Raw genomic sequence first — 56,255 nt, forward strand, 5'->3', positions numbered from 1 at the left:
GTCCCTCAGGCGCGGGTCCGGCCGCGTCTGGTCCGCCACCGACATGATGGCCAGCCCCATCATCACCGGGTCATCGGTGTTGATGTTGGGCCGGCGGTTGATGTCCGGATAGACGGTGAGGCGGTCCCGGAACGCCGACATGAACTGGTCGTTGATGCCGTGGACCCGGTACAGCTCGTCCACGCTGTCGAAGCGCGCGTTCTTGGGCTGATAGCCGGGTTCATAACGGCTGTAGGCCGCGCCTTCATCCGAGAACCCACCCGGCAGCGGATTCACCGGGTCCACCGGGTTGAAGGCCGAGCCCGTCCGGTCGTCGTCCGCCCAGTCCTTGAGGGCCAGGAGGACGTCCTGGGGCGTGCTGCGCACCTTGTTGGCGTCGTCCCGCTCCCAGAGGAACTCGAAGCGCGGGTCCGCCATCATGTCCATGAGCCGCAGCGCCGTGGGCCGCGCGTCACCCGCGCCCGCGATGAGGCGGTGCACGTTGAGCTTCTCTTCCTCGTCGGAGATGGTGGCCAGGAAGCAGCCCTCGAAGCCGCCAAAGGAGCGCATGGTCATCTGCGAGGCGACCTCGCGCGTCGCCGGGTCCGCGTCCTCGTCATCCAGCTTGAAGTTGTCGTCCTGCTTGGGCTCCAGCGCGGAGACCTCTCCACCCGCGCCGTCGTTCTTCACCAGCCCGCGGAGCATGTGGCAGTCCACGCGTGCCATCTTGAAGAGCTGGATGTTGAGCGAGGAGGGCTGCACCTGCCCGGCCTGCGGCGTGCCACCGATGCCCAACTGCCCCAGGATGGCCGCCGGGTTGGGGATGGGCGTCTGGTCCACCTGCTTCTGGAAGCGCAGCAGCAGCCGCGACAGCGCGATGCCCGAGCGCGCCATGTAGTAGGCGCGCACTTCGTCCCGCTGGTTGGCCGCCAGCTGCAGGTCCACCCGGCTGTTGTAGGCGAAGTCGGTGGCAATCACCGTCAGGATGGCGATGGAGACAATGGCGATGATGAGCGCCACGCCGCGCGAGCGCCGCTCCCGCCGCGCCGGGCGGGGCAGGGGCTTGCGTCGCCGCCGGGGCGTCTGCTGGAAGAAGGGCAGGGGCATGGCTCAGTACCTCGGCAGCTCCGTGTTGAGCATGATTCGGGCCTGGGTGACGTAACGGGCTTCCTTGCCCGTTTCGTCCACCGCCGTCACCGTCACGCGCACCCGGGTGGGCAGGATGGCCTTGCGCTCGATGCGCCGCGTGTCCCACTCGTCATCCCACTCCTTCTTCTCCGAATCCCAATAGGCGAACTCCAGCTCCTTCACGCCTTCGAAGAGCACGTCCACGTGGCCGCCCTGCTCCATGCGCTCGTCGATGTTCGGGTTGACGCGCCGCTTGAGGTCCTGCCGGCCGCGGGCCTCCCGGTCCTCCGACGCCTCCACGAAGTACTCGACGATGGCCTGGTCGGACTCCTTCACGTCCGTGTAGAGGCGCTGGTGTGAGAAGGTGGTGAACAGCAGCTTGCCACGCTCCCCCACGAAGTTGCTGGGCCGGTCGTTCTGGTCCCGGAAGCGGGTGGAGTCGTAGCGGTCGCTGACGTAGGCCGAGCCAATCTCACGCGCCATGCGGTTCATGGCCACGCGGACCTGCCGGTAGCGGTCCGCGTCCACCTCCACCGTCTCCTTCGCCGTCAGGCCCGTCTGGAAGGCCATGGCCACCACCGTGCCCATGAGGGCGGTGATGGCAACGGCCACCATGACCTCCATCAGCGTGAAGCCTCGCGTGCGACGCCGCATCATCGACCCCCTCGGAAGCCGCCCGGCAGAATCGGGTTGCCCAGCGGGTTGCCGCCCATGTTCCCCCGGCGGCTGCCCAGGTCCTGCTGCGCGTCGGACAGGCGGCGCAGGGGCTGGCGCGTCGTCGGGTCCAGCATGACGCCGTTGGGGCCGGGGATGGGGTTGGCCACGGGCCGCCCGTCCTGCGTCACCCACTGGTTGTCGGAGCCTCCGCCCTGGGCCGCGGCGGCGCCGCCGTTGCGGTCCGAGCCCGGCCCGAGCGACACGATGTGCGTCACCAGGTCGATGCTCTCCACCTGCGTGCCTTCCTGCCAGTAGACGGTGAGGTGCACCTCGCGGACCGTCTGGGTGATCTGCTCCACCATCTGCGTGAACATGGGCTGGGCCATGCCCATGGCCGCGCCACCCATTCCACCCAGGCCCGCGGCCTGGGGCCCGCCGGAGGACGCGCCGTCCTTGCCGCCAGCACCGCCTCCGAAGAGGCCCGCCAGTCCGGACATCGGGTCATCACCGCTGGCGTTGTCGCCAATGGGCAGGTTGAAGATGGCGCCAATGAGCTGGTCCGGCGTCACGCCGTCCGTCTTGGGCGCGATGATGCGCGCGCGCCACTTGAACTGGTTCCAGCCTTCATCGGAGAAGTCCCCGGACTCCTCCTTGTCGTCGAGGCTGAAGCCGTCGTCGTAGAGGTCCTGCTCCAGGTCCGTCATCTTCGACCGGGCCAGCAGCGACGCCACGGTGAGGCGCTTGGTATAGACGTGGTTGGACACCGCGCCCGCGTTGAGGTCGAAGATGGCCATCAGCGCCATCCCGAGGATGGCGAGCGCCACCACCACTTCCAGCAGCGTGAAACCCTGGGCGCGCCTCATCGCGGCACCTCCAGCGCCTCGGCGACAATCTGCACCTTGCCAGTGAGCGGTGACACGTCCAGCGTCCAGACGTTGTCTCCCTGCTGCACGTAGACGTAGGCCTTCTCCGTGTAGCCCTGCGGGAAGAAGTAGAGGTACGCCACGCCATTCTCCACCGGCTGACGCTGGTGGCGCGTCCACACGGAGACCTTGACGTCCGCTGGCAGCTCGCGCGCGGGGACCTCTTCGGAGGTGTAGGAGGAGAAGCGGGCCGCGTTCTCCACGCGCAGCTTCTCACCCTCCAGCAGCTCCTGCGCGCTGGGGGCATTCGTCCCGCTGCCGCCGCCCAGGTAGCTGCGCCGCTCGTCACGGCCGCCGCCGCTGCCCCGGTTGCGCGCGGCGCGCTCGCGTTCGGTGTTCTCCGCGCGCAGCGTCTCGTCGCGGTCTCTCGCGGTGGTGACGGCGCCCTCCGCGCATTCGGCGTGATAGCGCGTGGCCTGCTCGCTCTTGGGGTCGGGAATCTCGAAGACCAGCCGGCACGTCTGCCCGCGCAGCGCCGCCGAGTCGTAGAGCGAGCGGATGAGGCCCGCCAGCTCGCCCGCGCTGCCCTTGGCCTTGGCGCCGGTGATGGAGCCGATGCCCATCACCGCCGCGGAGAACAGCATCGCGACGATGATGATGGCGATGGAGATTTCGATGAGCGTCAGGCCGCGCTGGGCGCGGTGGCTCCGCTTCGTCATGGCTCCCCCCAACCAGCGGCCAGCACACCGCCGCTGCTCAGGTCCGCGTCAGGCCCCGTGCCGCCCGGCTTGCCGTCGGCGCCATAGGAGACGACGGCGCCCGTGGAGCCGTCCATCCAGTACACGTACGGATGGCCCCAGGGGTCCTCCGGCACGCGGTCCAGGAGCCGGGCCTGGATGAGCGGCGTGAAGCCTTCGGCCTGGGAGGGGAAGCGGCCCATCAGCCGGTGGTGGGACTTGAACATGCCCTCCAGCTGGCGGATGTCCGTGCGAGCCCGGCGCTGGTTGGCGTCCAGCGTCCGGTCCTCCGTCACGTAGACCAGCGTGAAGGCAAGCCCCGTGGCGGCCACGAAGACGAACGCGAGGAGGAACCGCCCCAGTCTCCGGCGGCGGTCCGGCCCCTCGTGCGAGGGCGTCGGGGATGGAATGGCGTCGTGCTCTTTCATGCCCAAGCCCTGTCAACGTGTGTCGCGCGCGACTTGTTCGTCACTTCTTGGCGGAGGCCGCCGAGTCCGCGGAGGAGATGTCCGCGTCGTTGCCCTCGCCGCCGGAGGCGCCGTCCGCGCCGTAGGAGATGATGACCGGCTTGCCGCCCTCGTTGATGTAGACGTAGTCGTTGTTCCAGGGGTCCTTGGGCATCTGCTCGAGCGCCTGCGCCTCCACCAGCGCCTGCAGGCCGGAGGCCGTGTCCGGGTACTTCCCCTTCTTCGTGTAGTAGAGCTTCATCGCGCCCTGGATGTTCTTGATGTCCAGCGCGGCGCGGTCCCGGCGCGCGGCCTCCAGCTGCGGGATGACGGCCACACCCACCGCCGCGGCGATGAGACCGAGGATGGTGATGACCACCATGATTTCGATGAGCGTCATGCCGCGGTTGCGGCGCTGCTTCCTCTGCTGCTTCTGGCTCTGGCGCATGTGTGCTCTCCATCCCGGGTGACTTTCTGGCAGGCCACCCTTGTGTCGTCGTGTCTTCTTGTCAGGGCGTCCGGACGCTGTCCGCCGCCCCGGCGGGCGGGCGAGGCTGCTGGGGACCGTACAACCGGGCCCCCACGGTCAGCAGCGCCGCCGCCATGGCGACCATTGCCGCCAGGGTGACGCGTTGAATCCAACGGTCCGCCATGTCGTTCATCATTCCGCCACACCTCACCGGATGGCCGAGTTCACCTGCAGAATCGGCATCAGGATGGAGAGCGCGACGAATGCAATCACCGCGCCCATCACCACGATGAGGAGGGGCTCCAGCAGCGAGGTGAGGGCGCTGATGCGCACGTTCACCTGCGTCTCGTAGTTGTCCGCCACGCTGGTGAGCATCTCCTCCAACTGGCCGGAGCGCTCACCGATGGCGACCATGTGGTACACCAGCGGGGGGAATTCCCCGGAGCGCTTCAGCGGGTTGGCGATGCTTTCGCCCTCGCGGATGGAGTCGCGGGCCTTCTCGACGACCTCCGCCAGGACGGTGTTGGTCATGATGGCCTTGACGATGTCCATGGCCGCCAGCAGCGGGACGCCGCTCTTGAGCAGCGTGGACAGCGTGCGGGCGAAGCGGGAGATGGACAGCAGGCGCACCATGTTGCCCACCAGCGGCGCCTTGAGCATGAAGCGGTCCCACTTGGGCTTGCCCGAGGGGCTCTTCGTCCAGCGCATGAAGAGGACCACGGCCAGCGCCATGGCCGGCAGCAGGATGAACCACCAGTTCTGGAAGAAGTTGCTGGAGGCGATGAGGAAGCGCGTGCTCAGGGGCAGCGTGGCCTTCATCGTCTCGAAGATCTTCGTCACCTTCGGCACCACGAAGACCATGAGGGCCACGAGGATGCCGCCGCCCACCACCATCATGATGGCGGGGTAGAGCATGGTGCTGAGAATCTTCTGCTGCAGCCGGGCCTGGTTCTCCGTGAAGTCCGCCAGGCGCGTGAGCACCGCGTCCAGCGCGCCGGAGGCCTCACCCGCGCGCACCATGTTCACGTAGATGCTGGGGAAGATTTTCGGGTGCTGCCCCATGGCTTCCGCCAGGGACGAGCCTTCATTGACGCGCTGCTTGATGTCGGAGAGGGCGCGCTTGAAGCGCTCCTTCTCCACCTGGTCCACCAGCGCGCTGAGCGACTCCACCAGCGTGACGCCCGCACCCAGCAGCGTGGACAGCTGCCGGGTGAAGATGGCCACGTCGTCGGTGTTGACGCGGCCCCGGCCCAGCTTGCGCAGGTCGATGTCGCGCGCCACCAGCGCCGCGTTGGTGCCCTTGGCCACGGCGGCCCGGCTGCCTTCGGCCTGGGCCAGCACGTCCGTGAGGAAGATGCCGTCGGCGCGCAGCTTGGACCGCAGCGTCTTGGGTGAGTCCGCCTCGAGCAGGCCCTTGATCTGCTTGCCCGCGGAATTGAGACCTCTGTACTCGAAGACCGGCATGGTTCAGGAACCCCGGCCCCTCCCAGGGAGGAGCTGTCGGCTACATGTCCTCCTGGGTGATGCTGAGCACCTCGGCGATGGTCGTCTCGCCCAGGGCAATCTTCCGCGCGCCGTCATCGAGCAGCGTCGTCATGCCCTTGGACGTGGCGGACCGCTTGATGGTGGAGGCGTCCACGTTCTTCAGCACGAGCTGGCGCACGTCGTCATCCACGGGGAGGAACTCGTAGATGCCGGTTCGCCCGCGGTAGCCGTTGCGGTTGCAGGAGGGGCAACCGGCGGCCTTGTAGATGCGGTCCACGCCGTAGCGCTGCTTGAAGGAGGCCACCGAGTGGCCCAGTTCCTTCAGCTCCGCGTCCGTGGGCTCGTGGGGCACGCGGCAGTCCGGGCACACGCGGCGCACCAGCCGCTGGGCCAGGATGCCGGTGAGCGAGGACGCCACGAGGAAGGGCTCCACGCCCATGTCCACCAGACGCGTCACGGCGCCGGCGGCGTCGTTGGTGTGGACGGTGGACAGCACCAGGTGGCCCGTCAGCGAGGCCTGGATGGCGATCTCCGCCGTCTCCTTGTCGCGAATCTCGCCGACCATGATGACGTCCGGGTCCTGGCGGAGGAAGGAGCGCAGCCCCTGCGCGAACGTCAGGCCAATCTTCGGGCTGATGGCCATCTGGCCAATGCCCTTGAGCTGGTATTCGACGGGGTCCTCGACGGTGAGGATGTTGAGGTCGGGCGTGTTGATCTTCGACAGCGCGCCGTAGAGCGTCGTCGTCTTGCCGGAGCCCGTGGGGCCCGTCACCAGGATGATGCCGTGTGAGCGCTTGATGACGGCTTCCATCGACTCGAGCGTCTTCTGGCTCATGCCGATTTCCGCCAGGTCCAGCAGCGTCGCCGTCTTGTCCAGCAGACGCATGACGATGCGCTCGCCGAAGGACGTGGGGATGGTGGACAGACGGATGTCGATGTCGCGGCCGGCCAGCTTGATGCGGATGCGGCCGTCCTGCGGCAGGCGCTTCTCCGCGATGTTGAGCTGCCCCATGACCTTCACGCGGCTGACGATGGCGTTCTGGTAGCGCTTGGGCGGCTTGATGACCTCCTGTAGCACACCGTCCACGCGGAAGCGCACCAGCAGCTCGCGCTCCATCGGCTCGATGTGGATATCGCTGGCGCGCTCCTTGGCGGCGCGGAACAGCACGGAGTTCACCAGCCGGATGACGGGCGCCTCGTCGTCCTCGTCCAGCAGGTCCTTGGGCTCGTCCAGCTCGTGGGCGATGGCGTCCAGGTCCTGCGTTTCCATCTCGTCCACGAGCTGTTCCGTCTCGTTGACGGAGCGGTCGTAGACGCTGTTGATGGCGTCGGTGATGGTGGAGCCCAGCGCGATGCGCTGGCTGACGCTCTGACCCAGCAGCACGCGCACGTGGTCCAGCGCCGCGGTGTCCAGCGGGTCGGCCACCGCCACCGCCACCGTGTCACCCTCCAGGGACAGCGGGAGGATGCGCGACTGCTTGGCGAAGTTGATGGGGATGCGCTTGACCAGCTCCGCGTCCACCTCTTCGGCGAAGATGCGCGCCAGGTAGGGCAGGTCCAGTTGGTGCCCCAGGGCCTTGGCCACGTCCTCTTCGGAGACCGCCTTCATCCCCACCAGGGCCTCGCCAATGCGCTGCCCCTTCTCGTCCTGGATGGCGAGCGCCTCCTGGAGCTTCTCCTCGGTGAGCGAGGGGACGATGGCGCGCAGGATCTCCCCCAGCGGGCGGCCACAGAGGTAGGCCTGTCCGTGAGCCACCAGCTGCGTGGCGTCGTTGCGCGAGGGAGCCGTGCTGCCGGTGGCGGCATTGGTGAGGACGGGGTCGGCGGTCAGGTTCATGGCGTCTGTTCCCCCGCCTCCGGCTGGATGCGCAGGCGTTCGGCGTCTCCTGCCTCGGGGACCGGGATGGCCTCGGACGGGGGCTGCTCGAAGTTCTGCGGGGCGGGCGCGGGCACTGGTTCTTCCGAACCATCCGGGGGCGGCATGCCTTCCCGCACCGCTGGTCCACCTTCCTCCGCCGGGGCGACGGGCGCCTGCCGCTGCGTGGAGGGCACGGCTCCCGGGCCGCTGGCCGGGGGAGGGGCCGGGGTGATGACGCGCTCGCCGGCCACGCCCGGACCGCCGTTCTCCGCGCGCTGCTCCTCCTGCGTCACCTTCTGGCCCATGCGCGACAGCGGACCGGGCTTGCGGGTGAAGTCCACCGCCACGTCGTAGCCGGGCACCTGGCCGTAGAACTGCTCCACGAACTGCTGCCGCTCCTTCATCTTGCGCTCGAAGATGACGCGGAAGTCCTCCGGCCCCCGGATGATGTAGGGCGTCAGGAAGAGGAGCAGGTTCGTCTTCGTCTTGCGGCGCGTGGTGTCGCGGAACAAGTGGCCCAGCAGCGGGATGTCACCCAGCAGCGGCACCTTGGACACGCTCTCCAGCGTGCGGTCCTGCATGATGCCGCCAATCACCAGCGTCTCCTGGTCCCGCGCGATGACGGTCGTCTTCGCGCTGCGGCGGGACGTGGTGGGACCGAGCACCGGGTCGGTGGAGGCGATCTCCTCCGTCTGCTGGTTGATGACCAGGCGGATATAGTCGCTCTCGTTGATCTGCGGCTTCACCGTCAGCTTCAGCTCCACGTTCTGACGGGTGATGGGGGCGTAGAGCGAGCCCAGGCCACCCAGGCCGCCCAGCAGGCCGCCGCCCAGTCCTCCCGCGACGCCGCCGGCGCCCACGCCGCCCCCGAGCGAGCCCAGCGAGGACGGGTTGAAGCCGGACTGGAAGGGCACGTTCTGGCCCACCGTGATTTCCGCCTCCTCGTTGTCGCTGGTGAGGATGTGCGGCGTGGAGAGCACGTTCACATCCGAGCTCTGCTGCATGGCGTGCAGCACCACACCGAAGGCCGGGATGCCCAGCTTCTCCAGCGCGGGGATGACGGGGCCCTGGATACCGGCGAGGAAGCCGCCGTAGGACGCCAGGCTGGTGAGCGACAGGGACGGCGGCAGGCCGTTGCCGGAGGTGTTGGTGCCGATGAGGCCAGGAACCGCGCCATTCTCCGTGCTCAGGCTGAAGCCGCTGTGCAGGTTCATGCCCAACCGCGCGTTGCGGTCCAGGTTGACCTCCATGATGACGGCCTCCACGAACACCTGACGGCGCGGCTTGTCGAGCTGCTGGATGACCTGGACGATGTTCTTGTAGTCCGCCGAGCTGGCGACGATGACCAGCGAGTTGCTGCCCTTGTCGGCCGAAATCTTCACCTCGCCGCTGAACAGCTCCGCCGCCTGCGTCGTGGTGGGGCCGCCGGGAGCGCCCGGCGGGCGGGCCTGCACCGGGGTGCGGCCGCGGGGCGTGTTGCCGGTGCCCTGGGCCAGCGACTGGAGCGTGCTGGCCAGCTCCTCCGCGTTGGCGTTCTCCAGGTAGTAGACGTTGATGCGTCCGCCGCCGCTGGTGGGGATGTCAATCTGCCCGACGATGTCCTGGATGCGCTCGAAGGCCGCGGGGCTGGCGACGATGATGAGCTTGTTGGTGCGCTCGTCCGGGATGATCTGCGACAGCGTCACCGGACCGCCGGTGGAGCCTTCCTGGCCCTGTCCGGCCTGGGGCGCGGCCTGCGCCGAGGCGGGGGGCACCGTGCGCCCGGCGGCGGCGGGCTGGCCGGGGCGGGCGCCCTTGGCCTCGAAGAGGCGCTGCACCGTGTTGGCCACGTCCTGCGCGGAGGCGTACTGCACCTGGATGATGCGCATCTCGTCACTGGCGGCGCGCGTGTCCAGCTGGTGGATGATGCGCTCCAGGCGGTGGATGTTGGAGCCCACGTCGTTGATGATGATGGTGTCGGGCGGATACGGAATCGTGTCGCCGTCCTTGGACACCAACTGCTGGAGCACGCCGCGCAGCGGCTCCACTTCCACGTTCTGCACGCGGAACAGCTTGGTCACCATCTGCTCATTGGTGGTGTACGGCTCACCGTCCTCGACGATGGTCGGGATGGGGTTCTGCTTCGCCGAGCGCTTGTCGACGATCTTCATGAACCGGCCGTACTGGTAGACGGCGAGCCCGTTGGCGTCGAGCGAGGCGAGGAAGGCGGAGTAGAAGGCGTCCGCGTTGACCTCCACCCGGCCATTCTCAGGGCCGATGATGGAGATCTTCCCGCGCACGTTCTCCGGGAGGATGAAGGTGCGGCAGGTGGCGTCCGCGACCGTCTGGACCAGCTTCTCGATCTCCACCTTGTCGAAGTAGATGCCGTAACGGGCATTGCGGCGGGCCTCCTCGCACGTCGGCGTGCGGCGGGGGCCCGCGGTGGCGTCACCAGCGCTGGTAGCGCCAGAGCCTTGCGGGGAAATCGTCCGCTCTCCAGCGGAGCCAGAGGGCGGTGAGCGGCGCTGGGCCTGCGCGGGAATGGCGAGCGCGAGGCACAGGCAGAGCATCCAGGACGGGAGCGTCTTCATGGAGGAGCGGGCGCTGCGGAGGTGATTAACGGACGTTGTACGACTTGCGGATCGGCGCACCGTTGCGCTCGATCTCGATCTCGATGCGGGCTGCGTCTTTCATCTTCGAATAGACCTCCAGCGCTTTTTCCGGGCTGTTGAGGTCGAATCCGTTGATGCGACGGATGACGTCGCCATTCTGGACGCCAATCTTGGAGTAGATGGAGTCCGGACGGATGGAGAAGAGCTTGAAGCCCACCGCCTGACCGTCCTTGAACGCGGGCACGATGCGCGCCTGCATGGCGACGTTGTTGAGGTTGTTGAGCGTCTTGTCGATTTCCGCGCGAGGGACTTCGTACTCATTCTCGCTGGTGGCGCGGATGCCACTGCCGTCACTGGGCGGCGCGGTGTTGGCCTGGGCCACCGGGGGCGAGGGCGGCACGAAGGAGCCGTCACCCGGGTTGCCGTCGATGAACTCGCGGCGGCCGCCGTTGATGATGATGACGCGCTCGCGCTCGATGTTCTCCACGGTGGCTCCCTGCAGGGAGTTGCCCACCATGTAGGTCTGCGAACGCTGCGTCGTCATGTCCTGGATGGAGGCGAAGGACCAGTCGGGGTTGCTCGCCACCAGCGTGCCGAGCAGCTTGACCCGCAGGCCGCTCTTCACGGGCGCGGCGTTGGGGTCCACCTCCGCTGAAGCGCCGCCGGGCTCCTGAACCTCGGGCTCGGGTTCGGGCAGCTTGATGCCCGTCAGCCGTGACAGACGGTCCAGGTCGAGCATCGCCATCGCCGTCTCGTTGCGGCGCGGCTGTGAAGGCGCGCGGGCGGACGACCCCCCGGTGGGAACCGGGGAGATGGCGGACTCGACGAACAGGTTCACCGTGCTCGCCGCCAGCAATCCGACGAGCAGGATGAACACCAGGTTCACCGTCCAAAAGTATTTTCGAAAGAAGAGTTCCATCACGCTTCCGGGAGAAAGCCGGGCCCTCATTGAGCAAGCCAGGTGCCATCGCGGGCCAGGCGGGCAAGACAGGACCTACGGCCAACCACTTGGAATTATTCCGGAATAGCAGGCGCCCCTGACGCGTGACGGGCCTTCCGAAACCCCGCCAGACAAATTGTCAAAAGCAGGCGGGGGGCCGTGTGACGCCCTGTCAGTCGTCGGTGTCGGGGCCGGGTGGAGCGGCGGCGGGGCCATCCCCGGTGGACTGCTCGCGCTCCAGCTTGCGGTAGATGGTCCGCGCGGCGATGCCCAGCAGCCGTGCGGCCAGCGTCTTGTCGCCGCGGGTGTGACGGAGCGTCTCGTGGATCACCCGGCGCTCGATCTCCTCCATGGGCGTCCCAATGGGAATGACGAGCTGTCCGGCCGAGCCCAGCGGGCCCTTGCGCACGGATTCAGGCAGGTCACTGGCCTCCAGCACCTCGCCGCGCGCCAGCACCACCGCGCGCTCCACGGCGTGCTCCAACTCGCGCACGTTGCCGGGCCAGGCGTAGTTCTCCAGCACGCCCATCGCCTCCTGCGAGAAGCCGCGCAGCACCTTGCCATTCTTGGCGGCGAAGCGGCGCAGGAAGGCGTCCGCCAGCAGGGGAATGTCCTCGCGGCGCGAGGCGAGCGCGGGCACGCGAATCTCCACCACATTGAGCCGGTAGTAGAGGTCCTCGCGGAAGCGGCCTTCGGTCACTTCCTTCTGCAGGTCCTTGTTGGTGGCGGCGACGAGGCGCACGTCCACCTTCACCGTCTGCGTGCCACCCAGCCGCTCGATTTCGCCCTCGGCCAGCGCGCGGAGCAGCTTCACCTGGGCGGGCAGCGGCATCTCACCGACTTCGTCCAGGAAGAGGGTGCCACCGTGGGCACGCTCGAAGCGGCCCTCTCGCCGGGCCACCGCGCCGGTGAAGGCGCCGCGCTCCACGCCGAAGAGCTCCGCCTCCAGGATGTTCTCCGGCAGCGCGCCGCAGTTGACGGCGACGAAGGGCCCACGGACCCGCTGGGAGAACTCGTGCACGGAGCGCGCGGCCAGCTCCTTTCCCGTGCCGGACTCACCCAGCAGCAGCACCGTGGCGGTGGAGGGAGCCGCCTGGCGGATGGTGTCCAGCATGGCGCGGAAGGCGGGGGACTGGCCCACCATGGAGCGCCCACCCGCCGCGTTCATTTCCGCCAACTTCGCCTTGAGCGACTGGTTCTCCGCCACCAGCGCTCGCTTCTCCAGCGCCTTCTGGATGGCCTTCACCAGCGCGTGACGCTTGAGGGGCTTGGTGATGAAGTCGTAGGCGCCGTCCTTCATGGCCGCCACGGCCGTCTCCACCGTGCCGTAGGCCGTCATCAGCACCACTTCCACGTCCGGGCGGATGGCGCGCGCGGCGCGCAGCAGCTCCTGGCCGTCCATGTTGGGCATCATCAGGTCGGTCACCATGGCGGCGACCTCCGGCCGGCGCAGCAGCTCCAGCGCCTCCGTGCCGTTGGCGGCGGCCAGCGTGGCCATGCCCTCACGCTGGAAGATGCGGATGACCGAGTCGAGGTTCGCGCGGTCGTCGTCGACGACCAGGACCGTGGGGGATGTCATGTTGGGCGCAACCTCCTGCAATTCGTGTTCCCTTAAGCGGATTCCTCATCCGGCTCTAGCGGTCCGCCGCCCATCCGGCCAATGTCCTCGCGCCGCACCTTGTCGACGTTGAACTTCCGGGCGCTGGCCAGCATCCGGTCCAGGGTGGCGTCGAAGTCCGGCTTCCCGCCGTCCTTGCGGAAGCGCAGGAAGTTGAGGCGGGCGACGACGAAGTTCTTGAGGTACGGGCTCTGGAGGCCCCTCTCCTTGAGGACATCCACGACGGCCACCACGGCGTCGTCCAGCTCCAGCAGCCGCCGGGCCCGGGCCTCGCGCAGGGGCAGGGCGTCCTGGAGTGGCGTGTCGAGGAAGTCCTCCACCACCTTCACGAAGGGGTGGTAGGCGCCCGCGGAGAATCGAGGGCGCTGCTCGTAGGCGGCGCCCAGGGTGACGAAGGAGGGCTCCTCGAAGAGGTGGGCGAAGGCGGTCTCCGGCCCTTTGCGCTCCGCGCCCACCAGTCCGCGGTACATGCGGATGACCTCCAGCGAGCGCTCCTTGAGGTTGTGGGCCTTCTCCGTGTTGAGGGCCAGGATCTGGTAGGCCACGTCCTCTTCGGGCAGCACCAGGGCGACAATGGCCTTGGCGCCCAGAAGCCGGCTGGCGTTGAGGCGGTGATTGCCGTTGGGCGTCCAGTACCGGCCGTCCTTGCGCACGGCGATGACGGGGTCCAGGAAGCGATCCAACCGCTCCATGGCGCCGGCCAGCCGTTTCACGTGGGGCTCGGACACGTCACGCTGGTAGGGCGTGGGCTCCACCTTGTCGATGGGCAGCACGGAGAACACCACCGGGTGGCCGCCCAGCGGGTCGCGGTACACGCCGAGCACCTCGCCGCCGTCCTCGCGCACCGCCTCCAACAACTCCGTGGGGTACTCCACCGAGTCGCTGGCCACCTCCGCGGGGGACAGGCCCCGGGACTTCGGTGCCGCCTTCGCGCGGCGGGGCTTGCGCGGCGTGGCCGCCTTCTTCGCGGCGGGGGACTTGCGTGCGGACTTCGTTGCCATGGGCTGCACCCTCCTCGTGCTGCTTCGGCGTTCTACGAGGAGGCCCTGACACGTCCCCCCGCCGGCGCACGGTAGGGGGACGTGCCGGGGTGGGCTACTCGCCTGAAACGGTGAGCTGCCGGAAGCGGACAGTGGGCGCGCCCACCGCGCCGCTGCGGAACTGGAGGTCGCTGCCGATGCCGTCCAACTCCTTGAGCATCTGCAGCAGGTTGCCCGCCACCGTCACCTCCTGCACGGGGTGCGTCAGCTCGCCCTTTTCAATCCACAGGCCGTTGGCGCCCGCGGACAGCTCGCCCGTCACCGGGTCGGTGCCGTGGCCGAGCAGGGCGGTGACGTAGAAGCCGCTGTCCACCTCGCGCAGCAGCTCCTCCGGCGACTTCGAGCCCGCCTCCAGGTACAGGTTGCTGGTGCCGATGGAGGGCAGCCCGTTGTAGCTGCGTGACGCGTTGCCGGTGGTGCGCGCCTTCGCCTTGCGAGCGGTGAAGGCGTCGTAGAGGAAGGACTTGAGCACACCCTGTTCGATGATGGGCGTGCGCCTCGTGGGCACGCCCTCACCGTCGAAGGGCGCGGTGGCCAGACCGCGGGGCATGAGGCCGTCATCCACCAGCGTGACGTGCGCGCCCGCGAGGCGCTTGCCCAGCAGCGGGGCCAGGAGGCTGGCCTTCTGGTACACGGCGTTGCCATCCGCCGCGCCCGCCACGTCCGACACGAAGGACGCGGCCACCTGCGGGTCGAACAGCACGGGCACCTGCTGTGTCTTCACCCGCTTCGCGCCCAGCATCCGCACCGCGCGGCGCGTGGCCTCGCGGCCAATGGACTCCGGTCCGTCCAGGTCGTCCAGGAAGCGGCGGTAGTCCATCCAGTAGCCCGTCTGGAGCCCGTTGCCGTCGGAGGCCACCGGCGCCGCGTACAGGTACACGTAGGTGCCGGAGTACGCGCCCGTCATGCCCTCGGTGGAGGCCATGTACACCTCGGACACGTAGTCCCCGGCGCCCACGCCATTGAAGGCGATGATGCGCGAGTCCTCCGCCCGGGCCGCCTTCTCCACCTCCAGCGCCGTCTTGATCTTCCAGTCCCCGGGAAGCTCGGCCACCTTCGTGTCGAAGAGCAGGCCGGTGTCTCCGAAGCGGCCCAGGTCCTTGCCGGAGGGCAGGCCGTTGAGTTTGCTGGGGGCGGAGAACTCGGCCAGCTTCAGGGCCTGGTCCACGATGTGGTCCACGGCGGAGGGCTCGAAGTCGGACGTATAGGCGAAGCCCAGGCGGTCCTTGAGCACCACGCGCACGCCCACGCCCTTGCTGGTGGACTGCGTGAGGTCTTCAATCTGCCCCTGGTGCACGCGCACGCTGCTCTGGCGGCCCACCTCCAGGAAGGCCTCCGCCTGGCGGGCACCCTTGCGCTTGGCGCGCTGGACGATTCTCTTCGCGAGCTGTTGGTAGTCCATGGTTGGTGCTCTCTCTCAGGCGACCTTGGTTCCGCCGACGGTGATGTTGTCGATTCGCACGGTGGGCAGACCCACGCCCACGGGCATGGACTGGCCATTCTTCCCGCACACGCCCATGCCCGGGTCCGGCATGGGGTCGCAGCCCACGCGTGACACGTTCTTCAGCGCCTCCGGCCCCACGCCAATGAGCGTCGCGTTCTTCACCGGGCGGCCCAGCTTGCCGTCCTCGATTTGATAGGCCTCGCTGACCTCGAAGACGAAGTTGCCGTTGGTGATGTCCACCTGCCCACCGCCGAAGGTGGCGCAGTACAGGCCGCGCTTCACCTCCTTGAGGATGTCCTCGGGGGCGTGGTCACCCGGGGCCAGGAAGGTGTTCGTCATGCGCGGCATGGGCAGGTGCTTGAAGGACTCGCGCCGCCCGCTGCCGGTGCTGCGCTGGCCCATGAGCTGCGCGTTGAGGCTGTCGAAGAGGTAGCCCTTGAGCACGCCGTTCTCGATGAGGACCTTGCGCTCGCCGGGGTTGCCCTCGTCGTCGATGTTGATGGAGCCGCGCCCGCTGGACACGGTGCCGTCGTCGATGATGGTGACCAGGTCGGACGCCACCTTCTCACCCAGTTTCCCAGCGAACAGCGAGGTGCCCTTGCGGATGAAGTCCGCCTCCAGGCCGTGGCCCACCGCCTCGTGCAGCAGGATGCCGCTCCAGCCCGGCGCCAGCACCACCGTCTGCGGGCCGGCCACGCAGTCCACCGCGCCCAGCGTGGCCACCGCCTGACGCGCCGCCTCCCGGGCCACGTCCTCCGGGGAGAAGGTGTCCCAGTGGCTGAAGGGCACGCGTCCGCCGCCGCCGTACATGCCGGTGCGGCGCTCGCCGCCCTTGCCCTGGGCCACGACCATCACCGAAATCCGGCACAGGTCCTGGGTGTCCTCGGTGTAGCGCCCGTGGGTGTTGGCCACGGCGATGCGCCGGGTCTGGTCCACGTAACCGCCGTTGACCTGCTTCACCCGCGCGTCGAAGGCGCGGGCGGCCTTGTCGGCGCGCATGAGCAGGCCCGTCTTCAGCGACACCTCCACGTCCATCAGCGGCGTGCTGACGTGGTAGTAGCTGGGGACCGCGGCGCGGCGCACGGGGAAGCTGCGCTCGGCGCCGCCGCCCTGGGCAATCATGGCCGCCGTGGAGGCCGCGCGCAGCAGGGCGGACTCGTCCCAGTCGTCGGAGAAGGCGTAGCCCACCTTCCCGCCGGAGATGACGCGCACGCCCACGCCCTGGACCAGGCCGGTCTGCGCGCTCTTGATGCGGGATTCTTCCAGCCGCACGGCCGTGGTGAGCGTGCGCTCGATGTACACCTCCGCGAAATCGCCCCCACGCTCCATGGCCACGGCGAGCAGGCGCTCGACCAGCGGCTGGGGCAGCAGGGCGGCGGGCGTGGACCGCCGGGCCACCGGTGGGGCCAACTTCAAGGAGGGGGCGCGCTTCGAGGGCGCAGACGCTCGGGGCATATTTCGGAACTCCCGCGGTGAAGTCGATGGGGTATGTGGCAGCCTACATAGGAGGGGGCGCCGCCGGGAGCAACGCTCAAGGGCCCCCGTTCTTTCCCTGATCCGCGGCCTGTCCGCATTCCCACCATGGAGACGGCGCTCTAAGATGCCCGGCGCTTCGAGACTGGAACCCACCCCATGCCTCCTCGTCCTCCTCCCTCTTCCCGTGCTGGCGCCGGCCGTTCCGGTGGTTCCGCGGGTGAGGACCCAGACTCCATGAAGTCCCCCGCCCGGCGCCGTCCCGCGTCCGAGGACGAGGACTTCGCAGCTCCCGCATCCGGCGAGGACGGCTATCCAGACGACGGGCCGCCCAACCCGGACCTTTACGGCGAGGAGGAACCGGGCCGCTCCCGCACGGGGGAGACGCGCGTGGCCTCTGTCGAGTCCGTGGAGGCGGAGCGCCGCTCTCGCGACGAGGACGAAGACGACAACGCGGACGCCACGCGCGCGGGTCCGCCGGTACAGATGGTGGTGCTGGAGGGTCCGGACAAGGGCCGCAAGAAGCGCTTCCAGAGCGTGCGGATGGTGGTGGGCCGCAACAAGGACTGCGACTTCGTGCTGGAGGACCAGTCCGTGTCCCGCCGGCACCTGGAGTTGGTGTACGGGCAGGCCGGCGTGGTGATGCGGGACCTGGGCAGCGTCAGTGGCACCCAGGTCAACGACCAGCGCGTGGACGAGTGCCTGCTGAAGCACGGCGACGAAATCTCCGTGGGCAAGACGCGCCTGCGCTTCGTGGACGAGGCGGAGCAGATCAAGGAGCTGCGCGCCCAGGCGGAGGCCCGCGAGGCGGAGGAGAAGCGCGGGCGCGAGGTGGCCGCCCGCGAGGCGGAGGAGAAGCGGAAGAACCAGGCCGCCGCGCGTGGCAGCGAGGTGGATCCGAACGACCCGCGCTTCAACGAGGCCACCAACGCCAACTACAAGCTGCCCGACTCGCTCAAGGAGAGCTCCGGTGGCAAGGGCGCGGTGGCCGTACCCCGGCCCCGTCCGCCCATCCGCAGCACGCCGACGCGTTCGAACAGCGGGGGACTGACGGGCAAGCAGAAGGCGCTCATCGGCGGCGGTGGCGCGCTGGTGGTGGTGCTGGTCGTCGGGCTGATGCTGATTCCGTCCGGGCCGCCGCCCCCGCCTCCGCCGGACCCGAAGGTGGAGAAGGCGAAGGTGCTGATGCAGCAGGCGCGCGAGTCCGTGCGCGCGGATGACTTCGCCAACGCCGTCCGCCTCGTCGGGGAGGCGGAGAAGCTGGTTCCGGGCATCGACGCGGACAACCTGGCCCGGGGCGCGCGCACGCAGCTGGAGGTGATGACCTCACTGGACGCGGTGCGGGGCCTCATCGAGGAGAAGCAGTTCGACGAGGCGCGCGCAAAGCTGGAGGCGACGCCGCAGGGCACGGCGAAGACGGATGACCTTCGCCGCAAGCTGGCGACGGAGCTGGAGGAGAAGGACATCGCCTGGCGGCTCCAGCAGGTGGAGGAGTCCTTCGCCTCGCGCGACCCGGAGACGATTCGCCCGCTCATCGCGCAGCTGCCGCCGCTGAACCGGCCGGCCTACGAGGTGAAGCTGACGGACCTGGAGTCCGAGCTGGCGAAGGAGGCCCAGGATGTGTCGCGCCGCACCCGCAACGCCAACGCCCGCGCGGCGGAGGTGGCCAAGGAGAAGCGCAAGGAGTTCATCGCCGAGGCCTTCACCGACGTGGAGCGCCGCTTCAATGGCGGTGACTACCAGCGCGCCATCCTGGAGTGCGACCGGGTGACGGACAAGTACCGGGCGGACAAGGACGTGAAGGACCGGGCCCTGGCCCTCAAGCGTCTGATTCCCCAGTTCCGGCGCGCGCTGGAGGACGGGCAGAAGAAGCTGGACGCCAACTCGCTGGAGGCGGCGGCGAAGCCCCTGCGGCGCGCGGCGGAGCTGTACCGCCAGATTGGCTTCCGGGGCTCGCTGGGGAACACCATCGACGAACAGCTCGCGTCTTCATCGCTGGCGGCGGGGCAGAGCGCGCTGAAGAAGGGGGACCTGGGCGCGGCCGGCTCGCACTTCCGCGAGGCGCTGCGGCTCAATCCGGGCGACGGGCGGGCGCGTGAAGGACTGGAGAACCTGCAGAAGAAGGCGGAGGAGCTCTTCCTCCGGGCCTACATCCAGCGGGACAGGGATCCGCAGGCGGCGGCGGAGATGTTCAAGGTCGTCATCGAGACGGCCTCGGAAGGCTCCGACGTCAAGCGCAAGGCGGAGATGTATCTGAGCGAGCTCCAGCCGTGAGTGGCGGCGGGCCGACCATGATTTGCCGGGGAGAAAAGGGATGAACGAGTCGTCGCTGCGTGAGCTCGGGATGGACCTCATCGAGGAGCGCCAGTTCGAGCGAGCCCTGGCCGTGTTCGCCGAGGCGGTCCGCCGCGCCCCCGCGGACCACCGCTCGCGGATGCTGGCCGCGCGCTGCCTAGCGGAGCTGGGCGAGCGTGAGCGTGCCGTCACCGCCTACCATGCCTGCGCGGAGGGCCTGCTGCGCCGGGACTACCTGTTGTCCGCCATGGCCGCGTGCAAGCTGGCGCTGGACCTGGCGCCCAACGAGCGGCGCCTGAAGGAGACGCTGTTTCGCGTGCACTCGCGCGCGGTGCGCAACGCGCCGGGCCGCGCCGTGGTCCCTCCGCCGCTGCCGCCCGAAACCCTCTACGACGGCAAGGTAGAGACGGACCTGATGGGACTGCAGGGCGAGGAGCTGTCCAGCCGCGCCATCGAAGTGCTGGCCGCGACGGACCCGGGCGGCGCCGCGGACCCCAACAGCCGTCCGCCGCTGCCGCTGTTCGCGGAGCTGGACCGGGATGCCTTCGTGGACCTGGTGCGGCTGATGGCGTGGCGCCGCGTGAAGCCGGAGGAGGCGGTGAGCCGCGAGGGCGAGCCCGCCGACTCCCTCTACGTGTTGGTCGCCGGCAAGGCGGAGGTGACGCGGCAGATGGAGGGCGAGGCGCGCACGCTGGGCTTCCTCGGCGGCGGCTCCATCTTCGGTGAAATCGCGCTGCTGACGGGCGCGCCGCCCACGGCGACGGTGTCCGCGGTGTCGGACACGGAAGTCTTCGAGATTCGCCGCGAGCACCTCAACGCGGTGGCCAAGAGCCACCCCGCGGTGCCGCAGGTGCTGGCGGACTTCGCGCAGCAGCGCATGGCGCGCAACCTGATGGCCACCTCGCCCATGTTCCAGACGATGCCGGAGTCGGAGCGGGGCGCGCTGCTGCGGCGCTTCGCCTTCCGGGCGCTCCAGGCGCGGGAGAAGGTGCTGGTGGAGGGCGAGCACTCGCCGGGGCTGTTCCTGGTGCTGGCCGGTGAGCTGGTGGTGCAGAAGGAGGACCCGGCGGGCGGCGTGGTGACGCTGGGCATGCTGCGCGAGGGCGAGGTCGCGGGCGAAATCTCCCTGCTGACGGGCCTGCGCGCGACGGCCACGGTGGCGGCGGCGCGCAAGACGGCGGCGGCCTTCCTGGAGCGCGCGGCCTTCCACGAACTGGTGACGGCCGTTCCGGACATCCGCACGTACCTGGAGCAGCTGTCGGACCGCCGGCTGAAGCAGATTGGCGAGGCGCTGCGGCCCGCGGAAATCATCGACGCGGACGAACTGGTGCTCGAGCCCGAGGCGGCGTGAGAGGGGCCATGGTGAACGTGACGCGCTCTCAGGTGGTGGGCGGTGTGCTGGCGCTGCTGGCGGCCGGCGCGGTGCTGTACTTCTGGCCGCGGCAGCAGCTCACCGTGGAGGAGGCCATCCGCCGCCAGGTGGTGGTGATGACGCGCGCCGCGGAGGGGAAGGACGTGGGTGGGGTGATGGAGCACGTCTCCGAGCGCTTCCGCTCCAACGGGCAGGGCGGCTGGTCGAAGAAGGACGTGCGCGGCATCCTCACCGCGCAGGTGCTGCGTGGCCAGTGGGTGCGCGTCTTCGTGACGAACCTGGAGGTGCGCGAGGTGTCGCCCTCGGAAGGGGAGTTCCAGGCGCGCTTCATCTTCGGCCGCTCCCAGGCGGAGAAGGTGGAGGACCTGGCCGCCGACAGCGTGCTGAACGCCTACCTCATCGAAGGCGCCTTCGAGAAGGAAGAGGACGGCGAGTGGCGCGTGGTGCGCGCCCGCCCGGAGTCCATCAGCCCGGCGGACCTCCTCTAGCGCCGGTTCGTGGCGGGGGCGGTTGGACGCCTCCTCCGCGGACGCCGTGCCCTTGTGTCCGCGACGATGCCAATCTTGCTCAAGACCTAAATAGCTGGTTTTTCGAGACAGCCGTGGTGTTAGGGTGAATCCCTGGTGAAATTTTTCGCTGAGGGTTCACGCCTGATGGTCATCAAAAAGCACTTTTCACCATGGGGCCTTGTCGCAGCCTCTCTGTCCTTGGCCATGGCATGTGGTCCGGAGGACCTGTCAGCGATTGACGGGCCGGTTCACGAGGTCACTTCGGAAGTCTCCGTGGAGGCGGGGTACATTCCGATGACTGTCGCCGCGACGTTCTGGGGAACAGGGGGGCTCCGGACCTACCCCACCTCGCATGGCAATGAATGCCAGGCGGCCTGTTTCAACGACCCGTCCTGTACTGGAGGCACGTTCAACCCGGCCAAGCGCCTCTGCTGGTTGCGCACCGGGAGCGGGGCGATTGGTGGCGGAATCCCCACGGACCAGGCGTTCAAGGTGGGGGGCGCGGAGCGTGAGGCGTTCTTCCGTAGCCGGATGACCGTGGGCGCGACCTTCTGGGGGACGGGCGAACGCCGGTTCATCAGCACCACCAGCGCGACGCAGTGCTACACCGCTTGTTCCAACGACTCGAGCTGCACGGGCGGGACGTTCAACGAAGGCAAGCGCTCGTGCTGGCTCCGCGTGGGTAACGGCTCGATCGGCGGTGGGCTCACCTCGGACTACGGCTTCAAGACGCAACTGGGGGAGCGCAGGGCGGGCTTCAACGGCAACATCGTCTATGGCCACTGGCGAGCCTCTGGAGGGAAGAGTCCCTCCAGTGCTGGCAACCCGACCTTCCATCTGGACTTCGCGGGGCCCACGGACATCGTCACAGTCAAGCTGTCTTCCTCCGTGGACACCTACCTCTATCTGCTCGATGCGAATGGCAACGTGCTGGCCGAGGATGACCACAGTGGTGGTGGGAAGAACGCGCAGCTCAGCGTCGCGCTGAATCCTGGGAGCTACCAACTGGTCGCCGCGACCGCCGCGACGGGGCAGGCTGGTGACTTCACCCTGTCCTCGGACAAGGCGCCCCTGCGGTTTTCGCAGCAGCTCGAGCTTCGGCCGGTGACCGGGTTCACCTGGATTTATGACGACCGGGGCTCGGGGGCATCGTCGAACATCGCCATCTGGCGCCCCGACCTCTCCCAACACCCGGGCTTCTTCTCGTTGGGAGACGTGGGCATGACGCGTTATGGCGTGGCGCCGTCGGCGTCGTTTGTGGTCCGTGGTGAGGGGGACCTCCTGGCGAGGCCCACCGACTATGCGCTGACCTGGAACGACAAGGGCTCTGGTGGCGACTCGGATGGTTCGCTCTGGGAGCCTGTCGCGCCGGTGGGTTACACCTGCCTTGGCCACGTCGCGGTGCGGGGATACTCCAAGCCTTCGACCGAGCTGATTCGTTGCGTGAAGAGCGCGTATGTGTTGGCCGCCGACCCGCAGACGCTCTGGACGGACAGTGGCTCAGGGGCGGACCGGGACGCCGGTCTCTGGCAGGCCGTCCCCAAGGACCACCGCGGGTTGCTCGCGTCGACGTTCATCTCCCGGCCGAGTCACAGCGACACGGGAGGGAGCAGCCGCTACTGGGTCCTCAACAAGAGCGCCACGGTCAACGAGGAGCTGCGGGGGGGCGCGGTGGATACGCGGACCGTCGTCTCCTTCGCGCCGCGTATCTGGTTGCATGCGGACGAGTCCTACTTCCCGTCCAGCACGGAGTTCCATCTCGCCAATGTCCACGAGGTGAACGGGCACCTGGTGACGAATCAGCCGTTGGGCTGTGATTCATGCACGGACCCTGCCTTCCTCGATGGGCAGCGGCCGGACCAGACGTCCGTGCCCGTCTATGCGCAGATCATCTCGCGGCCCCAGTCGGGCCAGCTGGCCGGCGTGACGGACGTCCTCTACTGGTCCTTCTACCCCTACAACAACGGGAAGCGGGTGTGCATCGGCGTCTATATCGGCGGGATTGGCTGCGTCGGTGGGTACTCCACCTTTGGCAACCACGTGGGGGACTGGGAGCACTTCACCGTCCGCTTCGTCGATGGTCGCCCGTCGCAAGTCTATTTGAGCCAGCACGCGAATGGGCAGACCTTCACGTTCGGCGACAAGCTGCTCGCCTTCACGGGCTGGCATCCGGTCACCTACTCCGCGAAGGGCTCACACGGCCTCTACCCGGACGCGGCCCGGCATATCTATGAGACCATCGGCAACGGCGACTTCCTGGCGGATGACACCAGCGCGGGGCTCGCGTGGGAGACCTGGAATCATGTGGTGCCCATGGCCTGGCAGGGCGGGGGAACTACATCGGCGGCCTGGAGTGGATGAACATGTCGGTCTACTGGGGCAACCCCGAGGCCGGTTGTGGCAATCCGACGGGTTACTGTGTCAACAGTGGGGGCCCGGGCTCGCTGATGACGCGGCGAGTGGCTGACCCGGCATACATGACCCTCGAATAACGGGCTGGGGTTCACGGCTCCAGGAGCGAGCCCGACTCCGCCTTCCAGGCCTTGGCCATGCTGGCCTGGCCGGCGGACTCCAGCCGCTTGCGGATGTCCTCCACGCGCTCCGCCAGCGCCTCGCGGGGCGTGCCCTGCGCCCGGGCTCGCGCGAGGCCGAAGAAGTAGTGCTGGCAGCCGGCGGCGTGCTCGCCCTGCGCGAAGAGCAGGTCCCCCATGGCGGTATACGCCTCCGCCATCGTGCCCGCGCCGCTGTCGGGTGCCACGGCGGCCAGCAGCGGGCGGGCTCCCTCGTAGTCCTTGCGCGCCAGCAGCAGCGCGCCCTTGGCGTACTGCGCCCGGGCCAGGTCCACGCCGCGTGCCGCCAGGGCCTTGTCGTAGGCGACCAGGGCATCGTCCTGACGGGAGGCGGCTTCCAGCACGCCGCCGCGCGCCAGCCAGTAGCGGCCGTCCTTCTCCAAGAGGCCTGCCTTCTTTCCGTCCGGGGTGGTGGTCTGCACCGGGCCGAAGGTGGCCTCGTACGCGTCCAGCAGGGCCACCGCGCCGCCGTTGTCGCCCGCGGCCTGAAGCGCCCGCGCGCCGTCCAGGTAGAGCAGGGGGGCATTGCGGCGCCGGGCCACGGCCGCCTCGAAGGCCGCGCGCGCCTGGGCGTCACGCTTCACCGCCAGGGCCCGGGCCCGGGCGAAGAGGGCGTAGTGCTCATCGGGCACGGCGTTCAGCGCTTCGTCCGCGGCGGAGAGGGCTTCGTCGGGCGCGCCGCGGGCCAGCGCCAGCTCCGCCTTCAGCGCGCCCGCACGGGCCTTCAGTCCGGGCGTCAGCTCCGCGCCCCGGGCCTCCAGGCCGGAGAGCACCTGCTGCGCTTCCTCCGTCTTGCGCCCCTGGTAGGTGTGGGCCAGCGCGGTGGACACGCGGGCCAGCAGGTGGTCCGGGTTGACACTGGTTGCCTTGGCGAAGGCCTCCACCGCCTGCGGGTACTGGCCTTCGTCCATCAGGGCCTCGCCGTACGCGGTGGTGAAGCGCGGATCGCGCCAGGACGCTTCCGCCGCGCGAGCGAAGGCCTGCCTCGCGCCGGGAAGGTCGCCGCGCGCCTGGAGTGCCAGGGCCCGGGCCAGCGTCAGCCGGGCGTTGTTGGCGCCGCGGGCCTCGAGCCCGGCCAGGTACTGCTCCGCCTCGGCGGACTTGCCCGCGGCCAGCAGATGCAGGGCGTGGGCGCCGTAGCGCTCGCCGGACTGCGACTCCAACTGCACCGCGCGGGACAGGTGCTCGCGGGCCTTGGCGTCCGCGCCGGGCTGACGGTGCTCCAGCCACAGCACCGTCTGGATGTCGGCGGCCAGGGCCTGGGCGTCACGGGCCTCGGCGTCGAGTTGGAACAGGGCCTCCAGCTCCGTCATCGCGCGGGCGAGGTCAGCGGGGTTGCCACGCATGGCGGCCATGCGGGCCGCGCGCAGGTGTTCCTCCGTCTGCTTGCGGACGGTGCCTCGGTGGACGAAGAAAACCACCGCGCCCGCGAGCAGCACCGCCACCACGCCCACCTGAACCAGCGCGCTGGTGAGGCTTTCGCGCCGCTGCCAGTCCTTGCGCCCTTCGGTGCCCATGGACCTGTCCCCCGCGCTGGAGTTGGATGTGCGCCGGCCGTAGTGCCGGGTATAGAAGCCGCGCTCAGATAGGAACGGTCCCCTGGACTGTCAACGGGGGGCGGCGGCGTGAACACGGACGATGGAGGTCAGAGGTATGGCGGTACACACGGCGCTACCCCTCGAGGCATTCGAGCGGGTCGCGGAGGCATTCGGGCTCGGAGCTGTGCGTGAGGTGACGCCCATTCCCCAAGGCTCCATCAACACCAACCACCGCGTGGAGACGCAGAGCGGGCGCTACTTCGTGCGCCACACCACGGTGCGCTCCGCGGACGATTTGCGCTTCGAATCCGCGCTGCTCGCGCACCTGGCCGCGTACCACTTCCCCGGGCCCGTGCAGCTGACGACGCGTGACGGCGCGACCTTCCTGGAACTGGAGGGCGGCCGCGTCAGCGTCTTCCGCTGGTTGCCGGGCGAGGAGCTGCGCCACCCGGCTCTCACCGCTGACCACCTGGAGCGGCTGGGCGCGGAGCTGGGCAAGCTGCACCGCGACACGCAGTCCTTCTCCGGTTCGCGGGAGAATCCCTACGGACCGGAGACGGTGAGCGGCTGGCTGGAGGCGCTGGCGGCGCACCCGGACGCGGAGCTGGCGGCCGTGGCGCGTGAACTGCAACGCGACTTGGAGACGGCGCGCACGGTGCGGCAGGGGCTGGAGCCTCGCGGCGTCATCCACGCGGACCTCTTCATGGACAACGTGAAGTGGCTGGGGGACCGCGTGGGCGCCTTCTTCGACTTCGAGATGGCGTGCCGGGAGGACTACGGCCTGGACGTGGCCATCACCCTCAATGCCTGGTGCTTCGACGGCGGGCAGTACCTGCCGGAGCTGTGCCGGGCCTTCATTCGCGGCTACGTGGACGTCCGGCCGCTGTCCGCCGTGGAGCGCACGAACCTCTTCGGCCATGCGCTCTACGGGGCGGTGCGCTTCACGGCGAGCCGCATCCGCGACTACCACCTGTCCCCGCTGCCTGCGGACAAGCTGGTGCGCAAGGACTACCGCACCTACCTCAACCGGGCCCGGGCATTGAATGCCATGGGGCCCGAGGGCTTCGCCGCGCTGTTGGGCCTGTGAGGGCCCGACGGCGTCAGATGCCGGTGATGATCTTCCAGGTGCCGTCTTCCTTGCGGAACACCATCTGCTCCAGCTCGGACTCCTTCATGGGGCGCGAGTGGAGCGTCGGCATCCGCCAGGAGGCGTTCCAGTAGTAGATGGCTGCGGCCACGCCTTCGCCCACCTGGATGCGGCGGACACTCAGCTCGATGCGAGGGCCCTGGATGCGGGGGAACACCCGCTCCAGGTAGGGCACCAGGGTCTGCGCCGTCAGGTCGTCGCTGGGGTCGCTCGGCGTGCCGCCGTCATCCGTGAACGAAGGCGAGATGAGCGCCTGGATGGCCTGGGCGTCCCGGGCCTCCAGCGCGGTGCGGTACTGCTCCATGACCGCGAGGATGGCGCGCGTGTCGGAGTTGTCGACGATGTCCGTGCCGGGGATGCGCTTCGGGGCGCACGCGGCCAGCAGGGACAGGACGCTGAAGGCGAGGAAGCGTTTGAGCATGGCGGGGCCTTATTGGGACAACCCAACGGAAGTCAACCCATTCCCAGGCCCCGCCGGGGGCGGGTGGACGACTAACCGGGGCGGATGACCTCGGCGATGAACCGGTTGAGCACCGGCACCTCGTTGTCGAGAATCTTCAGGCCCTCCGCCTGGATGACCTTCTCCGCGATGAGCCCCAGCGGCTTGAGGAGGAAGGGCAGCTTGAGGGAGATTTCACCGTCCATCACCCGCTCCGTCTGGCCACCGCCCACGTCGCGGAAGCGCATGGTGCCGGTGTTCACCAGCATCTTGGAGATCTTGTTCGAGGTGGGGATGTTCTCGAACGTCAGCTCCTTGCGGCGCTTGTCATAGGTGGACGTCTCGACGAACGCGAACCACTCCGGGGGCACCGTCTTGGGGCCAATCTTCTCGATGACGGGCTTGGGGCGGTAGCGCACGCGGCGGCGCACGACGTCTCCGTCCGGCTTCACCTCCAGGGGCTGCAGCTCCAGCAGCACGCCGTGGTGCTTGAGGAGGAACTCGAAGTACCGCTCGTCGAGGAGCGCGCGCTCCACCTCATCCACCGTCCCCTGAATCCGATGCCGCGACTCGAAACGCATCCACGTCCTCCTTGCCAGGCTGGCACGTCACCGCTGTCTGGCTGCCTGCCTAGCCGAAAAGCGTGGCTAGCGGAAAGCCTGTCGTGGCACCAGCAGTCCGCGGAAGGTCTTCTCCTCGAAGTCGCAGCGCTCCCGCCACTCGTCCGCGGAGGCCCGGAAGGCGGCGCCAAAGTCCGGTAGTGCACCGACCTCGTGCCGCACCGCGCCGCAGTCTCCTGACAGGTAGGCGGACTCCACCCGCATGCGCAGGGCCTCGCGGCGGAGCGCTTCCGGCAGGCCTTCCGCCGCCAGGGCCTGTTGCAGGTAGCCCGTGGCCAGCACGGGCGAGCCCACCTGCTGCAACCGGCGCCCCATGAGGTAGTTGAGGAACGGGTCCGTGGGCACCGCGGTCAGGGCGCGCGCGAGGAGCAGCAGGCGGACCTCGTCCTGGCCGGCCCGGAAGTACGCGTCGATGGGGGCCTGGCGCGCGGCGTCCTCCATGGCGGCGAGCTTCACCTGGGCGGTGCGCGTCAGCTCCGGCCCGGCATCCTTCGACAGCACGGTGTCGAGGAAGCGGCGGGCCTCGCCGGGCTGCTCGCGGCGCAGCGCGACGTCCGCCCTCGCCATGGCGACCTCCGCTTCCAGCACGGCCTGGCCCTTCATGCGCTCGCCCACCGCGGCGAGCACGGCGTCCGCGTCCGCGTATCGCTCCAGTTGGGACAGGGCGACGGCCTCACCGATGCGGAAGCTGGGCTCTTCGGGCTGGAGCTCGGCGGCGCGGCGGTAGCGCTCCAGCGCGTCCTCGGGGTCGCTCGCCAGCGCCTGCCGGGCGGAGTCCGACAGCCGCGCCACCTCGCGGGCGCAGGCGCGGGTGAAGAGGCTGCCGGTGCGGAAGCGCGCGAAGGCCCGCGCCACGGAGGCTTCGTCCAGGGGGAGCGCGTCCACGTACTGCTCCCACTCGGTGACGAGCTCTCCCAGGGGACGTCCGTACGCGGCATCGAAGTCCGCATGGGCATACACGGCCCGCAGCCGGTCCGCGCCATAGGTGTCCGCCAGGTAGCGCAGGAACGAGCCCGCCACCGTGTACGCGCGCGCGGGTGCCGACTGGTAGAAGCCCTGCGGCCCCATCAGCTTGCGCATGTCCGGGGCCAGCTTCTGCCGCCGCATGCCCGCCGCCCACTGGTGCAGCGTGAGGTCGCCCTGTACTGGGCCGTCCGCGGCGACGGCGAAGCCCTCGATGACGCCCATCAACGGCCAGACGCCCAGCCGGGTGGTGACGCGGAAGGGGCCACTGCCCGCGGGGGCTGCCATGACGTGCGCCAGCTCATGGTGGAGCACCGAGTGGGGGAAGGGCCGGTCCTGGATGTGCAGTTCGTGGCGCCAGGGCTTGGCGAACTGGGTGCGGCCGGCGCCCACCAGGCGTTGCTTCTCATGCTCGTCGCGGTAGAGCCAGACGTGGATGGGCTCGGTGGGGGCCACGCCCAGGAAGTGCCGCGTCTGGGCCCAGCGGAACTCCAAATCCCGCGCGAAGCGGTCCACGTCCTCGCGCGGCTTGCCTCGCCAGTAGTGGAAGACGAAGTGCTCCGTCTCCCGCAGGCCGCCGAGCTCCCGGGTGAGCCACGCGTCCGTCATCCGCAGGCCCAGGGCGGGGCCGCGCGCCTCCATGAAGGCGATGGCGGCCAGGGGCAGCACCAGGGCGGCCAGGGTTGCGCGGCGGAGGCCGGTCCGGCGAAGGCGCCCGGTGCCCAGGTCCAGCAGGGCGCAGGTGAGCCCCGCGAGCACGGTGACCCACAGCAGCGTCTCCAGGCGGAACCAGCCGAGCGCGGCGGAGACACCCAGGGCCTCGTCGTAGAGGGGCCCGGGCATGTGTCCCAGGAAGTGGTTGAACGCGAACACCTGGGGCCCGGCGACGATGGGCCACGCGGTGGGCACCGCGGATACGAGGACGAGGAGCGCGTACAGCCCCACGGCCCGGCGGGGGCGCTCGGCCGAAAAGCCGCACAGCACGCCCGCGGAGGCGGCCAGCGCGGCCGAAGGGAGGGTGAGCATCGGATAGAAGCCCACCAGTGCGAACGGGTCACACGCGGTGCGCAACCAGGCGAACAGGGTGGCCACCAGGAAGGGGGGCACCAGGACGCCGACGTTGAGGAGCAGGGCGGCGCCCAGGGCCCGGGCCACCGCGCCGCCGGGCGTCTGTGGCCGGAGGGCGCCCGGTGGGGTCGGTGCGGTGCCCAGCAGGATGCGACGCTCCTGGGCGGCCGCGGCGATGCCCATCCCCCCTCCGAGCAGGCCGACGGCGATGGAGAGGGCCAGGCTCAGCTCGAAGCCCGGGACGCCGAAGAGGGGGAGCAGGACGAGCGCCGAGCCCCCGCCCGCGAGCAGGAGGACGGTGGCCAGGACGGCGGGGCGACGCAACAGGCCAGAGGCGCGGGTGAGGACTTGCCGCATGGCCTCTCCTATACTCCCGGCCAGCATGTCCGAACAGAAGACAGGTCCAGAGCACCGCCAGAACGGGCGCGCGCCCATCGAGCTGAAGGTCGACTACAAGAAGCTCAACTCGTTCTTCGCGGACTACACGAAGAACATCAGCAAGGGTGGCACGTTCATCAAGACGAAGAAGCCGCTGCCCATCGGCACGCGCTTCCTCTTCAAGCTGACGGTGCCACACCGGGAGGCCCCCTTCGAGCTGCTGGGCGAGGTCGTCTGGTCCAAAGCGGACGCGGACGAGCCCGGTATGGGCATCCGCTTCATCTACAGCAGCGAAGCGCAGCGGGTGGAGTTCGAGACGGTGGTGGAAGGGTTGATGTCCGACAGCCTCGGCGGCGAGCTGACGGAGAAGCTGCTCAACAAGCCGCTGCACTCGCACTCATGAAGCACGGCCTTCGGTGGATGGTGGTGGCGGTGCCGTTGCTGGCATCGGCCTGCCAGCAGGAGGCGCAGGGCAGCGCGCCCCGTGCCACGCCGAAGGCCGCCGAGCCCCGTCCGCGCGTCACCGACGTCACCGCCGAGGACTACGTCATGCAGCCGCTTCCGCGAGGACATGTGCGGCTGGAGGATGCCTTCGGCGGGGCGCACCGGGTGGAGGTGGAGATCGCCGCGACGGCGGGCACACGTGCCCGGGGCATGATGTGGCGCAAGGAGCTGGCGGAGGGCAAGGGCATGCTCTTCCTCTTCCCGCACGAAGAGGTCCAGGGGTTCTGGATGCGCAACACGCTCATCCCGCTGGACATGATCTTCATCACTTCAGACCTGCGCATCGCGGGCATCGTGTCGCGCGCGGTGCCTCGCTCACTGGAGTCCCGCTCCGTGGGCGTGCCCAGCCAGTACGTGCTGGAGGTGCCCGGTGGCTGGACGGAGAAGGTCGGCATCCGCAAGGGCAGCGCCGTCCGCTTCGAGGGCGTGGCGGGCTTGGACATCGCGCCCTGAGGAACGTTCATGACCTCCACGCCTACGGAGGTGCCGGCGTGGCATGACGGACCTGAGTGCGACGCGCTGGACGCGACGCTGCGGAAGGCCTTGGAAGGCCGTCCCGAGCACATGCCCGCCGCATGTCCACTCTGCGAACACGCGCCGGTCCATGCCTGTTTCCATGCGCGGCCCGGTGGTCGTCTGGGAGGTTCCTGGGTGTGGTGCAGCGCGTGTCGGGCATTCGCTCACGGGACAAGCCGAGCCCCGGCGTGGTGGGCGAATCTCGATGAGATTGAGGCGACGCTGCTGACCGCGGGACCCTGCGTGTTGGAGTCGCTGGCGTCGCGCATCGATGCCCATTGGAACGCGCTACAGAAGGCCAGGCTTCGGGGCTGAGTGAGCCCTGCCTCATTTCGGCGGGGTGCGTTTCATTGCCTCCTGCCAGGCGCGTTCGAATTCCTCAGATGGGATTTCGTACTCCTCGCCCAGGTCGAGAACCTCGAACGGTTGAACCGCAAGGTGTTCGAGGTGTTTCTCGTCACCCCAGAGCCACGTTTCTCCGTAGATTTCAATCTGCCGGCTCGGCCAGTCCCCCGTGATCTCCATGTAGCAGATGCCTTCTCGGTACTCGGATTCTGCATCTCGCTTGAAGTACCGCTTCGTGCTCAAGGGTGCTCCTGTCCGCAGGCAGAGGGGGCGCGCCTGTGTTTGGCAAGCGCTGTTCAGTATCACTGAGTAACGTTGTCGGCAGCACGGGGAGAGGCCGGTCCGCCATTCATGGGCGTCTGGAATGTGCTCAAGGCAGTGGGTGGCTTCCGCAAGGGGCAGGATTGAATTCCAAGCCATGTGGAGAAGGGCGGAGCATCGGCGCTCCTTGACACCATTGCAGTCAGAGCATTCAGCGCCATGTCGGAACTGCGCTGACTGCCGTTCAACCCAGGAGGCTTGTCTGCGGATGATTCGACGTATCGGTCAGATGGCGTTGTTGGCGGGACTTCTGACGGGTTGTGGCGGCGTGGAGCAGGAGGACGCCGAGCTGTCCCTCGACACTCAGGAGGAAGCGCTCGCCGGGTGTGCCCTGCAGTTCTGGTACGAGTTCTACCAGGACAGCGGCCATACGCAGCTCGTCGGGCAGTCGGGCTGCACCTGCGGCGGTCCGCGCGTGAACTGGGGCAACAAGTCGGACTATCGCGTCGTGCGCATCGCGCCGCAGCCGTGCCCGTAATCAGGCCGGCGTGTGCCGCTCCAGCAGCTCCGTGACGCGGCGAATGAGCTGCTGCATGGTGACGGTGCCCAGGAACCGCTTCTGGGCATCCGTGACAGCCACCGGGTCATAGAGCGCCTCGGGCGCGCGTTCCATGGCCAGCCGCGCCAGGGTGGTGAGCGCCATCCGGTCCTCGACGATGAGCGGCGCCACCTGCGCCGCGCCCTTCGTGGCCGTCACGCGCCGCAACACCAGCGCCTCCAGCCGCTCGCCATGCAGCACGGCGACGTGGTCCACGTCGGCCTTCTGCTGGAAGAACCGCTCCAGCTCCTCTGTCGGCACGGGCCGCTCCACGCAGACGCGGCGGATGACGATGCTGCCCACCGTGTCGTCGTCCTCGTCCTCGCGGAAGTCGAGCGCGCGCATGGCTTCATGCCGCCGCGCTTCGAACTCGACGCTGGGGAGCACGGGCACGGGCGCGGGGCGGGCCACCAGGTAGCCCTGCGCGTGCCGGATGCCCAGCCGCAGCAGTACGGCCAGCTCGTCCCAGGTCTCCACACCTTCGGCAATCAGCGTCGCGTTGACGCTGGCCGCGAAGGCCACCAGCGACTTCACCAGGTGCTGCTGATAGCTGTGCCGGTGGATGTCCCGCACCAGCGCCTGGTCCAGCTTGATGAACTGCGGCGCGCTGTTCACCAGCGTCACCAACCCGGAGTGCCCCGCGCCGAAGTCATCCAACGCGATGCCGAAGCCCAGCGCCGAACACTGTCGCGTCAGCCGCTGCAGCAACGCGTTGTCCTCGAACGCCGCCTTCTCCGTGATTTCGAGCACCAGGTTCTTCGGATTCAGTCCGTAGCGCGCGAGCAGTTCCTCCGTGGAGCCATCCCCGAAGCGCGGGTCGCTCAGCACATCCGGGCTGACGTTGAAGAAGAAGGGCGCGCTGCGTTGCGCCTCCGGCAGCGTGGAGATGCAGCGCAGCGCGGACGTCCAGCACGCGCGCTCCAGCTCCCACGTGTAGCCTTCCAATCGCGCTTGCGTGAAGAGCACGTGCGGCTCGCGGAACTCGCCCGGTCCCCGCGAGAGCACTTCGTGCCCGATGACCTCACCACGCAGCAAGTCCACGATGGGCTGAAACACCGAGGTGACGCTCGGCTCGTCACCTTTCCACAGCCAGGCGGGGGCTGGTGCGGAGGAGAGGGGCAGGCTCATGTGTGGAAATTGTAGCCGAACCCACCGCAGGCTCCATGCCCTCCCGGAAAGAAGGTGCAGGGCCGTATGTCACGGCGTGGCAATTCGCCAGGACCGGAACCCGTCGCTCAGGACTCGCGGACCCTCGGCTGCTCGCCTGCTGGGCCAGCCACAAGGCTTTCCTCCCCCTCCGCCTGTCTGGCTTCCAACGAAGGCGAGTGCATGGAAGCCCCTTGAATCATTGAAGATACGTCCTCCATGGATTGGGCCTCCTCCCACTGAAGGGAGGAGAGGGCGCGGAAGCGGCGCGCCAGGGCGGACAGCTCCGCGGCCTTGAGCTGGGCCTGTCCGCTGCGCAGGGACAACAGGGCCACGCGGGCCCGTTCCAGTTGGGCCACCTCCACCCTCAGGCGGGCGAGGATGCGCTCGCGCCGGTGTTTCAGGGCGCCCAGCCGCTCCACCTCCTCGCCCAGGGAGGCCGCGGCCAGTTCGAGCTGGCGCCGGGCGACGGCATCCGTGCTGGCGCGGGCGCTGCGCTCCAAATCGTCGCGCTCGGCCTGGAGGTCCGCTTGCGCGCGCTCCTCGATTTGGGCCTCCACGCCCGCCCATTCGGACGCGAGCTCCGCCGCGTCGCGCGTCATCTTCCCCAGGGTGCGCGCCAGCTCCTCGCGCGCGGGCTCACGCGGGAGCCTCGCCAGGGACTGGCCACATTGCCGATACAGGTTCAGCGCTCGTTCGGTCAGCGCATGGAAGTCACCGGCGAGCTGCGGCAGCAGTGCCTCCACGCGCGCCTCCACCGGGTCGGCGGACAGCGCGAGGTGCGCGGCCACCGCGCTCAGTCCCACGAAGAGGCCCAGGATGCCGCCCGCCGCGCCCGCGCCCAACAGCGCCGGCGCGGCCAGGTCCGCCAGTCGCGCGGAGAAGACGCGGGACACCTCCATGCCGCCCAGCGTCAATCCCGCGCACAGCGCCGCGCCCAGTCCGAAGTGGAAGAGGGTGGGGCGGGCTTCCGCCACCTGGCCATTCTCCCCGCGCTCACTGAGCCGCGAGCGCACCAGCAGCGCCCCCGCCGCCGCCGCGCTGAACGCCACCGTCCAGCCAGGGGCCATGCCCAGGGCATAGGGCAGCGCGGTGAGGAGCACCCCCAGGCCCCCGAGCAGCACGCGGTCCCACTTGTCGCCTCGTGCACACCCGAGCACGACGGCAGCGGGGACGAGCCACGCCAACGGCAGGGGCACCCCGACGCGTGTCATGGCCAGATGCAACACGCCGGCCCCGGCACCGGCCGTGAGCGCGCGCGTCACGGTCTGCTCGAAGGCCTCGCGATGATGGAGTTGCAATAGAGTGGCGTTCATCGACTCCCCACGGATGTAGGCCGGGCAGGAACTGTTCCTTTCACGCATGGGTGGCGAAAAAGGTCTGCCGATGAAGAGCCCCGTCGTTCCCGAGACGATGCGCGCGCTGGTCCTCACCGCCTATGACGGACGGCCGGAGTCCCTGCGCGTGGAATCCCGGCCGGTGCCTCGGCCCACCACGGGCCAGGTCCTGGTGCGCGTGGCGGCGGCGCCCATCAACCCGGCGGACCTGATGTTCATGCGTGGGCAGTACGGCATCCGCAAGCCGCTGCCCGTGGTGCCGGGCCTGGAGGCCAGCGGGACGGTGGTGGCCTCGGGCGGCGTCGCGGGCCGGCTCCTGGTGGGGCGCCGCGTGGCATGTGTGGCGCCCGGCGAAGGGGACGGCTTGTGGGCGGAGTACGCGGCGGTGCCCCTGGGCCAGTGCCTGCCGCTGCGGGGCCAGGTCTCCGACGAGCAGGGCGCCAGCCTCTTCATCAATCCCTTCACCGCGTGGGTGTTGATGGAGCGCGCGAAGGAGGGTGGCCACGCCGCGCTGGCCCAGACGGCCGCCGCGGGCACCATGGGACGGATGCTGCTGGCGCTCGCGAAGCGCCGGGGCGTGGCCATGGTGAACGTGGTGCGGCGCCCGGAGCAGGTGGCCCTGCTTCATGACCTGGGCGCGGAGTACGTGCTGAGCACCCACGAGCCCGAGTTCGAGGAGCGGCTGCTCCGCCTGTGTCACGAGCTGAAGGTGTTGCTCGCCTTCGACCCGGTGGGCGGACGGCTCACCGGGCAGCTGCTCCACGCGCTGCCGGAGGGCGGCACCGTCATCGTATATGGCTCGCTCTCCGAACAGGAGTGCCGAATCGCGCCCGGGGACCTCATCTTCGGGCGCAAGCGGGTGGAGGGCTTCTGGCTGTCGGAGTGGCACCGGCAAGGCTTCGGCGCCGCGCAAATCAAGGCGCTGATGGGCGTGCCGTCGCTGGTGGGGCAGACGCTGGAGACGCCCGTGCGCGCCCGGCTCCCGCTGGAGTCGGCGGGCGAGGCGGTGCGCATCGCCTCGGCGGACATGACGTCCGGCAAGGTGCTCTTCGTTCCCGAGCAGGGACAGTCACCGGCCGAATCACCGTGAGCCGGACTCAGGCCTTGTCGCGGGAGATGGGGCCTGTCTTCGCCTTCGTCACGCGCAGGTAGTCCGCGGGGGCGAGCACGAGCTGCGTGCCACGCACGCCCGCGGACACCGCGATGGCGTCGAACAGCTCCATCGTCTCGTCGACGTACACGGGATAGTCCTTCTTGCCGCCGATGGCCGTGCAGCCGCCCCGGATGAATCCGGTGAGCGGCTGGAGTTCCTTGAGCGGCACAGTGTCCACCTTGCGGTCTCCGCTGAGCCGGGCCAGCGCCTTCAGGTCCAGCTCCGCGTTGCCGGGCACCACCGCCATCAGCACGCCGGTGCGGTCGCCGCGCGCCACCAGCGTCTTGAAGACCTGCTCGGCGGGCATGCCCACCTTGGCCGCCACCGACTCCGCGGACAAATCCTCCAGGTCCACGTCGTAGTCGCGCAGCGCGTACTTCACGCCGAGCGAGTCCAGGAGCCGGGCGGTGTTCGTCTTCACGGCCTCACATCCCCAGCGCGGTGGCGGCGGCCTGCACGCGGGCGAGCGCGTCCTCGGGCGAGCTGCCCACCGCGGACAGGTGCCCCATCTTCCTGCCCTTGCGCGCCTCCCGCTTGCCGTACAGGTGCAGGCGGACGCCGGGCATGGCCAGCACCTGCTGGAAGCGAGGGCCGCCGTCCTTCAGCCACAAGTCGCCCAGCAGGTTGACGATGGCCGCTGGACGCACCACCTCCACGGAGCCCAGCGGCAGGTTGCACACCGCGCGCACCGCCTGCTCGAACTGCGAGGTGAGGCACGCTACCTCGGTGGAGTGGAAGCTGTTGTGCGGGCGCGGCGCCAGCTCGTTGACGAGCACGCTGCCGTCCTTCAGCAGGAACAGCTCGATGACGAGCAGGCCTTCGACCTGGAGCGACTCGGTGATGCCGCGCGCCAGCTCCGTGGCCTTGTTCAACACCGCGGGCGGCAGCGGCCCCGGCAGCAGCGACCACGCGAGGATGCGCTCCTCGTGGTGATTGAAGGCCGGCGGATACACCGCCACTTCCCCATTGGGGCTGCGGGCCACCAGCACGGACAGCTCGGACTGGAGCGCCAGCGCGGCCTCCACCACCACGGAGCGCTCACCCAGCTCGCGCCACGCCTGGGCGGCCTCGTTCGCGGAAGTCACCTCCACCTGCCCGCGCCCGTCGTAGCCGCCCTCGCTGGACTTCACGAAGCAGCGTCCGCCCAGCGCCTGGATGGCCTCGGCCAGCTCCGCGGCGGAGTGCGCCTCGCGCCACGGGCCCAGGGGAAAACCACCCTTGGCGAGCCAGCCCTTCTGCCGTCCCCGGTGCTGAATCACGCGGAGCACGTCCGCGCCCGGGCGCATGGGGGTGTGCCGCGCCACCGCTTCCAGCGTAGCGAGGGGAATCTTCTCGATTTCGAGCGTCACGGTGTCGCACGCGCGCGCCAGCGTCTCCGCGGCCGCCGTGTCACCGAAGGACGCGGTGACACATCGGTCCACCACGGAGTGGGCCGGGCAGTCCGCGTCCGGGTCCAACGCCTGGACCTGGAAGCCGAGCGTGCGCGCGGCCAGGGCCATCATCCGCCCCAGCTGGCCGCCGCCGAGCATGCCAATCGTGCCGCCGGGCAGCACCACGCGGGGGCTCATGACAGCTCCCGGTGCGCCAGCACTTCGTCAGTACGCGCCTTGCGCCAGGCCGCGAGCCGCTCGCGCAGCTCCGGGTACTTGAGGCAGAGGATGGCCGCGGCGTGCAGGGCGGCGTTGGCGGCGCCCGGCTTGCCAATGGCCTGCGTTCCCACCGGCACGCCCTTGGGCATCTGGACGATGGACAGCAGCGCGTCCAGGCCGCTGAGCAGCGTGGTGGGCATGGGCACGCCGATGACGGGCAGCAGCGTCTTGCTCGACACCATGCCCGGCAGGTGCGCCGCGCCGCCCGCCGCGGCGATGATGACGGACAGCCCCCTCGACTCTGCGGTGGACGCGTACTCCATCATCCAGTCCGGGGTGCGGTGGGCGGACACCACGCGCACCTCGTGCGGGATGCCCAGTTCCTTGAGGATGTCGACCGCGGGCTGCAGGTGCTCCAGGTCGCTCTTACCGCCCATGATGACCCCGACCCACGGGGTGACCGTGCTCGCCATTGGTGTGCGCGCCTCCGTGCGCTGTCCCGCCGAAACCAGGAGGAACGCGGAGATAGGGCGGGGGGATTCCGCGGGTCAACACGGAAAGGCGAAGGTGACGAGGATGACACGCCGGCCTTCCCGCATTCCCGGCGCGCGCCCGCACGCAGGGTGGGGCAGGGGATGAGCCCCTGCCCGCCACCCAGGACGCAGGACGGCTAGGCCGCGGAGACGTTGCGGTCGCTGCCCTCGCGGTAGAGGGCCTCGATGGCGTCGTTGTAGCGGGCCACGACGTTGCGGCGTTTCACGCTCATCTTGGGGGTGAGCATGTCGTTGGCGACGGTGAAGTCCTCGCTGACGAGCAGGAAGCGCTGCGGGCGCTCATAGCCCTTCACGTCGCGGGTGAACTCGTTCACCTGCTCACGGTAGAGCTGGAGCACCTCGGGACGCTTGAGCAGCTCCGGCATGGACGTCGTGTCCAGGCCCTTCTCCGTGGCCCACTTCTTCAGCGTGTCCACGTCCACGACGATGATGGCCACGTTGTACGGCTTGTTCATGCCGTGGACCAACGCGTTGGCGATGTAGGTGGAGAGCGCCAGCGACTGCTCGATGGGGCTGGGCACCACGTACTTGCCGTTCTCCAGCTTGTACTGCTCCTTGATGCGGCCCGTGATGTAGAGGTAGCCGTCCGGATCCAGGTAGCCCATGTCACCGGTGCGGAAGCCGCCGTTCCCGGTGAACACCTTCTCGTTCTCCTCGGGCTTGTTGTAGTAGCCCATCATCACGTTGTGCCCGTGGACGACGATTTCGCCCTGCGTCGCCTCGCCGGTGGCCGCCGTGTCGATCTCCACGCGAACCCCGGGCAGCGCCTTGCCCACCGAGCCGATCTTCCGGTTGTTGGGGAAGTTGGCCGTGGCGATGGGCGACGTCTCCGTGAGGCCGTAGCCCTCGTAGACGGTGATGCCGAGGTTGTCGATGAACTCCGCCACCTCCTTGGAGATGGCCGACCCACCGGAGAAGGCGTACTTCAGCCGCCCGCCGAAGCGCGCGCGGACCTTGGAGAAGACCACCTTGTCGAAGAAGGCGTGCTGCAGGTCCAGCAGGCCGCTCGACTTGCCCGCCTCCGCGAGCGCGCGCCGCTGGGCCGCCACCGCGAGGCCGCGGTGGAACATGAACCGCGTCACCGCCTTCTCGCCGGCCATGCGCTTCTGCAGGCCGTCGTAGATGCGGTTGAAGATGCGCGGCACGCTGAACAGCAGCGTGGGCTTCACCTCGGAGAGGTTGTCGATGATCTTCTCCACCGCCTCCGCGATGGCCATGGAAGCGCCCATGGACAGCAGCGCGTGCAGCTCCACCGTCTGGCCGAAGACGTGCGCCCAGGGCAGGAAGGCCAGGGAGCGGTCCTCCGTCCCCATGGGAAACACTTCGTGCATCGCCGACACGTTGCGGGCGATGTTCGCGTGGCTGAGCATCACGCCCTTGGGCTGTCCCGTGGTGCCCGACGTGTAGATGAGGCCGGCCAGGTCCGCCGGCTTGGGGCTCACCAGGGGCGTGGGCGTCTCGGCGCCCCGCCGCAGCAGCGTCGCGAAGCTGTCCGTGTCGCTGGTGGTGCCGCTGAAGCGGATGATGTGCTCCAGGTGCGGCAGCTCCGCGCGGACGGACTGAATGCGCTGCGCGATGTCATCCGTGGCACAGAAAACGACCTTGGCGCCGCTGTCGTTGAGGATGAACTGCAGTTCCTTCACCTGCTGCGATTCGTACATCGGGACGTAGGCGCCGCCGAGCGTGTACGTGGCGTACGCGCCCACCGCCCACTCCAGGCGGTTGTTGGAGATGACGGCCACGCGGTCGCCCGCGCCCACGCCCAGCTGAGCGAGCCCTCCTCGCAGGTCGTCGACCATCTCTCCGAAGCGGGAGTAGGTCGTCCAGACCCACTGGCCGTTCTTCTTCTCTCCGAAGAGGTCGCGGCTGCCGAAGGTGGAGGTGCTGCGCTTGAAGATGTCGATGAGGGTCTGGAACTGCGGGAGCTGCATGAGGGGGGCTCCACTCGGAAACAGGTTGGTTTGAGGTGCCGCAGCTTAAGGCTGAACGCATCCTGTGTGGGCCCATTCCTGAAACTTCACGCCCCACCTGCACACAATCGTGAACACGACGCAGTGCGGCGGGGCGTCTGGGTGACGTACGGCGCGACTCTCAGTACGTGGAGCCGAGCTTGCCGAAGCTCTTGAGCGCCTTCACCTTGCTCTTCTTCACGAGCGAGCGCCGGGCCTCTTCGCCCTCCGCGCTGTCGTACTCGTCCATGACGGCCCGCTGTTCGGCCTGGTCCGCCGCCACCGCGGCGCTGCCGGACACCGCGCTGGCTTCGTCGAAGAGCGCCTGGTTGCGTTGCAGGTAGAGCTTCGCCTCGTCCTTGCGTCCCTCGCTCAGGGCCTCGGCCGCCTTCTGCATGTTGACGGCGCTGCGCGCCCGGGCGGCGTAGACGGTGGCCTCGCGGTCCTGGCGGGCGAGCACCTCTTCACGCCGGTTGGTCACCACCGCGGACAGCGAGGCTTCGTTGGCCACCTCCGCGTCGCGGATGAGGTCCGTGTACGCCAGCTTCAGGTCCACCACGCGCGCCGTCCGCCCCACCGTGTCCCCGGTGACGTTGAGTCGCACCACCACGCGCTCCAACTGGCCCGCGGAGAAGTCGGGCAGCGACACGTGCACCTGATTGCCGGACTGGCTGGCGCGGTAGCCCAGCACCTCGCCCAGTGACGTGCCGGGAGGCAGGGTGAAGGTCATCGTCACGCCGCGCGCCACCGTCGTCCCGGCCTGCTGCAAGTCCTTCTGGAAGAGGGTGGAGAGCTGGGCGGCGTCCTCCAGGAAGCCGTAGGCACCGGCGCCGTACTCGGCGAAGGCCTGCATCAGGTCCTCGTTGAAGTCGGTGCCCACGCCAATGGCGCTCAGGGTGAGGCCGGTGGCGCGCAGCTCCCGCGCCATCCGCGTCAGCTCCTCGTCGGCGGTGAGGCCCTCGGTGGGCTGGCCGTCGCTCATGAGGATGAGGCGGTTGACGCCGTACGTCCGCTGCGCGGTGGACAGCTGGTAGCGCCCGGCGGACAGGCCCGCGCCGATGTTGGTGCCGCCTTCGTCCCAGATGCCGTCCACGTACTGGAACATCCGCTCGCGGTTGGCGGCCGTGGCCTCCAGGGACGGCAGGCTCTTCACGTCCGAGCCGTAGTGGATGATGGCCAGCCGGTCCTGGTCATTCAGCAGCCCGATGAGGTGCCGCGCCGCCTGCTTGGCCTGGGCCAGCTTGTAGCCGCTCATGGAGCCCGAACGGTCGATGACGAGCGCCAGATTGACAGGGCTTCGCTGTGCCCCCGGCACCTGCGCGCCCGACAGGTCGAAGGTGGCGAACACCTCGGAGGTGCCCGCGGGGACGTACGGATGGGACAGCCGGCTCGTCAGCGTCAGCGAGCCCACCGTGGCGGGCACGACGGGCGGTGGCGGGACGGGCGGCGGTGGAGCGGGGTGGACGACGACGATCGGCTCCGGCGGGGGCGGGGTGCCCATCTGGGGCAGTCCCAGCACCAATGCGGTGAGCGCGAGACCGCCAGCCAGACTGAGGAAGACGACCGTACGGTTCATGAGGCAGGGCTCCTTGCGGAAACAGCGAGGGCCCTCCCTTTACGAACCAGTCGCGCGGAAAGGTCTACCCCTCCGCGCGAAAAGTGTCGGGTGGGTCAACCCGGGATGAGCGCGCCGGCGCAGAAGAAGGGCGAGTTGTTCTCGCCGAACGTCCGCCGGTAGAAGGCCTCATCCGCCGAGCGGAGTGCATCCAGCGTGTCCTGATCCAGAAGCATCGGGCGGCACGACATCCGGCCAGGCAGGTCCGGATTGACGTCGTCGGTGTCCGTCACGTCGCAGGACGAGCCGCCCTCGACGCAGGGCTTGCTGCAGTAGCCCATCGCCGGAGCATTCTCGTTCAGTGATCCATCCTCATTGAGGGCCCGAGGGTAGTCCTGGTCCCGAACGCAGATCAGATCCTCGCAGTTCACGGACCCGAACGAGATGAAGTCCTGCTGGCTAGCGATCTCCCGCTCCAGGATGGGCATGGTTGCGGAGTTGTTGTTGGCCGCCGACTCCTCGGGGGTCGCCTTGCGCACCAGCGTGCAGGGCTTGCCAATCTCGCTGGCCACCTCACAGCCACCCAACAGGAGCGCGGCGGACATCATGAGGGCGGTTCGCACGAACATCTTCATGGGAGCTCTGACCTCTACAAAGGGGGGATGGGGCACGGGACCTCGGGGCCCGCGAGCCTCGGGAGGGTAGCACAGCCCCCTGGAACACCAACGTCCCCGTACGGCGGTACGGCGGGTGGAATTGTGAAGGAATACCGGAGGGATAGGCGGTAACCTGGCTTGCTCAGCGCGGTTGATGGTTGGGAATACGACCGATAGGATGTGGAAGCCGAGAGTCGCGCTGAACCCCCGGTGGCAGTTACGCCCCCCTCCCTCACGGAGCCTCCGGATTTGAACCGCCCCAAGTTGCTGCTCGCCCTGTGTCTGGTGCCCGCACTGGCATCCGCCCAGAGCCAGGAAGGCATGGGACTCGACCTCACCGACGAGTCGCAGGCCGAGTCATCGCAGGATGCAGAATCACCCGCGCCTCCTCCGGTGGAGGAGGCCACACCGGCCGCGGCGTCCCGCCCCGCGGACGAGCCATTGGAAGCGGATCCGCAGTTGCCGCTGACGGACATCACCCAGGAAGACCGGGTGAAGAGCGTCCAGCGGAAGGTCTACCTCAAGAAGGGCCGCTTCGAGCTGACGCCACTGGTGAGCCTCTCGGTCAACGACCCCTTCTATTCGAAGGTGGGGTTGTCGGTCCGGGGCGCCTACTACCTGGCGGACACGCTGGCCATCTCCGCCCGGGCCTCGCTGATGCAGGTGGTGCCGTCGGATGACGTGCGCACCGCGAAGCGGACCTTCAACAGCAAAATCTACTACTCGGTGCCCCAGTGGTCCGCGATGGGCGACGTGGAGTGGAGCCCGATCTACGGAAAGGTGGCGTTCCTCAACTCCATCCTCCACTTCGACGGCTACCTGCTGGCCGGCGCGGGCGTGGTGAGGACGGAGACCTCGGCGCTGCAGGGGCGAGGCCTCAACCCGGCTGCTGACCTGGGCCTGGGCATGCGCTTCGTGGCTCAGGACTACATCGCCGTCAACGTGGCCCTCATCAACACCTCTTATGTGGATCAGCCCCTGGGTAGCAGCAAGGGCGCCGTCCAGAACGTCATGACGCTCAACGCAGGCATCTCGCTGTTCCTGCCGTTCAAGTCGACGGGGAGGGACTCGGAATGAAGCGCTTCTTCCGTGTGCTCCTCGCCCTCTGTCTGACGGCGCCCGTGCTGGGCTCCGCCCAGACCACCGAAGAGGCGGAGGCCGGCGACGTGTCGGAGGTCGACAAGGACCGGCTCGGGCCCCTGCGCGAGCGCGTCCGGCCGGTCTCCGGCCACGTCTTCCTCAAGAAGGGCCGCTTCGAGTTCAGCCCGTCCGCGACGCTGTCGCTGCGCGACGCGTTCTACAGCAAGTACATCTTCGGCGGCACGCTGACGTACCACCCCATGGAGACGTTGGGTGTCAGCCTGCGCGTGGGCTACGCCATCAACACGGTGGCCGGCGCGGCGCAGAAGTGTACGTTCGGGGACGGCGGCGAGGGCTCCTCGCGCGGCTGTGTGCCGCCCACGCTCAACGAACTGGACGGGAACGCGCCAGGGCAGATCAAGCTGCTGGGTGGCGCGGACGTCCAGTGGGCGCCCATCTACGGCAAGGTGTCGCTGCTGGCGGAGACCTTCGTCCACTTCGACCTTTACGGCATCGCGGGCGCCTCGGTGGTTCAGTACCGCGGCCCCGGTGACTCGCTGGGCGCGGAGGCGCAGAACTACCTCACGCCGGGTGCCAACCTGGGCGTGGGCGCGCGCTTCTTCCTCAACCGGTGGATCACGCTGCGCACGGAGCTGCGTGACCTCATCTACGTGGAGAAGGGCACCGAGGTCTCCGGCAACTACCTGCGCAACCAGCTCCTGTTCGAGCTGGGTGTCTCCTTCTTCTTCGGGTCCGAGTCATGATGCGCTCCTTCCGGCTCATCCGTGTCGCCGTCCTCGGGCTGTCGCTCGCGTGGACGGCCCCCATCTACGCGCAGAACTTCGAGGGCCTGGACCTCTCCGGCCAGTCCAAGAAGAAGAAGCGCACCACCCCCAAGAAGAAGAAGCCCACCCGCAAGAGCCGCGCCGACAAGGCGAAGTCCGTGCCGGTGCAGGACGAGGACGCGGACGACGATGACGCCGCGGCTTCCTCCAGCGAGGCGCCCACGAGCGTGTCTCCCGCGGAGACGGCACCCGCGGCGACCCCTTCCACGCCCGCGCCCACCCCGGCTTCGCCTCCCGCGAACACCGGGAGCATGGGCATGGGCCTGGACCTGACGCAGGAGGCGCCCAAGCCGGCCGCGCCCACCATGTCCTTCGACGCGGTGGACGTCTCTGGCAAGACGGCGGACCGCCAGCGCCTGGACGTGGCCGTCAGCCTCTTCAAGAACGACGAGTACGAGAAGGCCTCCATGGCGGCGCACGAGCTGCTGGAGGACCCGAAGCTGGCGGGCCTGCACACCGAGGCGCGCTACGTGCTGGCCAAGTCGCTCTACCGCATGGGCATGTACCACTCGTCCCTGGGCGAGTTCTCCAAGATCCTCTCCCTGGGCCCGTCCACCAAGTTCTTCAAGACGAGCCTGGAGTGGCTCTTCTTCATCAGCCGCAAGACGAAGAACGAGACGGTCATCCTCGACGAGATTGCCCGCCACGCGAACCAGGAGTTCCCCGAGAAGTACCGCAACGAGTTCCGCTACCTGCTGGCGCGCTACCACTTCGTGCGTGGCCGCGCGCTGGACCAGGTGGGGCAGCCCGAGGAGGCGGACAAGAGCTTCTCGGAGGTGAAGCGGCTGGCGCTGACCATTCCGCGCACCGACGCGTTCTTCCCCCGCGCCAAGTACCTGGAGGGCCTGTCCTCCTTCCGCAACGGCAGCCGTCAGAAGGACGCGGCGGCCAAGCGCGCCAACGGGGAGATGCTGGCGGCCATCGAGGCGATGAAGGAAGTGGTCCGCCTCACGCGTCCGGCGCCGGGCAAGACGGCGGACCAGGCGAAGCTGGACAAGTCGCTGCGTGAGCTGGCCTTCATGCAGCTGGCCCGTACGCACTACGGCATGCAGCAGAACCGCTTCGCGCTCTTCTACCTGGGCAAGGTGGAGCGCGGGAACACCCAGTGGCTGGAGGCTCTCTTCGAGTCCAGCTGGGCCAACTACCGAGTGGGCCAGTACGAGCAGGCGCTGGGCAGCCTCATCACCCTGTCGTCGCCCTTCTTCCGCGAGGAGTACTTCCCGGAGGCGCTCATCCTGAAGGCGGTCATCTATTACGAGAACTGCCGCTACCGGGAGTCCAACATCATCCTCCAGGACTTCGAGCGCACCTACCTGCCCGTGCACGACCAGTTGGAGGCGCTGGTGAAGAAGAACATGGAGGCCAGCGAGTACTACTCGGTGCTGTCCGACGTGCAGAAGAAGAACAAGGACGGCCTGGAGAAGAACGAGACGGACGTCATCCTGGAGCGCATCCTCCGGCTGGCCCTGACCGACCAGGACCTGCGCAAGACGAACGACTCCATCCTCGAGCTGGAGGCGGAGATGGACGCCTTCGCGAACCGGGCGGACACCTTCAAGTACTCCGAGCTGAGCAAGTCCCTGCTGGAGGGGCTCAAGGTGCAGCGCACGGCGCTCATCTCCAAGGCCGGCACCATGGCTAAGGGCAAGCTGGAGACGGAGCTGGTGGCGCTCAAGCAGCTGCTGGCCAACGGCCTGCGCATCAAGTTCGAGACGACCACCAAGGAGAAGGAGTTCCTGGAGGAGCAGCTCAAGGCGGGCGGCCGCACGGCCATCGTCAAGAAGTACAAGTACTCCGTCGCCGTGCAGGACGACCAGCTCTACTGGCCGTACGAGGGCGAGTACTGGCGTGACGAGCTGGGCACCTACCAGTACACGATGACCAAGGGCTGCATCGAGCGCGACACCGCCAACCGGCGCGTCCAGTCCGCCGAGGCGATGTAAAGCCCCTCTGGCCGGGGACTTCTCCCCCATTCCAGCCGCCGGAGCGCTATCTTCGCGCTCCGGCGGTTTTCTTTTTTGCGCAAAGGGGCAACTGGTGGTGCGGCGGGCGGCGTCACTCCGTGTCGTCTTCGGAATCGTGGCGCTGGACCTCATCGGGTTCGGCATCCTGATTCCCCAGCTGGGGGTGTACGGCGTGCGGTTCGGCGCCTCTCCCTTCACGGTGGGGCTGCTCATCTCCGTCTTCTCGCTGATGCAGCTGGTGTCGGCCCCGGTGATGGGCCGGCTCAGCGACCGGTACGGCCGCCGGCCGGTGCTGCTGGTGAGTCAGGTGGGCTCGCTGCTGGCGTACCTACTGTTCGCCTTCGCGCAGTCGCTGCCGCTGCTCTTCCTGGCGCGTGTCATCGACGGCATCTCCGGTGGCAACATCTCCACCGCACAGGCCGTGGTGGCGGACATCACCACGCCGAAGGACAGGGCGCGGGGCATGGGAGTCATTGGCGCGGCCTTCGGGCTGGGCTTCGTGCTGGGACCGGCGCTGGGCGGCTTCCTGGGCGCCTGGGGCGGCAACCTCGCCATCGGTCTGTTCGCGGCGGGGCTGGTGGCCATCAACCTGACGGGCACGTACTTCTTCCTGCCGGAGACGCGGGTGGAGGGGCGCCCGGGGGAAGGGCACGCGCGCACGCTGACGGGCGCCACGCTGGCCATGAGCCTGCCCGTGGTGGGGCGCTGCCTGGTGCTGATGCTGGTGTTCACCACCGCCTTCGCGCAGATGGAAGGCACCTTCTCCGTCTACCTGCTGACGCGCTTCCTGTCGTCCGGGCCGGTGCCGCTCCAGGAAGGGGGGCTGTTCCTCCGGGCGGCGGTGACGGACCTGGACGTGCTGCGCGAGGCCAGCCTGCGCTCCGGGTGGCTCTTCGCGGCCATCGGGGTGATTTCCGCGGGTGTGCAGGGGGGCCTGGTGCGCCGGCTGACGGGTGGGCCCGGGAGCAGGCCGGGGCGCGAGGCGCTGCTGGCCACGGCGGGCTTCGGACTGACGGCGGTGGGGCTGGGCCTGTTGCCCGTGGCGCCGGACTATGCGTGGCTGTTCCCGGTAATGGGGTTGTTGGCGGTAGGGTCGGCGCTGGTGACACCGTGTCTGTCCGCCCTGGTATCACTGCATGCCCCGCCAGAGCGGCTGGGGGCGGTGCTGGGGGCGTACCAGGCCTTCGGCTCGCTGGGGCGGATTCTGGGGCCGGCGCTGGGCGGCTGGCTCTTCACCCGGATGGGGCCCGCGGCCCCGTACGGGACGGCGGCGGGAATGGTGGCGTTGGCGGGGCTCCTGGGATTGTCCCTGGTGGCCCAGGCGAGAATGGCAGGCGCGGGGGCCGAGCAAAGGTCCTAAGATGGAGGACATGGTGGGGACGCAGCCGCAGCCAGTGACGATTGCCTTCGATGTCATGGGAACGGACCACGGCCCGGGCGAGGTGGTCCGGGGAGCGGCGATGCTGTCGCTCGAGTCCCCCCACATCCACACGCTCCTGGTGGGGGACCGCACCCTCATCGACGACGCGCTGGCGGAGACGAAGCACAACGGCGAGCGCATCTCCGTGCAGCACGCGGCGGACTTCATCGGCATGGACGAGAAGCCCGGCGAGGCGCTGGCGCGCAAGCCGAACGCGTCCGTGGCGGTGGCCGCGCGGCTGGTGGCGGAGGGCGAGGCGCAGGCGCTGGTGTCCGCGGGCAACACGGGCGCGGGCGTGCTGGCGTGTGCCCGGCACTTCCAGCTCATCCCCGGGGTGCGGCGTGCGGCGCTGGCCACGGTGTACCCGACGCGCTCGGTGCGCGGCGCGAAGGGCGACCCGTTCTCCCTCATCCTCGACGTGGGCGCCACGGTGGAGGCCACCGCGGATGACCTGGTGACGTTCGCGGTGATGGGCTCCGCCTACGCGCGCATCATCTCCCAGAACGAGCGCCCCAAGGTGGCGCTCCTGTCCAACGGCATTGAGCCGCAGAAGGGCCCGCCCCGCGTGGTGGAGGCCCATGCCCGCTTGTCGGAGATGAAGGACATCCACTTCATCGGCAACGTGGAGGGCATCGACATCCCGAAGGGCACCGCGGACGTCATCGTCACCGACGGCTTCGTGGGCAACGTCTGCCTGAAGATGCTGGAGGGCGTCCACGACACGGTGGTGGAGCTGGCCCAGTACGCCTACAAGGAGAGCCTGCGATGGCGCGCGGGGCTCGCGATGCTGTCCAGCGGCATCCAGCGCATCAAGGACATCACCGACTGGAACCAGTACGGCGGGGCCCCCATCCTGGGGTTCGATAAAATCTTCATCAAGGCACACGGGCGTTCGAAGTCGCGGGCCATCGCCAACGCGGGCAAGGTCGCGGCGAAGGTGGTGTCGAACAACCTGGGCGCCGCCATCCGGGAAGGCCTGAAGAAGTGAGCTTGCCGGACCGCATCGACCCGCGTCCGCCCCGGCGAATCTACCGCTGGGATTTGGACAAGACGTACCTCCAGACGGAGTTCGACTCGCTCCGTGACCTGGTGCGGACGGCGTTCCAGAAGGCCCACCAGAAGGTGGCCGTGCCGGGGGCCAGCGCGCTCATCCGCGAGCTGTCGGAGAACGGGGACTCGCGGCTGTGCATCGTCTCCGGCAGTCCGAAGCAGATGCGGGCCGTGCTGGAGGAGAAGCTCAAGCTGGACGGCGTGCGCTGGGACGAGTTCGTCCTCAAGGACAACGTGGGCAACCTGCTGCGCGGCCGCTTCCGGGCCCTGCGCGGGCAGGTGGGCTACAAGCTGCCCGCCATCCTGGAGAGCCGGGTGCACGCGCCGGTGGAGGCGGAGGAGGTCCTTTTCGGTGACGACGCGGAGGCGGACGCGTTCATCTATTCGCTCTTCGCGGACCTGGTGGCGGGCCGCGTGGACGAGCGCGTGCTGTCACAGGTGCTGGAGGCGGGCGGGGTGTACCCGGACGACGCGCTGCGGGTGCGCGAGGCGTGGAAGAAGATTCCCGTGGGCGACCCGGTGCGCCGCATCTTCATCCACCTGGACAAGCTGACGCCCCCCGCGCACTTCACGGCCTACGGGCCGCGCGTGGTGCCCATCTTCAACTACTTCCAGGCCGCGCTGGTGCTGCTGGCGGACGGCCACCTGACGGCGCCGCAGGTGCTGAAAATCGCCGTGGAGATGGTGCAGACGGCGGGCCACAACATCATCACCCTGTCCAACTCGTTCCAGGACCTGCTGCGGCGCGGGCTGCCGCTCCAGCAGGCGGCGGTGGCGCTGTCCCAGGCGCTGGAGGGGCCCAACAAGCTGCTCGCGGCGATGCGGCCCATGCCGGACATCCTGGCCGCCTTCAGCAAGCGTCTGGCCGCGCTGGGCACGCCGCCGCCACCCCCGCCCGTTCAGGCGGTGGACTACGTGTCCCTCATCCACCACGCGCTGCCCCGGAACCACAAGGGCCGCACCAAGCCGCAGTAGGGGAAGGCCGCCCGGCTGCCCCTCGGGTGGGCCGGCGTTCCCCGCGCGGGCCGTCCCCAGAACGTTTCCAGCGGACGTTGTGTTGATACAGGACACAGGCCCGCGGCCCCCACGCTTCGCGCGTGCCCTGTCCCCTGGTTGGGAGCAGGAAAGCGGGCGGGGGAGCCCGCTGCCCGGTGACATCCGACAACAATGTCGTCCATCGCTACTCCCTACCCGGAGGATGCGGTATAGACGGCAGGCCTTCAAGCGCCCCGATGGGGTGTCCCTGGCTGATGACGCGAGATTTGACTGAGACGCCGCCTGCCGGCGGTCTGCTGCCACCTGCGCCCGAGAATGACGCGCGCGAGGTTGCCTCTTCCGAGGCGGCAGGGACTTTCGAGCGCGGCGAACAAGAGGTTCCCATGAACTCCCAGCTGGAGCTGTCGGCGCACCCTGAAGAGGACAGCGCCTCCAAGCCCGTGGCCGCCGATGCGCAGGCCCCCACTGAAACCCCCACGATTCAAGCCGCCACCCCCGCCGAGCCGCCTCCGGCCCCCGCTTACGCGGATGCCGAGGACGAGGACGACGAGGATGATGACGACGAGGTAGACTTGGCCGACTCGGGCCTGGACGACGCCGTCCTGGGCGCCGAGGCCGCGCTGGCCGCCGCCGAGGCCGAGGACGCCGCCGAGGCCCGGGGCGAGGACGCCGAGGACGTCCCCATCGTCCTGGAGCCCGAACCGGAGCCGACGCCCGATGAGCGCGCGCTGCACGCGCCCCACGTCCGGCCCACCGGCGAGCCGGCGGAAATCGACCCCGACGAGCTGGACCCGGACGCCCTCAAGGTGGTGCTCCGCCTGCACCAGCACGGCCATCAGGCGTACATGGTGGGCGGCTGCGTGCGTGACCTGCTGCTGGGGCGCAAGCCGAAGGACTTCGACATCGCCACCAGCGCGACGCCCAACGAGGTGCGCGGCATCTTCCGCAACTGCCGCCTGATTGGCCGGCGCTTCCGGCTGGCGCACGTCTACTTCAAGGGCGGGAAGATCATCGAGGTCTCCACCTTCCGTGCGAATCCGACGGAGCTGGAGCCCGCGCCCAACGGCGGTGAGGATGAGGGGGACGGTGAGGACCTGCTCATCACCCACGACAACGTCTTCGGCACCGCGCAGCAGGACGCGCGCCGCCGTGACTTCACCATCAACGGCCTGTTCTACGACGTGGCCGAAGGGCGGGTCATCGATTACGTCCGTGGCCGCCGTGACCTGGATGAGCGCTTCATCCGCACCATTGGCGACCCGGAAGTGCGCATGCGCGAGGACCCGGTGCGCATCCTGCGCGCGGTGCGCTTCGCGGCGAAGCTGGGCCTGGACATCGAGTCGCGGACGTACGCGGCCATGGAAGGCGCGGTGGAGGACCTGCCCCGCTGCGCGCCCGCGCGCCTGCTGGAGGAGACGTTCCGCCTCATCCGCGGCGGTGTGTCCGCGCCGGCGCTGAAGCTGTTGGACGCGCTGGACGCGCTCAAAATCCTCCTGCCGCCCGTCAACGCGTACCTCAAGCAGCACGGCAAGGAAGGGGAGAAGACGTTCTACGCCTTCGCGGAGTCGCTGGACCAGCGCGTGTCCGCGGGCGAGGCGCTGGACGACGCCATCCTCCTGGCGATGTTGCTGATTCCCATCAGCCGTTCGACGGGGCCCGAGGAGTCGCAGGAGGGCCGCCCGTCCGTGTCGCAGGTGGTGGAAGACCTGCTCGCGGGCTTCGTGCAGTCCGCGCGTCTGCCGCGCCGCATCGCCGAGCGCTGCCGCATGCTGCTGCTGGCCCAGCGCACCCTGTCCGGTGAGCGCCGTCGTCGCAGCGCCGCCTTCAAGCGGCACCCGCTCTTCAGCGAGGCCCTCACCGTGTTCGAGATGACGGTGGAGGCCACGGGCGAGAATCGCGAGCAACTGGAGGCGTGGAAGGCCGGCGAGGTGCCGCAGCCTCGCGCCGCCGCCGCGGATGGCGAGGAGTCCGACGCGGGAGGCCAGCGCAAGCGCCGCCGTCGCCGCCGCCGCCGCCGCCCCTCGGCAAACGGCTCGTCCGGTGAGAGCGCCGGTTCGTCCTCCGAGTCGGGCGACGCCTGACTCAAGGTCGCGTCCGTGTCGAAGTCCCTGCCGTCAGGTGCGGGGCCGCTCCGCGAACAGGCGTGAGGCCCCACCTGTACCGGGCCCTCAGTCCTTGGGCCCGCCCTTGTCCACCGGGCGCTCGGAGCGGTGTTCGGCGCTGTCGGTGGCCTCGCTGCCGGCGATGTCCGCGGTGGTGATGGCCTTGCTGCCAAACCGCTCGGCAATCTTGTCCAGCGCCGCGTTCAGCTTCGCGGTGCGCGGCGCGGCGGCGGGGAAGAGGCCCAACTGGGGCGGCTCCTCGTCCAACTGCACGCTGACGCCGGTGAGCCGCAGCGGCTTGCCCTGGTGCGACTTGTCCAGCAGCTCCAGCGCCGCGCGGTAGAGCGTCTGCCCGTCATCCGTGGCCTCGCGCAGCGTGGTGCGCCGGGTGATGAGCGTGAAGTCCGCGAACTTCAATTTGAGCTGCACCACGCGGCCCTTCAGCGCCGCCCGCCGCAGCCGCCGGGCCACGCGCAGGGCCTGGGCGTGGACGTGCGGCTTGAGCGCGTCCACCCCCACGAGGTCTTCGTCGAAGGTGTCCTCCGCGCCCACGCTCTTGGCGGCCCGGTCCGGCACCACCTCGCGCGTGTCGATGCCCTGGGACAGCTCCCACAGGTGCCGTCCGCTGGAGCCCAGCCTGTCTTCCAGCCAGTCCAGCTCCCGGGCCGCCACGTCGCCAATCGTCTTCAGCCCGGCGAGTCGGAGCGCCTCCTCCGTCTTCGGCCCCACGCCCCACAGGCGCGACACCGGCAGGCCCGCGAGGAAGGCCACCGTCTCCTCGGCGCGCACCTCTCGCTGGCCATTGGGCTTGGCGAGGTCGGAGGCAATCTTCGCCACGAACTTCACCGTGGCCACGCCCGCGGAGGCGGGAAGGTTCAACTCGTCGGCAATCTCCTTGCGGATGCGCCGGGCGATGTCCGCGGGCGTGCCGAAGAGGCCCACCGACGCCGTCACGTCCAGAAAGGCCTCGTCCAGCGACAGTGGCTCGATGAGCGGCGTGTAGCGTTCGAAGATGGCGAACACCTGCTCACTGGCCTCCGCATACGCGGCGAAGCGGGGCTTCACGACGAGCGCATGGGGCGCGGCCTTCGTCGCACGGGCCATGGGCATGGCGCTGCGCACGCCGAAGGGGCGCACCTCGTAGGAGGCGGCGACCACGACACCGCGCTGGGCATGCCCGCCCACGATGAGCGGCTTGCCCCGCAGGGCCGGGTTGTCCCGCTGCTCCACGGACGCATAGAAGGCATCCATGTCCACGTGGATGATGGCTCGCATGGTGTGAGTCACTTTAGCGGGGCACTCTGACGCCTGGCGGATACGGATATGAAGAGCCTGACGGAGTATCTGTGGTTCGAGACACCGCAGCGGCGGGAGTTGGTCCGTCTCACCGACACCGTGACGGCCCTGGTGCGCAAGAGTGGCATCCAGGAGGGAATGGTCCTCGTCTCCGCCATGCACATCACCGCGGGCGTCTTCGTCAATGACGACGAGCCCGGTCTCCATGAAGACATCTGGGAGTGGCTCCAGCACCTGGCGCCCGCCGGCCCCGACTACCGCCACCACCGCACGGGCGAGGACAACGGCGACGCCCACCTCAAGTCACTGCTGGTCCACCACCAGGTCATCATCCCCGTCACGGGCGGGAAGCTGGACCTGGGGCCCTGGCAGCAGGTGTTCTACGCCGAGTTCGACGGCCAGCGCCGAAAGCGCGTCATCATCAAGGTGATGGGCGAATAGTGGAAAGCCCTCAGTCCCGTTGCTCACCGCGAGGCAGGGGCAGGCCACGCCGCTCCAACTCCGCGCGCAGCTCCGGGGGCAGGGGACTGTGGACCGTCATATTCCGCCGCGTCTGTGGGTGCGTCAGGCCTAGTGAGCGGGCGTGCAGGAAGAAGCGGCCCAGCTCCGGGGCCTCACGTCCGCCGTAGAGGACGTCGCCGACGATGGGGGCGCCAATGCCCGCGAGGTGCGCGCGCACCTGGTGCAGCACGCCGGTGAGAATCTTCACCTCCACCACGCTGAACTCACCCGAGCGCGACAGCACGGTGAACTTCGACACCGCCTCACGGGCGTCCTCGGCCCCATAGGGCGCGGGCTCCACGCGGTCCGGATGCCGGGGGTGGTGGCGCAGGGGCAGGTCGATGTCGCCCTCGTCCGTCAGGGGCCCTGTCACCAGCGCCAGATAGCGCTTGTCCACGGCGCGGTTGCCAAAGGCCTCGCGCACGGCGTTCCACGCGTCCCGCGTCCGCGCGGCCACGACGACGCCAGAGGTCTCCACGTCCAGCCGGTGGCACAGGCCACCCTCGCGCGCGTCCACGGAGGCCTGGGCGCATTCGGGGTAGCGGGCCACCAGCGCGTTGGCCACCGTGCCCGTCTCTCCAGACTGCAGGGGGTGGGACGGCCGGCCCGCGGGCTTGTCCACGAACACGAGCGAGTCGTCCTCGTGCAGCACGGTGAGCGGGAAGTCCGCGTCGGGCACGGCCTCGCGCGACTCTTCTTCCACCTCGACGGTGATGTGCTGCCCGGCGGTGAGCGTGAGGCCCTTCTTCGCGGGGCGGCCATTCACCTTCACCGCGCCCGCCTCGAAGAGGCGCTTGAGCCGCGCGCGAGACAGGCCCAGCGCTTCACCAATGAAGAGGTCCACCCGCTGGCCCGCCTTGTCGGCGTCCACGGTGAGGGTGTGCAGCTTGGAGGGATTCACTCGGACAGGGCCTCGTAGACTTCCTCGGCCGTCTGGAACCGGTCGTCCGGCTCCTTGCGGATGAGGCGGTGGGCGACGCGCGCGAGCTGCGGGTCCCCGTGTAGGTTCAGCGCCAGCACGGGGGGCGGCTCCGTCTCCAGCACCTGGCGCCAGAGCTCGTGCGGCGTCTTCGCGTCGAAGGGGGGCCGCCCGCTGAGCAGCTCATAGAGGATGACCCCCAGGCTGTACAGGTCAGAGCGTCCATCCAGGGGCTCGCCCAGAATCTGCTCCGGCGCCATGTACCGGTAGGTGCCCACCAGCTTGCCGGCCTCGGTGATGGCCGCGTCGTCCGCCAGGAACTTGGCGAGCCCGAAGTCCATCAGCCGCACCTGCCGGTCGTCGTCCACCATGATGTTGGACGGCTTGAGGTCGCGGTGAACCAGGCCGTGGCCGTGGATGTAGGCCAGGGCCTCGCAAATCTGGAGCATGGCGTCCTTGAGACGTCCCATGCGTTCGGGCCGGTTGAGGTCCTCTTCGCGGACCACGCGTCCCGGCTCCTCCTCGGGCTCCGGGATGCGCGGCATGGGGGGCGGCAGGTCGAAGCCCTCCAGCGAATCATCCGAGCCGATGCCCACGTGCGGGCTGACACTGGCGGCGAAGCTCTCCAGGTCCTCGCTGGGGGCCTCCTCCGCGAAGGCCTCCAGGCCGAAGGTGCCGTCATGCGGGCTGTCGTCCGAGTCATCCATCGAATCGGAGAAGCTCCGGCTCAAGGGGCCGAAGTCGTCGTCCGCGGTCCGGAGGACGGACAAGGGGCTGCGCGGCGTGTGGCTGCCCGGAGGGGTGTTCCGGTCGCCGCTGCTCAGGTCGAGGTAGTGGCGGAGGGTGAGGCCCTCGATGAGCTCCATGGCCAGGTACGGCACGCCCTGGTGCACGCCGGACTCGAACACCTTCACGACGTTGGGGTGAGACAGGTCTACGAGTGTGTCGAACTCTCGGGCGAGTCTGCGCGCGGCACGAGCATCCCGCGCGGGGCCGGCTGAAAGCAGCTTCAGCGCGACCTCGTCGGTGGTGCGGCGGTCCAGGGCCCGATAAACGGTTCCTGCCCCGCCACTGCCAAGCGTCTCAAGAACGCGGTAGGGACCGATGACCTTCGGGGGCATGGGATGCCGAAATCCTACGGACCACGTCACGTCAGGGTCAACGCTGACAACGCCTGATTGCTCGGCGCTCGGCAGAACTGGCGGCAAGTGGTTTTACTTTTCCGACAAACCTGGGAGAACCCGAGTCAATGCAAATCGGGAAGTACCAGCTGGTGCGAAAGCTTGCGTCAGGCGGCATGGCGGAGGTCTTCCTGGCGAAGGCCGCGGGGCCACGCGGCTTCGAGAAGACGCTTGTGCTCAAGCGCATCCTCCCGCACCTGGCGGAGGACGCGGCCTTTGTAGAGATGTTCCTGGGCGAGGCGCGGCTGGCGGCGCAGCTCGAGCACCCGAACATCGTGCAGATTTTCGACTTCGGTGAGGCCGAGGGCAGCTTCTTCCTGGCCATGGAGTTCATTGACGGCCCGAACCTGCGCAAGCTGGTGAAGCGGGCCGCGGAGGAAGCGCTGCCCCCCGCCTTCTGCGCGAAGGTGGTGGCCGCCGCGGCGGAGGGCCTGGCGTACGCGCACGAGTTCCGTGACGTGGAGACGGGCGAACCGCTGGGGTTGATTCACCGCGACGTGAGCCCGGACAACATCCTGGTGTCGCGGCAGGGCGCGGTGAAGGTGGTGGACTTCGGCATCGCGAAGGTGGCGGGGCAGGGGCACCGGACGCTCACGGGCGTGGTGAAGGGCAAGGTGGCGTACATGCCGCCCGAGCAACTCCAGGCGAAGGCCATGGACCGGAGGGTGGATGTCTACGCGCTCGGGGTGGTGCTGTACGAACTGCTCACGGGGAAGCGTCCGTTCGATGCGACGACGGACGTGAGCGTGATGCAGGCGATTCTGTTCGAGGCGTTCATCCCGGTGTCGCAGCGGCGGCCGGATGTGCCGCTGGCGTTGCAGCAAGTGCTGGACAGGGCGCTGGCGAAGGATCGGGAGCGGCGATACGCGGACTGCCGGGCGTTGCAGGACGACCTGGAGCGGTTCGTGTTGTCGACTGGCGAGCCGGTGGGCGCGTATCAGATTGCCCAGCGCATCGCGCAGTGGGTGCCGGAGCTGACCTCGGGGAGCTTGACGAAAGTCCCCAGGGAGGCGGAGTCGAAAGCGCCCGCTTCCGAGGTGCCTGTCTCCTCCATGGTGTCGCCGTTGGACTCGACGTCGCCGACGACGCCCGTGCCTCAAGAGGCATTGGC

General features: G+C 69.0%; 48 protein-coding genes and 1 pseudogene (1 of these 49 only partly in view). 18 read left to right on the forward strand and 31 right to left on the reverse strand.

Annotated features, from left to right (window positions below; all coding sequences use genetic code 11):
* From OZ403_RS12800 to OZ403_RS12870, 15 genes are all read right to left on the reverse strand, one after another.
* Window positions 1-1,086: the 5' portion of a general secretion pathway protein GspK gene (locus OZ403_RS12800; protein WP_140797954.1), read on the reverse strand. It extends 282 nt beyond the left edge of the window; only the first 1,086 of its 1,368 coding nucleotides appear in the window; it begins with the start codon at window positions 1,084-1,086; the stop codon falls past the left edge of the window.
* A 3-nt stretch (window positions 1,087-1,089) separates the two neighbouring features.
* Window positions 1,090-1,761, reverse strand: coding sequence for a type II secretion system protein GspJ (locus tag OZ403_RS12805; RefSeq protein ID WP_140796429.1), 672 nt, complete (start codon window positions 1,759-1,761; stop codon window positions 1,090-1,092).
* Window positions 1,761-2,627 (reverse strand): type IV pilus modification PilV family protein, encoded by an 867-nt coding sequence (locus tag OZ403_RS12810; RefSeq protein WP_140789882.1) that lies wholly within the window; start codon window positions 2,625-2,627, stop codon window positions 1,761-1,763. The genes OZ403_RS12805 and OZ403_RS12810 overlap by 1 nt, the downstream gene beginning before the upstream one ends.
* Window positions 2,624-3,346 carry a prepilin-type N-terminal cleavage/methylation domain-containing protein gene (locus OZ403_RS12815; RefSeq protein WP_174258740.1) on the reverse strand — a complete coding sequence of 241 codons (723 nt, stop codon included), beginning with the start codon at window positions 3,344-3,346 and terminating at the stop codon, window positions 2,624-2,626. Before OZ403_RS12815 ends, OZ403_RS12810 begins: the two co-directional genes overlap by 4 nt.
* Complete coding sequence (locus tag OZ403_RS12820; protein WP_174258741.1) at window positions 3,343-3,792, reverse strand: type II secretion system protein GspG; 450 nt, start codon at window positions 3,790-3,792, stop codon at window positions 3,343-3,345. Before OZ403_RS12820 ends, OZ403_RS12815 begins: the two co-directional genes overlap by 4 nt.
* Window positions 3,793-3,832: 40 nt before the next feature.
* On the reverse strand, window positions 3,833-4,258 hold the full coding sequence (gspG, locus tag OZ403_RS12825; RefSeq protein ID WP_140789887.1) for a type II secretion system major pseudopilin GspG: 426 nt from the start codon (window positions 4,256-4,258) through the stop codon (window positions 3,833-3,835).
* A 61-nt stretch (window positions 4,259-4,319) separates the two neighbouring features.
* The gene (locus OZ403_RS12830) at window positions 4,320-4,475 is read right to left on the reverse strand and encodes a hypothetical protein (RefSeq protein WP_162295072.1); all 156 of its coding nucleotides are present in this window, start codon (window positions 4,473-4,475) and stop codon (window positions 4,320-4,322) included.
* Window positions 4,476-4,486: 11 nt separating this feature from the next.
* Complete coding sequence (gspF, locus tag OZ403_RS12835) at window positions 4,487-5,743, reverse strand: type II secretion system inner membrane protein GspF (RefSeq protein WP_140789888.1); 1,257 nt, start codon at window positions 5,741-5,743, stop codon at window positions 4,487-4,489.
* A 40-nt stretch (window positions 5,744-5,783) separates the two neighbouring features.
* Complete coding sequence (gspE, locus tag OZ403_RS12840; protein ID WP_140874343.1) at window positions 5,784-7,601, reverse strand: type II secretion system ATPase GspE; 1,818 nt, start codon at window positions 7,599-7,601, stop codon at window positions 5,784-5,786.
* Entirely contained in the window at window positions 7,598-10,192 is a 2,595-nt protein-coding gene (gspD, locus tag OZ403_RS12845) for a type II secretion system secretin GspD (protein WP_140789892.1), read from the reverse strand. The genes gspE and gspD overlap by 4 nt, the downstream gene beginning before the upstream one ends.
* A 25-nt stretch (window positions 10,193-10,217) precedes the next feature.
* Complete coding sequence (gene gspC / locus OZ403_RS12850) at window positions 10,218-11,132, reverse strand: type II secretion system protein GspC (protein WP_174258742.1); 915 nt, start codon at window positions 11,130-11,132, stop codon at window positions 10,218-10,220.
* Window positions 11,133-11,325: 193 nt separating this feature from the next.
* Window positions 11,326-12,732: a sigma-54-dependent transcriptional regulator gene (locus OZ403_RS12855; RefSeq protein ID WP_268784319.1), complete on the reverse strand. Its 1,407-nt coding sequence runs from the start codon at window positions 12,730-12,732 to the stop codon at window positions 11,326-11,328.
* Between the two features lie 32 nt (window positions 12,733-12,764).
* Window positions 12,765-13,772 (reverse strand): ParB N-terminal domain-containing protein, encoded by a 1,008-nt coding sequence (locus OZ403_RS12860; RefSeq protein ID WP_268784320.1) that lies wholly within the window; start codon window positions 13,770-13,772, stop codon window positions 12,765-12,767.
* 94 nt (window positions 13,773-13,866) lie between these two features.
* A complete protein-coding gene (locus OZ403_RS12865; protein ID WP_268784321.1) occupies window positions 13,867-15,213 on the reverse strand; it encodes a TldD/PmbA family protein in 1,347 nt (448 codons plus the stop codon).
* 15 nt (window positions 15,214-15,228) lie between these two features.
* Window positions 15,229-16,710, reverse strand: coding sequence for a TldD/PmbA family protein (locus OZ403_RS12870; RefSeq protein ID WP_268784322.1), 1,482 nt, complete (start codon window positions 16,708-16,710; stop codon window positions 15,229-15,231).
* A gap of 177 nt (window positions 16,711-16,887) precedes the next feature.
* Between OZ403_RS12870 and OZ403_RS12875 the strand changes: the two genes are divergently transcribed.
* The 4 genes from OZ403_RS12875 to OZ403_RS12890 all read left to right on the forward strand — a co-directional run bounded on the left by OZ403_RS12875 (window position 16,888) and on the right by OZ403_RS12890 (window position 23,265).
* Window positions 16,888-19,002 carry an FHA domain-containing protein gene (locus OZ403_RS12875; RefSeq protein WP_328285525.1) on the forward strand — a complete coding sequence of 705 codons (2,115 nt, stop codon included), beginning with the start codon at window positions 16,888-16,890 and terminating at the stop codon, window positions 19,000-19,002.
* Between the two features lie 40 nt (window positions 19,003-19,042).
* Window positions 19,043-20,374, forward strand: a complete 1,332-nt coding sequence (locus tag OZ403_RS12880) for a cyclic nucleotide-binding domain-containing protein (protein WP_174258743.1) — start codon at window positions 19,043-19,045, stop codon at window positions 20,372-20,374.
* Between the two features lie 8 nt (window positions 20,375-20,382).
* The gene (locus tag OZ403_RS12885) at window positions 20,383-20,883 is read left to right on the forward strand and encodes a hypothetical protein (protein ID WP_174259250.1); all 501 of its coding nucleotides are present in this window, start codon (window positions 20,383-20,385) and stop codon (window positions 20,881-20,883) included.
* Window positions 20,884-21,198: 315 nt separating this feature from the next.
* Complete coding sequence (locus OZ403_RS12890) at window positions 21,199-23,265, forward strand: Vps62-related protein (RefSeq protein WP_268784324.1); 2,067 nt, start codon at window positions 21,199-21,201, stop codon at window positions 23,263-23,265.
* A 142-nt stretch (window positions 23,266-23,407) separates the two neighbouring features.
* Here OZ403_RS12890 and OZ403_RS12895 read toward each other — a convergent pair whose 3' ends face one another.
* The gene (locus tag OZ403_RS12895; RefSeq protein ID WP_268784325.1) at window positions 23,408-24,991 is read right to left on the reverse strand and encodes a tetratricopeptide repeat protein; all 1,584 of its coding nucleotides are present in this window, start codon (window positions 24,989-24,991) and stop codon (window positions 23,408-23,410) included.
* A gap of 136 nt (window positions 24,992-25,127) precedes the next feature.
* Between OZ403_RS12895 and OZ403_RS12900 the strand changes: the two genes are divergently transcribed.
* Window positions 25,128-26,099: a homoserine kinase gene (locus tag OZ403_RS12900; RefSeq protein ID WP_268784326.1), complete on the forward strand. Its 972-nt coding sequence runs from the start codon at window positions 25,128-25,130 to the stop codon at window positions 26,097-26,099.
* A gap of 13 nt (window positions 26,100-26,112) precedes the next feature.
* Here OZ403_RS12900 and OZ403_RS12905 read toward each other — a convergent pair whose 3' ends face one another.
* The 3 genes from OZ403_RS12905 to OZ403_RS12915 all read right to left on the reverse strand — a co-directional run bounded on the left by OZ403_RS12905 (window position 26,113) and on the right by OZ403_RS12915 (window position 29,606).
* Window positions 26,113-26,580 carry a nuclear transport factor 2 family protein gene (locus OZ403_RS12905; RefSeq protein WP_140797961.1) on the reverse strand — a complete coding sequence of 156 codons (468 nt, stop codon included), beginning with the start codon at window positions 26,578-26,580 and terminating at the stop codon, window positions 26,113-26,115.
* A gap of 71 nt (window positions 26,581-26,651) precedes the next feature.
* On the reverse strand, window positions 26,652-27,179 hold the full coding sequence (locus OZ403_RS12910; protein ID WP_268784327.1) for a hypothetical protein: 528 nt from the start codon (window positions 27,177-27,179) through the stop codon (window positions 26,652-26,654).
* Between the two features lie 66 nt (window positions 27,180-27,245).
* Window positions 27,246-29,606 (reverse strand): hypothetical protein, encoded by a 2,361-nt coding sequence (locus OZ403_RS12915; RefSeq protein WP_268784328.1) that lies wholly within the window; start codon window positions 29,604-29,606, stop codon window positions 27,246-27,248.
* A 25-nt stretch (window positions 29,607-29,631) separates the two neighbouring features.
* Here OZ403_RS12915 and plpQ point away from each other — a divergent pair, with 25 nt between their 5' ends.
* Both plpQ and OZ403_RS12925 read left to right on the forward strand, forming a co-directional pair.
* Complete coding sequence (plpQ, locus tag OZ403_RS12920; RefSeq protein WP_002639025.1) at window positions 29,632-30,030, forward strand: motility regulator PlpA; 399 nt, start codon at window positions 29,632-29,634, stop codon at window positions 30,028-30,030.
* A 17-nt stretch (window positions 30,031-30,047) separates the two neighbouring features.
* A complete protein-coding gene (locus tag OZ403_RS12925) occupies window positions 30,048-30,584 on the forward strand; it encodes a DUF192 domain-containing protein (RefSeq protein WP_140796430.1) in 537 nt (178 codons plus the stop codon).
* A gap of 390 nt (window positions 30,585-30,974) precedes the next feature.
* Here OZ403_RS12925 and OZ403_RS12930 read toward each other — a convergent pair whose 3' ends face one another.
* Entirely contained in the window at window positions 30,975-31,235 is a 261-nt protein-coding gene (locus OZ403_RS12930; protein WP_268784329.1) for a hypothetical protein, read from the reverse strand.
* 286 nt (window positions 31,236-31,521) lie between these two features.
* On the opposite strand from OZ403_RS12930, the gene OZ403_RS12935 reads away from it, so the two are divergent.
* A complete protein-coding gene (locus OZ403_RS12935; RefSeq protein WP_268784330.1) occupies window positions 31,522-31,791 on the forward strand; it encodes a hypothetical protein in 270 nt (89 codons plus the stop codon).
* Here OZ403_RS12935 and OZ403_RS12940 read toward each other — a convergent pair whose 3' ends face one another.
* A complete protein-coding gene (locus tag OZ403_RS12940; protein WP_237078261.1) occupies window positions 31,792-32,979 on the reverse strand; it encodes an EAL domain-containing protein in 1,188 nt (395 codons plus the stop codon).
* 107 nt (window positions 32,980-33,086) lie between these two features.
* Window positions 33,087-34,313, reverse strand: coding sequence for a hypothetical protein (locus OZ403_RS12945; RefSeq protein WP_268784331.1), 1,227 nt, complete (start codon window positions 34,311-34,313; stop codon window positions 33,087-33,089).
* A 70-nt stretch (window positions 34,314-34,383) separates the two neighbouring features.
* Here OZ403_RS12945 and OZ403_RS12950 point away from each other — a divergent pair, with 70 nt between their 5' ends.
* Window positions 34,384-35,424: a zinc-binding dehydrogenase gene (locus OZ403_RS12950; RefSeq protein ID WP_268784332.1), complete on the forward strand. Its 1,041-nt coding sequence runs from the start codon at window positions 34,384-34,386 to the stop codon at window positions 35,422-35,424.
* A gap of 7 nt (window positions 35,425-35,431) precedes the next feature.
* On the opposite strand, the gene ybaK is transcribed toward OZ403_RS12950, so the two are convergent.
* From ybaK to cglC, 6 genes are all read right to left on the reverse strand, one after another.
* Window positions 35,432-35,908, reverse strand: a complete 477-nt coding sequence (gene ybaK, locus OZ403_RS12955) for a Cys-tRNA(Pro) deacylase (RefSeq protein WP_268784333.1) — start codon at window positions 35,906-35,908, stop codon at window positions 35,432-35,434.
* A 4-nt stretch (window positions 35,909-35,912) separates the two neighbouring features.
* Window positions 35,913-37,055, reverse strand: a complete 1,143-nt coding sequence (gene purK, locus OZ403_RS12960) for a 5-(carboxyamino)imidazole ribonucleotide synthase (RefSeq protein ID WP_140874353.1) — start codon at window positions 37,053-37,055, stop codon at window positions 35,913-35,915.
* Complete coding sequence (gene purE / locus OZ403_RS12965; RefSeq protein ID WP_140853892.1) at window positions 37,052-37,549, reverse strand: 5-(carboxyamino)imidazole ribonucleotide mutase; 498 nt, start codon at window positions 37,547-37,549, stop codon at window positions 37,052-37,054. Before purE ends, purK begins: the two co-directional genes overlap by 4 nt.
* Before the next feature lie 197 nt (window positions 37,550-37,746).
* On the reverse strand, window positions 37,747-39,561 hold the full coding sequence (locus tag OZ403_RS12970; RefSeq protein WP_268784334.1) for an AMP-dependent synthetase/ligase: 1,815 nt from the start codon (window positions 39,559-39,561) through the stop codon (window positions 37,747-37,749).
* A 160-nt stretch (window positions 39,562-39,721) separates the two neighbouring features.
* The gene (locus OZ403_RS12975; RefSeq protein ID WP_268784335.1) at window positions 39,722-41,155 is read right to left on the reverse strand and encodes a vWA domain-containing protein; all 1,434 of its coding nucleotides are present in this window, start codon (window positions 41,153-41,155) and stop codon (window positions 39,722-39,724) included.
* A gap of 95 nt (window positions 41,156-41,250) precedes the next feature.
* Complete coding sequence (cglC, locus tag OZ403_RS12980) at window positions 41,251-41,763, reverse strand: adventurous gliding motility lipoprotein CglC (protein WP_237078422.1); 513 nt, start codon at window positions 41,761-41,763, stop codon at window positions 41,251-41,253.
* A gap of 276 nt (window positions 41,764-42,039) precedes the next feature.
* On the opposite strand from cglC, the gene OZ403_RS12985 reads away from it, so the two are divergent.
* From OZ403_RS12985 to pcnB, 7 genes are all read left to right on the forward strand, one after another.
* Window positions 42,040-42,867 (forward strand): outer membrane beta-barrel domain-containing protein, encoded by an 828-nt coding sequence (locus OZ403_RS12985; protein ID WP_140789926.1) that lies wholly within the window; start codon window positions 42,040-42,042, stop codon window positions 42,865-42,867.
* Complete coding sequence (locus OZ403_RS12990; protein WP_140789928.1) at window positions 42,864-43,634, forward strand: outer membrane beta-barrel domain-containing protein; 771 nt, start codon at window positions 42,864-42,866, stop codon at window positions 43,632-43,634. Before OZ403_RS12985 ends, OZ403_RS12990 begins: the two co-directional genes overlap by 4 nt.
* The gene (gltC, locus tag OZ403_RS12995; RefSeq protein WP_442929772.1) at window positions 43,631-45,658 is read left to right on the forward strand and encodes an adventurous gliding motility protein GltC; all 2,028 of its coding nucleotides are present in this window, start codon (window positions 43,631-43,633) and stop codon (window positions 45,656-45,658) included. Before OZ403_RS12990 ends, gltC begins: the two co-directional genes overlap by 4 nt.
* A 94-nt stretch (window positions 45,659-45,752) precedes the next feature.
* On the forward strand, window positions 45,753-47,039 hold the full coding sequence (locus tag OZ403_RS13000; protein WP_140789932.1) for an MFS transporter: 1,287 nt from the start codon (window positions 45,753-45,755) through the stop codon (window positions 47,037-47,039).
* Window positions 47,040-47,049: 10 nt separating this feature from the next.
* The gene (plsX, locus tag OZ403_RS13005; protein WP_140789934.1) at window positions 47,050-48,087 is read left to right on the forward strand and encodes a phosphate acyltransferase PlsX; all 1,038 of its coding nucleotides are present in this window, start codon (window positions 47,050-47,052) and stop codon (window positions 48,085-48,087) included.
* Window positions 48,084-49,124: a phosphatase domain-containing protein gene (locus OZ403_RS13010; RefSeq protein ID WP_140789936.1), complete on the forward strand. Its 1,041-nt coding sequence runs from the start codon at window positions 48,084-48,086 to the stop codon at window positions 49,122-49,124. Before plsX ends, OZ403_RS13010 begins: the two co-directional genes overlap by 4 nt.
* A gap of 404 nt (window positions 49,125-49,528) precedes the next feature.
* Window positions 49,529-51,226, forward strand: coding sequence for a polynucleotide adenylyltransferase PcnB (pcnB, locus tag OZ403_RS13015; RefSeq protein ID WP_140789938.1), 1,698 nt, complete (start codon window positions 49,529-49,531; stop codon window positions 51,224-51,226).
* 87 nt (window positions 51,227-51,313) lie between these two features.
* Here the strand turns inward: pcnB and dinB are convergent, their stop codons facing one another.
* Complete coding sequence (dinB, locus tag OZ403_RS13020; protein ID WP_140789940.1) at window positions 51,314-52,522, reverse strand: DNA polymerase IV; 1,209 nt, start codon at window positions 52,520-52,522, stop codon at window positions 51,314-51,316.
* Window positions 52,523-52,570: 48 nt separating this feature from the next.
* On the opposite strand from dinB, the gene OZ403_RS13025 reads away from it, so the two are divergent.
* Window positions 52,571-52,984: a secondary thiamine-phosphate synthase enzyme YjbQ gene (locus tag OZ403_RS13025; RefSeq protein WP_140789943.1), complete on the forward strand. Its 414-nt coding sequence runs from the start codon at window positions 52,571-52,573 to the stop codon at window positions 52,982-52,984.
* A gap of 10 nt (window positions 52,985-52,994) precedes the next feature.
* Here OZ403_RS13025 and OZ403_RS13030 read toward each other — a convergent pair whose 3' ends face one another.
* Both OZ403_RS13030 and OZ403_RS13035 read right to left on the reverse strand, forming a co-directional pair.
* On the reverse strand, window positions 52,995-53,945 hold the full coding sequence (locus tag OZ403_RS13030; RefSeq protein ID WP_268784336.1) for an RluA family pseudouridine synthase: 951 nt from the start codon (window positions 53,943-53,945) through the stop codon (window positions 52,995-52,997).
* Complete coding sequence (locus OZ403_RS13035) at window positions 53,942-55,084, reverse strand: serine/threonine-protein kinase (protein ID WP_140789947.1); 1,143 nt, start codon at window positions 55,082-55,084, stop codon at window positions 53,942-53,944. The genes OZ403_RS13030 and OZ403_RS13035 overlap by 4 nt, the downstream gene beginning before the upstream one ends.
* A gap of 128 nt (window positions 55,085-55,212) precedes the next feature.
* Between OZ403_RS13035 and OZ403_RS39695 the strand changes: the two are divergent.
* Window positions 55,213-56,122 (forward strand): annotated as a pseudogene (locus tag OZ403_RS39695) (serine/threonine protein kinase); the annotation flags it as partial.
* Between the last annotated feature and the right edge of the window lie 133 nt (window positions 56,123-56,255).

It is taken from the genome of Myxococcus sp. NMCA1, assembly GCF_026810205.1.
GTDB lineage: Bacteria > Myxococcota > Myxococcia > Myxococcales > Myxococcaceae > Myxococcus > Myxococcus xanthus_A.

Excerpts from the sequence above, each read along its gene's own strand:
- OZ403_RS12805 (WP_140796429.1), bottom strand. The coding sequence starts at position 1,761 with ATGCGGCGTCGCACGCGAGGCTTCACGCTGATGGAGGTCATGGTGGCC.
- OZ403_RS12810 (WP_140789882.1), bottom strand. The coding sequence starts at position 2,627 with ATGAGGCGCGCCCAGGGTTTCACGCTGCTGGAAGTGGTGGTGGCGCTC.
- OZ403_RS12815 (WP_174258740.1), bottom strand. The coding sequence starts at position 3,346 with ATGACGAAGCGGAGCCACCGCGCCCAGCGCGGCCTGACGCTCATCGAA.
- OZ403_RS12820 (WP_174258741.1), bottom strand. The coding sequence starts at position 3,792 with ATGAAAGAGCACGACGCCATTCCATCCCCGACGCCCTCGCACGAGGGG.
- gspG (WP_140789887.1), bottom strand. The coding sequence starts at position 4,258 with ATGCGCCAGAGCCAGAAGCAGCAGAGGAAGCAGCGCCGCAACCGCGGC.
- OZ403_RS12830 (WP_162295072.1), bottom strand. The coding sequence starts at position 4,475 with ATGATGAACGACATGGCGGACCGTTGGATTCAACGCGTCACCCTGGCG.
- gspF (WP_140789888.1), bottom strand. The coding sequence starts at position 5,743 with ATGCCGGTCTTCGAGTACAGAGGTCTCAATTCCGCGGGCAAGCAGATC.
- gspE (WP_140874343.1), bottom strand. The coding sequence starts at position 7,601 with ATGAACCTGACCGCCGACCCCGTCCTCACCAATGCCGCCACCGGCAGC.
- gspD (WP_140789892.1), bottom strand. The coding sequence starts at position 10,192 with ATGAAGACGCTCCCGTCCTGGATGCTCTGCCTGTGCCTCGCGCTCGCC.
- gspC (WP_174258742.1), bottom strand. The coding sequence starts at position 11,132 with ATGGAACTCTTCTTTCGAAAATACTTTTGGACGGTGAACCTGGTGTTC.
- OZ403_RS12855 (WP_268784319.1), bottom strand. The coding sequence starts at position 12,732 with ATGACATCCCCCACGGTCCTGGTCGTCGACGACGACCGCGCGAACCTC.
- OZ403_RS12860 (WP_268784320.1), bottom strand. The coding sequence starts at position 13,772 with ATGGCAACGAAGTCCGCACGCAAGTCCCCCGCCGCGAAGAAGGCGGCC.
- OZ403_RS12865 (WP_268784321.1), bottom strand. The coding sequence starts at position 15,213 with ATGGACTACCAACAGCTCGCGAAGAGAATCGTCCAGCGCGCCAAGCGC.
- OZ403_RS12870 (WP_268784322.1), bottom strand. The coding sequence starts at position 16,710 with ATGCCCCGAGCGTCTGCGCCCTCGAAGCGCGCCCCCTCCTTGAAGTTG.
- OZ403_RS12875 (WP_328285525.1), top strand. The coding sequence starts at position 16,888 with ATGCCTCCTCGTCCTCCTCCCTCTTCCCGTGCTGGCGCCGGCCGTTCC.
- OZ403_RS12880 (WP_174258743.1), top strand. The coding sequence starts at position 19,043 with ATGAACGAGTCGTCGCTGCGTGAGCTCGGGATGGACCTCATCGAGGAG.
- OZ403_RS12885 (WP_174259250.1), top strand. The coding sequence starts at position 20,383 with ATGGTGAACGTGACGCGCTCTCAGGTGGTGGGCGGTGTGCTGGCGCTG.
- OZ403_RS12890 (WP_268784324.1), top strand. The coding sequence starts at position 21,199 with ATGACTGTCGCCGCGACGTTCTGGGGAACAGGGGGGCTCCGGACCTAC.
- OZ403_RS12895 (WP_268784325.1), bottom strand. The coding sequence starts at position 24,991 with ATGGGCACCGAAGGGCGCAAGGACTGGCAGCGGCGCGAAAGCCTCACC.
- OZ403_RS12900 (WP_268784326.1), top strand. The coding sequence starts at position 25,128 with ATGGCGGTACACACGGCGCTACCCCTCGAGGCATTCGAGCGGGTCGCG.
- OZ403_RS12905 (WP_140797961.1), bottom strand. The coding sequence starts at position 26,580 with ATGCTCAAACGCTTCCTCGCCTTCAGCGTCCTGTCCCTGCTGGCCGCG.
- OZ403_RS12910 (WP_268784327.1), bottom strand. The coding sequence starts at position 27,179 with ATGCGTTTCGAGTCGCGGCATCGGATTCAGGGGACGGTGGATGAGGTG.
- OZ403_RS12915 (WP_268784328.1), bottom strand. The coding sequence starts at position 29,606 with ATGCGGCAAGTCCTCACCCGCGCCTCTGGCCTGTTGCGTCGCCCCGCC.
- plpQ (WP_002639025.1), top strand. The coding sequence starts at position 29,632 with ATGTCCGAACAGAAGACAGGTCCAGAGCACCGCCAGAACGGGCGCGCG.
- OZ403_RS12925 (WP_140796430.1), top strand. The coding sequence starts at position 30,048 with ATGGTGGTGGCGGTGCCGTTGCTGGCATCGGCCTGCCAGCAGGAGGCG.
- OZ403_RS12935 (WP_268784330.1), top strand. The coding sequence starts at position 31,522 with ATGATTCGACGTATCGGTCAGATGGCGTTGTTGGCGGGACTTCTGACG.
- OZ403_RS12940 (WP_237078261.1), bottom strand. The coding sequence starts at position 32,979 with ATGAGCCTGCCCCTCTCCTCCGCACCAGCCCCCGCCTGGCTGTGGAAA.
- OZ403_RS12945 (WP_268784331.1), bottom strand. The coding sequence starts at position 34,313 with ATGAACGCCACTCTATTGCAACTCCATCATCGCGAGGCCTTCGAGCAG.
- OZ403_RS12950 (WP_268784332.1), top strand. The coding sequence starts at position 34,384 with ATGAAGAGCCCCGTCGTTCCCGAGACGATGCGCGCGCTGGTCCTCACC.
- purK (WP_140874353.1), bottom strand. The coding sequence starts at position 37,055 with ATGAGCCCCCGCGTGGTGCTGCCCGGCGGCACGATTGGCATGCTCGGC.
- purE (WP_140853892.1), bottom strand. The coding sequence starts at position 37,549 with ATGGCGAGCACGGTCACCCCGTGGGTCGGGGTCATCATGGGCGGTAAG.
- OZ403_RS12970 (WP_268784334.1), bottom strand. The coding sequence starts at position 39,561 with ATGCAGCTCCCGCAGTTCCAGACCCTCATCGACATCTTCAAGCGCAGC.
- OZ403_RS12975 (WP_268784335.1), bottom strand. The coding sequence starts at position 41,155 with ATGAACCGTACGGTCGTCTTCCTCAGTCTGGCTGGCGGTCTCGCGCTC.
- cglC (WP_237078422.1), bottom strand. The coding sequence starts at position 41,763 with ATGTTCGTGCGAACCGCCCTCATGATGTCCGCCGCGCTCCTGTTGGGT.
- OZ403_RS12990 (WP_140789928.1), top strand. The coding sequence starts at position 42,864 with ATGAAGCGCTTCTTCCGTGTGCTCCTCGCCCTCTGTCTGACGGCGCCC.
- gltC (WP_442929772.1), top strand. The coding sequence starts at position 43,631 with ATGATGCGCTCCTTCCGGCTCATCCGTGTCGCCGTCCTCGGGCTGTCG.
- plsX (WP_140789934.1), top strand. The coding sequence starts at position 47,050 with ATGGTGGGGACGCAGCCGCAGCCAGTGACGATTGCCTTCGATGTCATG.
- pcnB (WP_140789938.1), top strand. The coding sequence starts at position 49,529 with ATGAACTCCCAGCTGGAGCTGTCGGCGCACCCTGAAGAGGACAGCGCC.
- dinB (WP_140789940.1), bottom strand. The coding sequence starts at position 52,522 with ATGCGAGCCATCATCCACGTGGACATGGATGCCTTCTATGCGTCCGTG.
- OZ403_RS13025 (WP_140789943.1), top strand. The coding sequence starts at position 52,571 with ATGAAGAGCCTGACGGAGTATCTGTGGTTCGAGACACCGCAGCGGCGG.
- OZ403_RS13035 (WP_140789947.1), bottom strand. The coding sequence starts at position 55,084 with ATGCCCCCGAAGGTCATCGGTCCCTACCGCGTTCTTGAGACGCTTGGC.